The 55,108-nt window shown below is 63.6% G+C and carries 56 protein-coding genes (2 of these 56 only partly in view); 17 read left to right on the top strand and 39 right to left on the bottom strand.

Annotated features, from left to right (window positions below; genetic code table 11):
- Positions 1-605, top strand: the 3' portion of a protein-coding gene (locus AC0L30_RS11155) for an amidohydrolase family protein (RefSeq protein ID WP_007592410.1). Its footprint begins 637 nt before the window's first position; the window shows 605 of its 1,242 coding nt (coding positions 638-1,242); the start codon falls outside the window, past its left edge; it ends in the stop codon at positions 603-605.
- A gap of 213 nt (positions 606-818) precedes the next feature.
- Positions 819-1,130, top strand: a complete 312-nt coding sequence (locus AC0L30_RS11150; protein WP_007592412.1) for a hypothetical protein — start codon at positions 819-821, stop codon at positions 1,128-1,130.
- Between the two features lie 12 nt (positions 1,131-1,142).
- On the opposite strand, the gene AC0L30_RS11145 is transcribed toward AC0L30_RS11150, so the two are convergent.
- The 7 genes from AC0L30_RS11145 to AC0L30_RS11115 all read right to left on the bottom strand — a co-directional run bounded on the left by AC0L30_RS11145 (position 1,143) and on the right by AC0L30_RS11115 (position 7,374).
- Positions 1,143-2,066, bottom strand: coding sequence for a DUF1932 domain-containing protein (locus AC0L30_RS11145; RefSeq protein ID WP_007592414.1), 924 nt, complete (start codon positions 2,064-2,066; stop codon positions 1,143-1,145).
- Positions 2,066-2,935, bottom strand: a complete 870-nt coding sequence (locus AC0L30_RS11140; RefSeq protein ID WP_473404305.1) for a substrate-binding domain-containing protein — start codon at positions 2,933-2,935, stop codon at positions 2,066-2,068. Before AC0L30_RS11140 ends, AC0L30_RS11145 begins: the two co-directional genes overlap by 1 nt.
- Positions 2,936-3,018: 83 nt before the next feature.
- Positions 3,019-3,702, bottom strand: a complete 684-nt coding sequence (locus AC0L30_RS11135) for a 4-carboxy-4-hydroxy-2-oxoadipate aldolase/oxaloacetate decarboxylase (protein WP_007592418.1) — start codon at positions 3,700-3,702, stop codon at positions 3,019-3,021.
- Positions 3,699-4,412: a PIG-L deacetylase family protein gene (locus tag AC0L30_RS11130; protein WP_007592419.1), complete on the bottom strand. Its 714-nt coding sequence runs from the start codon at positions 4,410-4,412 to the stop codon at positions 3,699-3,701. The genes AC0L30_RS11135 and AC0L30_RS11130 overlap by 4 nt, the downstream gene beginning before the upstream one ends.
- Positions 4,413-4,451: 39 nt before the next feature.
- On the bottom strand, positions 4,452-5,753 hold the full coding sequence (dctA, locus tag AC0L30_RS11125; RefSeq protein WP_473404304.1) for a C4-dicarboxylate transporter DctA: 1,302 nt from the start codon (positions 5,751-5,753) through the stop codon (positions 4,452-4,454).
- Positions 5,750-6,634, bottom strand: a complete 885-nt coding sequence (locus tag AC0L30_RS11120; protein ID WP_007592423.1) for an amidohydrolase family protein — start codon at positions 6,632-6,634, stop codon at positions 5,750-5,752. The genes dctA and AC0L30_RS11120 overlap by 4 nt, the downstream gene beginning before the upstream one ends.
- 29 nt (positions 6,635-6,663) lie before the next feature.
- Positions 6,664-7,374, bottom strand: a complete 711-nt coding sequence (locus tag AC0L30_RS11115) for a TetR/AcrR family transcriptional regulator (protein WP_007592425.1) — start codon at positions 7,372-7,374, stop codon at positions 6,664-6,666.
- Positions 7,375-7,490: 116 nt separating this feature from the next.
- On the opposite strand from AC0L30_RS11115, the gene AC0L30_RS11110 reads away from it, so the two are divergent.
- Positions 7,491-8,471: a tripartite tricarboxylate transporter substrate binding protein gene (locus tag AC0L30_RS11110; protein ID WP_007592427.1), complete on the top strand. Its 981-nt coding sequence runs from the start codon at positions 7,491-7,493 to the stop codon at positions 8,469-8,471.
- Positions 8,472-8,557: 86 nt separating this feature from the next.
- Here the strand turns inward: AC0L30_RS11110 and AC0L30_RS11105 are convergent, their stop codons facing one another.
- A complete protein-coding gene (locus tag AC0L30_RS11105; protein WP_007592428.1) occupies positions 8,558-9,706 on the bottom strand; it encodes a mechanosensitive ion channel family protein in 1,149 nt (382 codons plus the stop codon).
- A gap of 127 nt (positions 9,707-9,833) precedes the next feature.
- Between AC0L30_RS11105 and AC0L30_RS11100 the strand changes: the two genes are divergently transcribed.
- Positions 9,834-11,084: a DUF763 domain-containing protein gene (locus AC0L30_RS11100; protein ID WP_007592429.1), complete on the top strand. Its 1,251-nt coding sequence runs from the start codon at positions 9,834-9,836 to the stop codon at positions 11,082-11,084.
- Positions 11,085-11,122: 38 nt separating this feature from the next.
- Here AC0L30_RS11100 and AC0L30_RS11095 read toward each other — a convergent pair whose 3' ends face one another.
- The 8 genes from AC0L30_RS11095 to AC0L30_RS11060 form a co-directional block, all read right to left on the bottom strand.
- The gene (locus AC0L30_RS11095) at positions 11,123-11,365 is read right to left on the bottom strand and encodes a hypothetical protein (RefSeq protein WP_007592431.1); all 243 of its coding nucleotides are present in this window, start codon (positions 11,363-11,365) and stop codon (positions 11,123-11,125) included.
- Positions 11,366-11,399: 34 nt separating this feature from the next.
- The gene (locus AC0L30_RS11090; RefSeq protein WP_035992883.1) at positions 11,400-11,663 is read right to left on the bottom strand and encodes a hypothetical protein; all 264 of its coding nucleotides are present in this window, start codon (positions 11,661-11,663) and stop codon (positions 11,400-11,402) included.
- A 15-nt stretch (positions 11,664-11,678) separates the two neighbouring features.
- Entirely contained in the window at positions 11,679-11,906 is a 228-nt protein-coding gene (locus AC0L30_RS11085; RefSeq protein ID WP_035992886.1) for a hypothetical protein, read from the bottom strand.
- A 3-nt stretch (positions 11,907-11,909) separates the two neighbouring features.
- Complete coding sequence (locus AC0L30_RS11080) at positions 11,910-12,110, bottom strand: hypothetical protein (RefSeq protein WP_007592432.1); 201 nt, start codon at positions 12,108-12,110, stop codon at positions 11,910-11,912.
- A gap of 9 nt (positions 12,111-12,119) precedes the next feature.
- Positions 12,120-12,302 (bottom strand): hypothetical protein, encoded by a 183-nt coding sequence (locus AC0L30_RS11075; protein WP_007592434.1) that lies wholly within the window; start codon positions 12,300-12,302, stop codon positions 12,120-12,122.
- 138 nt (positions 12,303-12,440) lie between these two features.
- Entirely contained in the window at positions 12,441-13,712 is a 1,272-nt protein-coding gene (locus AC0L30_RS11070; protein ID WP_007592436.1) for a cytochrome P450 family protein, read from the bottom strand.
- A gap of 107 nt (positions 13,713-13,819) precedes the next feature.
- On the bottom strand, positions 13,820-14,146 hold the full coding sequence (locus tag AC0L30_RS11065) for a hypothetical protein (RefSeq protein ID WP_007592438.1): 327 nt from the start codon (positions 14,144-14,146) through the stop codon (positions 13,820-13,822).
- Between the two features lie 106 nt (positions 14,147-14,252).
- Positions 14,253-15,026: a ferredoxin--NADP reductase gene (locus tag AC0L30_RS11060; RefSeq protein WP_007592440.1), complete on the bottom strand. Its 774-nt coding sequence runs from the start codon at positions 15,024-15,026 to the stop codon at positions 14,253-14,255.
- Positions 15,027-15,182: 156 nt separating this feature from the next.
- Between AC0L30_RS11060 and AC0L30_RS11055 the strand changes: the two genes are divergently transcribed.
- On the top strand, positions 15,183-16,379 hold the full coding sequence (locus AC0L30_RS11055) for an amidohydrolase family protein (protein WP_007592442.1): 1,197 nt from the start codon (positions 15,183-15,185) through the stop codon (positions 16,377-16,379).
- A gap of 57 nt (positions 16,380-16,436) precedes the next feature.
- On the opposite strand, the gene AC0L30_RS11050 is transcribed toward AC0L30_RS11055, so the two are convergent.
- The 9 genes from AC0L30_RS11050 to AC0L30_RS11010 all read right to left on the bottom strand — a co-directional run bounded on the left by AC0L30_RS11050 (position 16,437) and on the right by AC0L30_RS11010 (position 25,069).
- On the bottom strand, positions 16,437-16,826 hold the full coding sequence (locus AC0L30_RS11050) for a hypothetical protein (protein WP_007592444.1): 390 nt from the start codon (positions 16,824-16,826) through the stop codon (positions 16,437-16,439).
- Between the two features lie 43 nt (positions 16,827-16,869).
- Positions 16,870-17,325 (bottom strand): MarR family winged helix-turn-helix transcriptional regulator, encoded by a 456-nt coding sequence (locus AC0L30_RS11045; RefSeq protein ID WP_007592445.1) that lies wholly within the window; start codon positions 17,323-17,325, stop codon positions 16,870-16,872.
- A gap of 14 nt (positions 17,326-17,339) precedes the next feature.
- Complete coding sequence (locus AC0L30_RS11040; protein WP_007592446.1) at positions 17,340-18,044, bottom strand: ABC transporter ATP-binding protein; 705 nt, start codon at positions 18,042-18,044, stop codon at positions 17,340-17,342.
- On the bottom strand, positions 18,041-18,832 hold the full coding sequence (locus AC0L30_RS11035) for an ABC transporter ATP-binding protein (RefSeq protein WP_007592447.1): 792 nt from the start codon (positions 18,830-18,832) through the stop codon (positions 18,041-18,043). Before AC0L30_RS11035 ends, AC0L30_RS11040 begins: the two co-directional genes overlap by 4 nt.
- Positions 18,829-20,718, bottom strand: a complete 1,890-nt coding sequence (locus tag AC0L30_RS11030) for an ABC transporter permease (protein WP_354127865.1) — start codon at positions 20,716-20,718, stop codon at positions 18,829-18,831. The genes AC0L30_RS11035 and AC0L30_RS11030 overlap by 4 nt, the downstream gene beginning before the upstream one ends.
- A gap of 157 nt (positions 20,719-20,875) precedes the next feature.
- The gene (locus tag AC0L30_RS11025) at positions 20,876-22,078 is read right to left on the bottom strand and encodes an ABC transporter substrate-binding protein (RefSeq protein ID WP_007592452.1); all 1,203 of its coding nucleotides are present in this window, start codon (positions 22,076-22,078) and stop codon (positions 20,876-20,878) included.
- Positions 22,079-22,103: 25 nt separating this feature from the next.
- Positions 22,104-22,688, bottom strand: coding sequence for an amino acid synthesis family protein (locus AC0L30_RS11020; RefSeq protein WP_007592453.1), 585 nt, complete (start codon positions 22,686-22,688; stop codon positions 22,104-22,106).
- A gap of 27 nt (positions 22,689-22,715) precedes the next feature.
- Positions 22,716-23,615 (bottom strand): UPF0280 family protein, encoded by a 900-nt coding sequence (locus tag AC0L30_RS11015; protein WP_007592454.1) that lies wholly within the window; start codon positions 23,613-23,615, stop codon positions 22,716-22,718.
- Positions 23,612-25,069, bottom strand: a complete 1,458-nt coding sequence (locus AC0L30_RS11010) for a hypothetical protein (protein ID WP_035992890.1) — start codon at positions 25,067-25,069, stop codon at positions 23,612-23,614. Before AC0L30_RS11010 ends, AC0L30_RS11015 begins: the two co-directional genes overlap by 4 nt.
- Positions 25,070-25,350: 281 nt before the next feature.
- On the opposite strand from AC0L30_RS11010, the gene AC0L30_RS11005 reads away from it, so the two are divergent.
- Together AC0L30_RS11005 and AC0L30_RS11000 are read left to right on the top strand one after the other, a co-directional pair.
- Complete coding sequence (locus AC0L30_RS11005) at positions 25,351-25,833, top strand: (2Fe-2S)-binding protein (RefSeq protein ID WP_007592457.1); 483 nt, start codon at positions 25,351-25,353, stop codon at positions 25,831-25,833.
- A complete protein-coding gene (locus AC0L30_RS11000) occupies positions 25,833-29,363 on the top strand; it encodes a molybdopterin cofactor-binding domain-containing protein (RefSeq protein WP_007592459.1) in 3,531 nt (1,176 codons plus the stop codon). The genes AC0L30_RS11005 and AC0L30_RS11000 overlap by 1 nt, the downstream gene beginning before the upstream one ends.
- Here AC0L30_RS11000 and AC0L30_RS10995 read toward each other — a convergent pair.
- A complete protein-coding gene (locus AC0L30_RS10995; RefSeq protein ID WP_007592461.1) occupies positions 29,360-30,328 on the bottom strand; it encodes a catechol 2,3-dioxygenase in 969 nt (322 codons plus the stop codon). The two genes, AC0L30_RS11000 and AC0L30_RS10995, sit on opposite strands and share 4 nt — an antisense overlap.
- 438 nt (positions 30,329-30,766) lie before the next feature.
- Here AC0L30_RS10995 and AC0L30_RS10990 point away from each other — a divergent pair, with 438 nt between their 5' ends.
- The 3 genes from AC0L30_RS10990 (at position 30,767) to AC0L30_RS10980 (ending at position 34,330) form a co-directional block, all read left to right on the top strand.
- Positions 30,767-32,506: an ATP-binding protein gene (locus AC0L30_RS10990; protein ID WP_007592463.1), complete on the top strand. Its 1,740-nt coding sequence runs from the start codon at positions 30,767-30,769 to the stop codon at positions 32,504-32,506.
- 103 nt (positions 32,507-32,609) lie between these two features.
- On the top strand, positions 32,610-33,188 hold the full coding sequence (locus AC0L30_RS10985; RefSeq protein ID WP_007592464.1) for a peroxidase-related enzyme: 579 nt from the start codon (positions 32,610-32,612) through the stop codon (positions 33,186-33,188).
- Positions 33,189-33,388: 200 nt separating this feature from the next.
- Positions 33,389-34,330, top strand: coding sequence for a hypothetical protein (locus AC0L30_RS10980; protein WP_035992893.1), 942 nt, complete (start codon positions 33,389-33,391; stop codon positions 34,328-34,330).
- A gap of 17 nt (positions 34,331-34,347) precedes the next feature.
- Here the strand turns inward: AC0L30_RS10980 and AC0L30_RS10975 are convergent, their stop codons facing one another.
- Both AC0L30_RS10975 and AC0L30_RS10970 read right to left on the bottom strand, forming a co-directional pair.
- Positions 34,348-34,491 carry a hypothetical protein gene (locus tag AC0L30_RS10975; RefSeq protein WP_007592467.1) on the bottom strand — a complete coding sequence of 48 codons (144 nt, stop codon included), beginning with the start codon at positions 34,489-34,491 and terminating at the stop codon, positions 34,348-34,350.
- 150 nt (positions 34,492-34,641) lie between these two features.
- Positions 34,642-35,265 carry a ParB-like protein gene (locus tag AC0L30_RS10970; RefSeq protein WP_007592469.1) on the bottom strand — a complete coding sequence of 208 codons (624 nt, stop codon included), beginning with the start codon at positions 35,263-35,265 and terminating at the stop codon, positions 34,642-34,644.
- A gap of 269 nt (positions 35,266-35,534) precedes the next feature.
- On the opposite strand from AC0L30_RS10970, the gene AC0L30_RS10965 reads away from it, so the two are divergent.
- The 6 genes from AC0L30_RS10965 to AC0L30_RS10940 all read left to right on the top strand — a co-directional run bounded on the left by AC0L30_RS10965 (position 35,535) and on the right by AC0L30_RS10940 (position 40,412).
- The gene (locus AC0L30_RS10965) at positions 35,535-35,876 is read left to right on the top strand and encodes a hypothetical protein (protein WP_007592473.1); all 342 of its coding nucleotides are present in this window, start codon (positions 35,535-35,537) and stop codon (positions 35,874-35,876) included.
- A 247-nt stretch (positions 35,877-36,123) separates the two neighbouring features.
- On the top strand, positions 36,124-36,411 hold the full coding sequence (locus tag AC0L30_RS10960) for an acyl carrier protein (protein WP_007592476.1): 288 nt from the start codon (positions 36,124-36,126) through the stop codon (positions 36,409-36,411).
- Positions 36,412-36,421: 10 nt separating this feature from the next.
- A complete protein-coding gene (locus tag AC0L30_RS10955; RefSeq protein ID WP_007592477.1) occupies positions 36,422-36,892 on the top strand; it encodes a 3-hydroxyacyl-ACP dehydratase FabZ family protein in 471 nt (156 codons plus the stop codon).
- Complete coding sequence (locus AC0L30_RS10950; RefSeq protein WP_007592478.1) at positions 36,889-38,094, top strand: beta-ketoacyl-ACP synthase; 1,206 nt, start codon at positions 36,889-36,891, stop codon at positions 38,092-38,094. The genes AC0L30_RS10955 and AC0L30_RS10950 overlap by 4 nt, the downstream gene beginning before the upstream one ends.
- Before the next feature lie 99 nt (positions 38,095-38,193).
- Entirely contained in the window at positions 38,194-39,471 is a 1,278-nt protein-coding gene (locus AC0L30_RS10945; protein WP_007592479.1) for a beta-ketoacyl-ACP synthase, read from the top strand.
- An 8-nt stretch (positions 39,472-39,479) separates the two neighbouring features.
- Complete coding sequence (locus tag AC0L30_RS10940; protein ID WP_007592481.1) at positions 39,480-40,412, top strand: lipid A biosynthesis lauroyl acyltransferase; 933 nt, start codon at positions 39,480-39,482, stop codon at positions 40,410-40,412.
- A gap of 241 nt (positions 40,413-40,653) precedes the next feature.
- Here the strand turns inward: AC0L30_RS10940 and AC0L30_RS10935 are convergent, their stop codons facing one another.
- From AC0L30_RS10935 to AC0L30_RS10895, 9 genes are all read right to left on the bottom strand, one after another.
- Positions 40,654-42,786 (bottom strand): DNA/RNA non-specific endonuclease, encoded by a 2,133-nt coding sequence (locus AC0L30_RS10935; RefSeq protein ID WP_007592482.1) that lies wholly within the window; start codon positions 42,784-42,786, stop codon positions 40,654-40,656.
- 80 nt (positions 42,787-42,866) lie between these two features.
- Positions 42,867-43,847, bottom strand: coding sequence for a hypothetical protein (locus AC0L30_RS10930; protein ID WP_473365617.1), 981 nt, complete (start codon positions 43,845-43,847; stop codon positions 42,867-42,869).
- 717 nt (positions 43,848-44,564) lie between these two features.
- A complete protein-coding gene (locus AC0L30_RS10925; RefSeq protein WP_007592484.1) occupies positions 44,565-45,671 on the bottom strand; it encodes a polyamine ABC transporter substrate-binding protein in 1,107 nt (368 codons plus the stop codon).
- A 5-nt stretch (positions 45,672-45,676) separates the two neighbouring features.
- The gene (locus AC0L30_RS10920) at positions 45,677-46,855 is read right to left on the bottom strand and encodes an aminotransferase (protein WP_007592485.1); all 1,179 of its coding nucleotides are present in this window, start codon (positions 46,853-46,855) and stop codon (positions 45,677-45,679) included.
- Positions 46,856-46,863: 8 nt separating this feature from the next.
- On the bottom strand, positions 46,864-47,190 hold the full coding sequence (locus AC0L30_RS10915) for a rhodanese-like domain-containing protein (RefSeq protein WP_007592491.1): 327 nt from the start codon (positions 47,188-47,190) through the stop codon (positions 46,864-46,866).
- Between the two features lie 171 nt (positions 47,191-47,361).
- Positions 47,362-49,290, bottom strand: coding sequence for a potassium transporter Kup (locus AC0L30_RS10910; protein WP_007592493.1), 1,929 nt, complete (start codon positions 49,288-49,290; stop codon positions 47,362-47,364).
- Positions 49,291-49,431: 141 nt separating this feature from the next.
- On the bottom strand, positions 49,432-51,330 hold the full coding sequence (locus AC0L30_RS10905; protein WP_007592495.1) for a potassium transporter Kup: 1,899 nt from the start codon (positions 51,328-51,330) through the stop codon (positions 49,432-49,434).
- Positions 51,331-51,603: 273 nt separating this feature from the next.
- The gene (locus AC0L30_RS10900) at positions 51,604-52,434 is read right to left on the bottom strand and encodes an OmpA/MotB family protein (RefSeq protein ID WP_007592497.1); all 831 of its coding nucleotides are present in this window, start codon (positions 52,432-52,434) and stop codon (positions 51,604-51,606) included.
- A gap of 23 nt (positions 52,435-52,457) precedes the next feature.
- Entirely contained in the window at positions 52,458-53,231 is a 774-nt protein-coding gene (locus AC0L30_RS10895; protein WP_007592499.1) for a motility protein A, read from the bottom strand.
- Positions 53,232-53,391: 160 nt separating this feature from the next.
- Between AC0L30_RS10895 and AC0L30_RS10890 the strand changes: the two genes are divergently transcribed.
- Positions 53,392-53,568 (top strand): hypothetical protein, encoded by a 177-nt coding sequence (locus AC0L30_RS10890; RefSeq protein ID WP_473404303.1) that lies wholly within the window; start codon positions 53,392-53,394, stop codon positions 53,566-53,568.
- Between the two features lie 18 nt (positions 53,569-53,586).
- On the opposite strand, the gene AC0L30_RS10885 is transcribed toward AC0L30_RS10890, so the two are convergent.
- Positions 53,587-54,306, bottom strand: a complete 720-nt coding sequence (locus AC0L30_RS10885) for an RraA family protein (protein WP_473404302.1) — start codon at positions 54,304-54,306, stop codon at positions 53,587-53,589.
- Between the two features lie 152 nt (positions 54,307-54,458).
- Positions 54,459-55,108: the 3' portion of a CDP-alcohol phosphatidyltransferase family protein gene (locus AC0L30_RS10880; RefSeq protein ID WP_473404301.1), read on the bottom strand. It continues 232 nt past the right edge of the window; the window shows 650 of its 882 coding nt (coding positions 233-882); its start codon lies beyond the right edge, outside the window; the stop codon is at positions 54,459-54,461.

The raw sequence follows: 55,108 nt of genomic DNA, 5'->3' as shown, positions 1-55,108 counted from the left end.
ATTTTGATCTCAATCCCTCCTGGTGGCACCTCGACGAGGTCTGCCGGCAGACCGAGCGGCGCAACTACGGGGGCCGCGTGGCAATCGGCCATGCGACGAAGCTCTCCGCACTGCCACCGGAGCGGCTGAGGGCCGCCACTGCGCAACTGGAGAAGGCCGGCGTAGCCGTCACCGTGCTGCCGGCAACCGATCTCTATTTGATGGGGCGCGAGGCGACCCACAACGTGCCACGCGGGCTGACGCTCGTCCACAAGCTCGCCGGCGACGGCGTGCTGTGCTCGATCGCGACCAACAACGTGCTCAATCCCTTCACGCCGTTCGGTGATGCCTCACTGCTGCGAATGGCGAATTTCTACGCCAACGTCGCGCATGCCTCGGTCAACGACTTCGATACCTGCCTTGATCTCGTGACCGAGCTGCCGGCGCGGCTGATGAACCTCGGGGATTACGGCATCGAGGTTGGGAATCCGGCCGATCTCGTTGTGCTCGACACGCAAGACAGCCGCTTCGCCATCGCCGAGCTGCCGGATATCGTGATGGGCTTCAAGAGCGGCCGACAGACTTTTGCACGGCAACGGCCCACTCTATTTCGCCCTGGTTCCTGATCCGCTCTCAATGCATATCTGCATTGAAGGGCGTCTGATTCCCCCGCAGCTTCCGTTCGATGTTACCGCCCATCGTTCCGCAATTCCGAATCCGGTAGATTCCCGGATAGTAGATTCTTGCTGATTCTCGATAGCTGCGCGCATTGCAAGTCCCGCGGTGCCCGTCATAGTAGGATCGGCACTGATGTCTGCATTCAACGGGGAAGCATCGACATGTTCAGCGCATTCAGCGGCATCGAGCACCAATCCAATCGAGCGAGAACGCCCAGCGAGGCCGCGGTGAAGCGGCTCGACGGCATCGGGCACGTCCTGTCGGACCTCGATCTGGCGGGCGTCCGGACACAGGATGAGCTAACGCGCATGCTCCTGACGCTCGATACCGCCGACAAGTGTATTCGATCGATCCGCGCAGAATTCCGGACCGAAGCCGCGAATGATCGGCTGGCCCGCAAGACGGAAGACCTGATGGCGTTGATCGAACGCGCCCGCGACGAGCTCACCGGCAGTCGCACGGCAAAGTCCTGAGCAGGAGCCGCCCTAGCTCTCGCGATTGATCTTCGCCAGGATTCGGTCCGCCTCGGTGCGCCAATCAGCGCTGCAGGCGAACTCCTTGGTGCCTTTCGTTCCGAACAGGCCCTCATCGGCGAGGTCCGCCACCCAGGCCTGCCGCTCGGCGGTGCCCTGCGCGGACCACGGCGTCAGCCCCGCTTCACGCACGGTCTCGGCGACCTCGCGTACTTCCTCGGCGCGGCGGCGGCCATGCTCGATCACGCGCTGGAAGCAATAAGCGCCCTGCTTCTCCCAATCGATCGTGGGAAAGGTTTCCGCCAGCGAAGCCAGTACCGCATCCTCGACGCCATAGGCGCGCGCGGTGGTGAAGCTCTCGATCACCATGGCTTCCAGGCCCTTGATCATGATGCTGCGACACATCTTCACCGCCGAGGAAACCCCGAGCTTGTCGCTCGCAACCTTTGCCGCAAAACCGATCGCGTTCAAGAGCGGCTCGAGTTCCCTGGCGTCGGGACCACCGAGCAGCAACGGCACCTTGATGCGATAAGGCGGCACCGACGTCATCACCGCGCCCTCGACATAACGTCCGGCGGCCCCATCGATCAGCGCGGCAGCGCACTGCTTGGCGCCGGGAGACGCCGAATTGAAATCCAGGAACCAGGTGCCTTGATTGATCGCGGCCGCGCAGGCCTCTGCCACCGGCACGGCCTGGCTCGCCGTGACCGCGGAGATGATGAAATCGGACTTCGCGGCCAGCTCGGCGTGAGACACCGCCAGCGCCACACCGAATTTCGCCGCATGCTCCATCAGCGGTGCGCCCTGCTCGCCCCCGAGCTTGATGTCAAAGGCTGTGACCGTGATGTCCTGCTGGCGCAAATCCTCGGCCAGGATCCTGCCGACCTCGCCGTAACCGACCAGTCCGATCTGCCATCGCCTGGGATCGCCCGCCATCAGTTCAGTCCTCGTGTTGTTGCGTCGAACAGCTCCTCGACAGCATAGCGGCGCGGGATCAGCGCCTGCTGGAACGCGTAGTCGACGATCAGCTCCAGCGACCTTCTGTTCGCTTCGATTCCGAACGGAACAAGGTCCGGCGTTGCCGCAGGCCCCGCCTGCGCCTTGTTTTGCTTGAGCAGATCATAGACGCCCGAAACCACGTCAGGACGCGATTTCGCCAGCTGCTCGGTCACGACCACGAGATGGTTGACCGGGACCACGCTGCGGCGCGCGTACCATATGGCGGCTTCCGCGGCCGGATCGGGGAACAGCGGCCTCAGTTTCGGATCGCTCGAGGCCTCACCGAGGACGGCGTCGAGCTCGCCGTCGAGCAGCATCTGCAAGATCTTCTTGCCCTTCGGCGCGCGCTCGGTGGTGTCGACATATTCGGCGACGTGCGGATCCTCGAAGGTGACCCAGCGGATCTTGCCGAGGTTGACGCCGTAGTCGTTGGCGAGGATGCCCCTGATCCAGGCTCCGGTCGTGGTCGTGAAGGAGCGGATGCCGATGCGCTTGCCTTCCATATCGGACGGCCCAAGCGTTCCACGCGCAGGATTATAGAGCGCGTAGGAGTGCTGAAAGCGGCCGAGCATGGCTGCAGGCAGCAGCACCAGCGGCTTGCCATGCGCCTTCGCCATCAGATAGGTGACGATTGCCATCTCGCAGACGTCGAAGGCCTGCTCGCGCACCATCGGTTTGAACGCAGTGTTGGTCGGCGTGTATTCGATAAAGTCGAGGTCGAAGCGGTCGGAGCGGAGCTCGCCGCTCTTCACCGCCTCGACATGGCGGTGACTGCCGAGCACGGCCTTCAGCTTGAGACGATCCATCGGCCCACTCCGCTTCTCGAGAGCATGATCCGGAAAAGTGTGAAGCGGTTTTCCGAATAGATCATGCTCAAAAAATACTACGCTCAGACATCCTCGGGATCGTCGACGTAAACGAGCCCCGCTTTCGCCAAGGCCTCACGCATGCTGTACATGTCGAGGCCCAGCTCGCCCGAAGCCAGCCGCTTGCGCTTGCCGCCTTCGTCGGCGTTGCGCTTCTTCGCCTTCTCGGCGACCTCGGCTGCGTAGCGCTTCGGCACGACCACGACGCCGTCGTCATCGGCCACGACGATGTCGCCGGGATCGACGTTGACGCCGGCGCAGACCACGGGGACATTGACCGAGCCAAGCGTCGCCTTCACCGTGCCCTTCGCCGAGACCGCGCGCGACCACACTGGAAAGTTCATCTCGTGCAGCGCTTTGACGTCGCGGCAGCCGGCATCGATAATCAGCCCCTGCACGCCGCGCGCCTGCAGCGAGGTTGCGAGCAGCTCGCCGAACATGCCGTCGGTGTTGTCGGTGGTGCAGCCGACGACGAGAATGTCGCCCTTCCTGCACTGCTCGACCGCGACATGAATCATCCAGTTGTCGCCGGGTTGCGCCAGCACAGTGACGGCGGGACCGGCAATCGCGGCGCCAGCCCAGACCGGCCGCAAATACGGCTTCATCAGGCCGAGCCGGCCATAGGCCTCGTGCACGGTCGAAACGCCGTACTCCGCCATGGCGGCGGGATCGGCGCGCTTGATGTTACGAACGACGACGGGCTTCATGCCAGCTCCTCCGCTACCGTCGGGAACAGCCGCTGATAGGCCTCGCCATAGGTCATCGGCACGCCGGTGTTACGGCTGCCCTGGATGCCGCGGTTGAGCGCGACGCGCTCGTAATAGCCCCATAGATGCTTCTGCGCAGCGAGGACCTGGAACGCCTCGTACTTCCCCTTCCAGACCTCGTCGATCTTGAGGAGCAGGTCCGGCTTGTAATTGCATTGCTCCGGCTGGTGCGGCTCGAACAGAAACACCGGCGGTGCAGAGTATTTGTACTCCGCGCCGGGCTTGTGGCCCATCGCCTGCGCGACCACGCGGGTTTCCTGCGCGAAATGCGCCGCGTTCGGATGGTCGAAATTATAGGGGTCCTCCAGCGCATGCGTCAGCACGAAGCTCGGATTGAGCTCGCGGTAGATGTCGACCATGCGGTTGAAATGCGCCTCGGTCAGCTTCAGCGGATAGTCGCCGCAGTCGAAGAACTCGATCTCGGCGCCGAGCAGTTTTGCAGCACGCTCCGCCTCGTCCTTGCGGCCGGCCTTGACCGATTCCAGCGTCGCGCCCTTCTCCTTCCAGGCGAACTGGCTCTCGCCGCGCTCGCCGAAGGACAAGCAGACGATCTTCATGCGATAGCCCTTCTTCGCATGCAGCGCGATGGCACCTCCAGCGCGCCAGACGAAATCGCCCGGATGGGCCGTGATCACGAGACCTGTTTTCATGGGACAAACTCCCCTCTTCTGTTCGTCAACGTCATAAATTCATCGAGCCGCGGCCGCGGGCTCCTCGCCGTCGAGCACCCGTCGCAGGCGCTCGTGATCGAGCGCGCCTTCCCATTTGGCAATCGCGATCGTCGCGACCGCGTTCCCGATCAGATTGGTCGGCGTCAACCCCTGCGACATCAGGCGGTGGATGCCGAGCACGAGCGCCACGCTCGTCACCGGAATGCTGCCGGTGGCGGACAGCGTTGCCGCCAGCACGACAAAGGCGGCGCCCGCGATGCCCGCCGCGCCCTTGGAAGTCACGAGCAGGATCAAAAGCAGCTCGATCTGTTCGGTGAGCCCGAGCGGCGTGTTGGTCGCCTGCGCCAGGAACACCGAGGCGGCGGCGAGGTAGAGACAGGTGCCGTCGAGATTGAAGGAATAGCCGGTCGGGATTACGAGGCCGACGACACTGCGCTCGCAGCCGGCCTGCTCCAGCTTGGTCAGCATCCGCGGCAGCACTGTCTCGGACGACGTCGTGGCGATGCAAATCAGCAACTCTTCCCAGATGTAGCGGATCAACTTCAGCAGCGAGAAGCCGCACAGCCGCGCGACTGGACCGAGCGCCACGACGATGAAGATCACGCAGGTGAGATAAAAGCCGCCCAGCAGCTTGCCGAGCGAGGCCAGCGATCCCACGCCGAACTTGCCGACCGTGAAGGCGATGGCGCCAAAGGCGCCGATCGGCGCCGCCCACATCACGAAGCCGACGACGGTGAATACCATTTTGGCGGCGATGTCGATGAGATAGACCAGCGGCGCGGCGCGCTCGCCGAGCTGCACCAGCGCAAATCCGCACAGTACGGCGATGAAGAGCACCTGGAGGATGTTGCCCTCGGCAAAGGCGCCAATGAACGTCGCGGGCACGATGTTCATCAGGAACGGCACGAAGCCGATCACGCCGGTCTGCTTGACATAGGGTTCGATCGCGCTGGCATTGATGGTGGCTGGATCGATGTTCATGCCGACGCCGGGCTTGAGCAAGTTCACCGCAACAAGGCCAATGATCAGCGCAATCGTGGTCATGATCTCGAAATAGACGATCGCCTTGACCGCGACGCGGCCCACCCGCGCCATGTCGGCCATATGGGCAATGCCATGGACGACCGTGCAGAAGATGATCGGTGCGATCAGCATCCGGATCGCCTTGATGAAGGCGTCGCCCAAAGGCTGCATCCTGGCGCCCGCCTCGGGATTGACGATCCCAAGCGCGACGCCGGCGGCCATGGCGATGAGCACCTGGATCCAGAGCTCCTTCCACCAGGCCCGTCCACGCGGCTTGTCGATCGCCAGCGCCGTCATCGCTCGAACTCGAACAGCCGCGCTGGATTATCGACGAGGATCTTCTGCTGATACTCCGGCTCCGGCGCGAACAGCGGGATCAGGTCGACGAGGTCGCCGTCGTTCGGCATCGCCTTGACGTTGGGATGTGGCCAATCGCTGCCCCAGATGACGCGGTCGGGCGCGGTCTCGACGATCTTTCGCGCGAATGGCACGGCGTCGGTGAACGGCGGACCGGCCGATGACACCCGCTCCGATCCGCAGATCTTGACCCAACACTTCTCGTCGCGCTGCATCAGCTCGATCAGGATCTTGAACGGAAGCTGATCGAGCCCTTCGGACGCCTTCACCCGTCCCATATGGTCGATCGTGTAGCTCAGCGGCAGCCTTGTCAGCATGTCCGCATATTCAGGCAGATCGATCGCGTCGAAATGCAGGTCGATGTGCCAGCCGAGCGGCGCGACCATCGCGACGATGCGGTCGAACACACGCTTGTCGGGAACGCCGCCGAGATGGTGGACGAAATTGAAGCGGCAGCCGCGGAAGCCGCCCTCGTGCAGCACTCGGAGCCCGCGCTCCGTGATGGTGTCATCGATATTGGCAACCGCGCGATAGGCGCCGTTGCTCTGCGCGATGGCGTCGAGCGCCACCGTGTTATCGGTGCCATGCACACTGGCATTGACGATGACGGCACGTTCGACGCCGAGCTTGGCATGCAGCGTGCGGAAATCGGCGAGCGGCGCATCGGGCGGCGTGTAGGAACGGACCGGCGCGTAAGGGTATGTCGCGCCGGGCCCGAAGATGTGGCAATGCGCATCGCAAGCCAACTTCGGCAGCTTGAACTTCGGCGTGCGCGTGTTCGGATCGGGCGGCGGGATGGTCGGTGTGTACATCATTGCCATCGGATAAACCGCCGAACGAGACCGAGTGTTCAAGTCTTGCTGCTGACGACCGGTCGTCGCCGTGCCGGTGCAGCCTGATCGAGCGCCGGCGCCTGGAACGCGGCCACGGTGGCTTGCACCAATTGTTCGATGGCGCTTGCGGCATCGCTGCCGTCGGCCTCGCCGCGCGACAAGCGCGAGACGCGATCCGGCGTCACCAGCGAGTAGTAGAGCGCGCCGAGCAGGAAGTGGCTGCGCCAGACGATGTCGGTGCGCGAAACGTGCGGCAGGCTTTCGTGGATCGCGTCGATGAAGGCGTGGCTGGTGTCGTCAAACGTCTGCGCGATGATTTTCCGCGCGACCTCATTGCCCTCCGCAGACATCACCGCGCGCAGCCGCGTGAACCGCGCTCCGCCCCCGGCAAGATCGCTGCCCGAGGTGAAGGCCGGCACGACATAGGCCCGCACCACCGCTTCGAGCCGGTCCTGGAGATCGCGCACGCGTTTGGCGGCCGCGAGCAGCTCGGAACGGCGCAAATTCATTGGCCCGCAATGGCGCCGATAGATCTCCAGCAGCAGGCCGTCCTTGGTCTTGAAATGATAGGTGACGCTGCCGGGATTGGCGCCGGCGGCCTGTGCGATATCGCGGACCGACACGGCGTTGAAGCCGTTGGTGGCGAACAGCTCCTCGGCCGCGGCGAGAATTGCCTCGCGCATGTTCGGCTTGCGGGCCGTTTCCTTGCTGGCGGGGTTGCGCGTCATGTGATTTGTACTATCGTACAAAAGATCAGGTCTCGTCAACAAGCACCATAGGCGGCGTCCGGACGGCTCGAAAGACCGACGGGTCCGCGCGCAGACGCCCGCAAGGAGTGCTGGAAATGCTGGGTTTGAACAAGAAGATCGGCAGCTTGATGCTGGGTGCCGGTCTGCTGCTGGGAGGCGGCGGCGCCGAGGCCGCCGACAACTATCCGAGCAAGCCGGTTCACATCCTTGTCCCTTATGCCGCCGGTGGCGCGGTCGACGTGCTCGCGCGCACGCTCGCACAGGCATTGGCGAAAACCTGGGGCCAGCAGCCGGTGATCGACAACCGTCCCGGCGCCGGCGGCATCGTCGCCTCGCAGGCGCTGACGCAAGCCGCCCCCGACGGATACACGCTGATCCTGGTCGCGAGCGGTCATCTCCTCAATCAGTTCATCTATCCGAGCGTGCCCTACGACACGTTTAGGGATTTTACCGCGATCACCGAAGTCGCTTCCTCGCCGCTCGCGATCGTCGTCGCCAAAGACAGCCCCTGCAAGACGCTCGGCGATCTCCTCGCTGCGGCGAAGAAGGACCCTGACAAGCTCTCCTACGGCATGTCGGGCAACGGCACCTCGGCGCATCTCGCCGGTGAGCTATTGAAATATATGTCCGGCACCAAGATCGTCGCGATCCCTTACAAGGGCGGCGCCCCCGCGCTGACCGCCGTAATCGCCGGCGACATCCCGCTCAGCATCAATCCACTTGCAGAAGCCATCAGCCAGATCGAAGGCGGCCCGGTGCGCGCGCTCGCAGTAACCTCGGCCGAACGCTCCAAGGCGCTGCCCAATGTTCCGACCGTCGCCGAGTCGGGTGTGCCGGGTTACGACGTCTCCGTCTGGTGGGGCGTTCTCGGCCCGGCGAAAATGCCGCCGGAGATCGTGGCGAAGCTCGAAACCGATCTGAAGGCGGCGTTGCAGGACTCGAACGTACTGTCGACGCTCGGCAAGATCGGCGCAGCCCCGGTCGGCTCCTCCTCCAAGGATTTCGACGCCTACATGCATGCCGAGGCGACCAAATGGGAGCCGGTGCTGAAGGCCGCCGACATCCGCGCGCAATGAGGTGCTTCGCATGAGGACCGGCGCGCTCGACACGATCCAGCAGCGAGCGGGCTTGCGCGGCGCGACGAAGGCGGCGCGCGAGTAGGTCAATTGCGTGCGCTCGCCCGCCTCTTCTCCGGCGGCGCGGGACGCCGCACGAAATCGGCGTCATCGTCGCCTCCCCCCGACGGGATCAGGATCGCGCGCTCGCGCGGCAGCGCTTCCGGCATCTCGTCGCGGATGAAGGCGATGAGCTTCTCTCTCATCTCGCAGCGCAGGTCCCAGGACTGTGGCGCGTTCCTGGCGCTGACGAGGGCGCGAAGCTCGATGGTGCGAGCATCCGCGTCGATCACCTGGAGATTGACCACCTCGCCGTCCCAGAGCTTGGATTCCTTCACTGCTTCTTCCAGCCAGCGCCGGATCCGCGGAACGTCCGCGCGGTAGTCGACGTGGAGCGCGATCACGCCGATCAGGGACGCGGTGTCGCGGGTCCAGTTCTGGAATGGTTTTTCGATGAAATAGGACAGCGGCACCACCATGCGGCGCCAGTCCCACAGACGGATCACGACATAGGTCGAGGCGATGTCCTCGACCCAGCCCCACTCGTTCTCGATGATCACGGCATCCTCGATGCGGATCGGCTGTGTGATCGCGATCTGCATGCCCGCGATCAGATTGCTCAGCAGCGGCCGGGCGGCAAGACCGACGATGATACCTGCGGCACCGGCGGAGGCGAACAGGCTGACGCCATATTGCCTGACCGAGTCGAACGTCATCAGCGCGGTAGACACTGTGATGATGACGATGATGATATCGGTTACGCGCTTGAAGACGCGGACCTGGGTGACGTGCTTGCGCGCGACGAAATTCTCGGTGACGTCGCGAAAGTTCAGGAGATACCGTGCCGCGCTCATATCCACGATCCGGATCGAGATCCAGCCGATCAGCGCGATGAAAGCAACGACGAACAGGCGCGTCAGCGGCGTGCGGAAGGCGTCGTCCAGCGGCGCGAGCGGCAGCACCAACGCCACGGCGGCAAGACAGACGGCCAGCTGAGCAGGGCCCGCCGTGCGTTCGATGAACACGCTCAGGAGCGGGAGACGGGTTCCGAACGCGCGGTTGAACAGCCAAACCGCGAGACGGTAGATCGACAGGGCCATCAGGATCGCGCCAACGACCAGACACAGGCCGACGAACCACGACGGTATCCACCCGAACATCCTGTCGATGTCGGCCAAAAGGGTCTGCCGATTCATTAAAGTCCCCGTATTTGCATTCGCGCTTGCCGTTCAACGCGTCGCAGCGTGGTTCGCTCCCCCGCTCTGTGCAACGCAGCATCCCTCTGGTGCAATCATCGCCGAACTGCGCTATTTGTGGTCAATCATGACTCGACGGACCGGCAGCGCCGATCTTCCCCTTCACACCGGCCGGGTTCCACCCTGGCTGGCCACCCGCATGTCTTCGCTCGGCGCGATCGTCACGCAGGCGATCGTCCATCATTACGGGCGCGATGCATTCCTCCAGCGGCTCTCGCACCCGTTCTGGTTCCAGTCCTTCGGCGCCGTAATGGGAATGGACTGGCACTCCTCCGGCATCACGACGTCGGTGATTGGCGCGCTGAAGCGGGGTTTGGGCCCGCTGCAGGATGAGCTCGGAATCTACGTCTGCGGCGGGCGCGGCCAGCACTCGCGCAAGACCCCGGACGAACTGATGCAGCTCGGCGACCGCGTCGGCTTCGACGGCGCAATGCTCACGCGTGCGAGTCGCCTCGTTGCGAAGGTTGACAGCGCCGCGGTCCAGGACGGCTTTGACCTCTACCTGCACGGATTCTTCGTCACCGCCGACGCCAAATGGACGGTGGTGCAGCAGGGCATGAACGGCGACAAGCGGCAGGCCCGCCGCTATCATTGGCATTCCGAGGCACTGAAGAGTTTTGTCGACTCACCGCACAGCGCGATCGACGGGCCGCTGCAAGGCGAGATCGTCAACCTCACCGATCATCGCGCTGATATCTCGCGCTCCGCGCAGCTCGAACTGTTGAGTGATCTCGGCCCCGATCGCATTCTTTCCGAATTCGAGCGGCTCACCGGGACTGCGCCAGAGCCCGCGCAGGCGATGCTGCCGCACCTGATCATGCCCGCGCATCACGACGTCCGGCCAAAAGATGTGTTCGCGCGCCGCCTGCACGGCACACTCGCGGCCGCGGCCGAGCGCGGCCCGGTCGACTTTCCGGAGCTGCTGCTGACGCCCGGCGTTGGCGCGCGCACGGTGCGTTCGCTGGCGATGGTCGCCGAAGTCGTGCACGGCGCGCCCTACCGCTTCAACGATCCCGCCCGCTTCTCGCTTGCCCACGGCGGCAAGGACCGGCATCCCTACCCTGTTCCAATCAAGGTCTATGACGAAACCATTCGCGTGCTGAAGGGAGCGATTCAGAACGCAAAGCTCGGGCGCGAGGAAGAGATGCAGGCGATCAAGCGCCTCGACGACCAGGCGCGGCGGCTGGAGCGCACCGCGCACGGGCCATCGGTCGATACGTTCATCGCCGGAGAGCGTGCCGCCTCGCCCGATCTCGACGGCCGCTCCGTGTTCGGCTGGGAGCGCGATCTCGGGCCGGCAAAAAAGCGGACCGGCTGAAAACCGGTCCGCGAGTTCAGCGGAAAGGAGCGCCGCTCTCAGGTCTCGTCGCTGCCCGGCTCCTCATCGAGTCGGTTGGCCGAGTGATCCTGATATTGATCCGTCTGGATCGACTTGCCGTCCATGCCGCGAATGTCCGAATGCTGCTTCTTGTCGCGGTTCGAAAGGACCATGTTGTCGCCGATCTTGTCCTTGGACACGTCCGTCATGGCGCCGGTGCCGTCGCCCTTGCCGTGCATGCCCGATCTGAAATGCGTCTTGCTGCCATGACCACCTGGCATCTTTTTCTCCTCTTGCTTTGATCGCCCGTGAGGCTCAGTGCTTCTGCTGGGCCGGCGTCGGTTTCGGGGGCTTGTGGCCGCTCTGGCCGGTGTCGTTGTGCTTGTTGTGGTCGCTCTCCTGGTTGAGGCCGCCCCGGCTCACCGGAAATTCACTCTGCCGCGCCTCGGGTCGCGCGCGATGGACGGCCGTGTCCTCCGGATTGTGGCCGATGGCTTGGTCAAGCTCTCGCGCGTCTGGAACATCCGGCTTGCGCTCGAGGATGCGAACCTGTTGCTCGTGGGTCTTCTTGCCTTGCATGCTCGTCCTCCGGAGCTATCGGTCTCGTCGGTGCGTGCCACTGCGCGCGACGTCCTTGTCGATGCCGCCAGTGGCGTTCACGTCGTTCTCGACGTCGCCTTCGATCGTGTTCTCGCCCAGGGCGTCCTCGAGGTCCTCAGGCGAGATACCGGCCATCGTTGCGCCCTTCGATCCGCCGATCAGGGGATTTTCGTGCAGATCCTTTTCGGTCGGTGCGTAGAGTTTGGGTTGCCTATTGGTCATGCCTCACCTGCCTCCGCCCTTTCCGGCCTCGTCATGCCTGTGGTGTGAATCGTGCTCGCCACCTCCGCCGGAGACGCGGCTGTGGTTGCGCTGCGGGTCGTCCGCCGGTGGCTTCTTCACTTCGAGCGGTGCCTTCGCATTCTCATGCGAAGCGCCAGGTCCGCCCTGACGGATGCTGTTCGGTGTCTTGGTGGATGTCGACATGTCACCTCCTCAGCGATCCTGCTGATAGCCTTGGTTGGTGGTGTTCTGCTTGATGTTGCCCTGCTGCCCTTGCTGGTCTGGATTTTGCGCACGCTGCTGGCCGTGCGGGGCAGTCGAGGACACTTGCTTGCTGTCGCCGGTTCCCTTTGGGCTTTGGTTCTCGGCCGGAACAGGTGGCATCTTGCCGGTCATGATGCTGTCTCCTGTTGTTGATCTGCGACATCGACCGGAGGAACTCATCGCGGCTTTCGATGTCGCAAAAACAACTAGAGCAACGGCATGCCGTTCCTACCGACGAGTGCAGAGAAAATTTTCCGCAAGGCGTAAGTCTCAGCAGGCCACTGGCTGGGAACGAACCGTCATCGATCCAGCTGACGCTGTCGCCTGTGCTCCGTGGCCGTCGGGCACGACAGGGAGGTTCGCGATCGCACGCATGCCCGGTCGCTTGCGCCAGTGGATCTGAGACACGTCCACAGCAAAACCAAGTTTCGGCCATCGCACAAACAGCGCTTGCAAGGCACACGCTGCCTCGATCCGGGCAAGTTGATGACCGAGGCAGAAATGGATGCCCGTTCCGAAGGAAATGTGACGGTTCGGCTTGCGCGCGAGATCGAGGCTGTCGGGACGATCATGCGCCGCCGGGTCCATGTTCGCCGCGGCGAGCATCACCATGACGCGATCGCCCTTCTTGAGACGCACGCCCGCGAGCTCGATATCCCGCCTCACATAGCGCGGCTTGGAGAACTGCACCGGCGACACGAAGCGCAGGAATTCCTCCACCGCAAGCCCGACGCGGCTCCAGTCCTGTGCCAGCCAGTCGCGGACGCCAGGATTTCTGAGGAGCTCGTAGACGGAACCGCTGATGAGATGCGTGGTGGTCTCGGAGCCCGCCGCGAGCAGCAGGAACACCATCGACACCATTTCGTCCGGCGTGATCTGGCCGCCCTCGCGCTCGACCTGGACCAGCTCCGAGATCAGGCCCTCGCCGCCCCGCGCGCGCGCAATCTGAAGCTGCCGTTCGAGGTAGGCTCGCATCTTGCGGAACGCGAACAGCAGCCGGAAGAAGCTGGCGACGTTCGTGAGCGAGGACATCGTATTGGCCCAGGCGATGAAGCGAGGGCGATCGGCCAACGGCAACCCAAGCAGCTCGGAGATCACCGCGAGCGGCAGGATGCGGGCATAGCGCTGGACGAGATCGGCCGGGCTTCCTGCCAAGAACAGCTCGTCGGCGAGACCCTCCGCGATGGCGCGGATACGCGGCTCCATCGCGACGATCGCGCGGCGTCGGAACGCCTCGTCCACGATGCTGCGCAGCCTTGTGTGGTCAGGCTCGTCCATCGTCAGCATGTTGTTGGCGATGGTTCTAACGTAGTTCGGCATCCACCAGCGCAAACCTGCGACGTCGCCATCCTCCTTGCGCAGCGTGAAATTGCTGCCCTCCTTCAGGACTTGCGCCGCGGCCTCATAGGTCGTGGTGATCCAGACATCGCCGACGAGAGGAAATCGCACCGCGACAACAGCACCGGACATGCGCAACGTCGCGATCGCCCTGGGTGGATCGCGAAAGAAGGCCTCGCTGGTGAAATCGAGGCGTGGCGCCATGTGATCACCGAAGCGGTTGATGGCGTCTCACCGAGATGGTGCACGACGCCGCCCGCGCAAGGGGTGCGGAACCTGCGCTTCGGCGGTGCAGGCGTAGAGAGACGAATCTACCCCCGCCCCGGCGAACGCGGGCTGATCTTGCGCTGCTGCTGGTTGGTGTAGGCGTCCCAATTGCTCCAGCTGCCCTTGCTGAGGCTTTGCAGGTCGGTGGTGAGCGGACGGCGCGTGCGCTTGTCGTGATCGGCGATGGCGCGCTCGGATTGCGCGATCTTGCGCCTGAGTTCCCCGACCGCCTTCTGGGTTTGGCCGTTCCGTTTCGAAGACGCGATCTCGCCCATCGTGAAGCGCGCGGTCTCGAGCGCCTTCAGCTCGGCGCGGTTCTTCTTCAACTGAACCCGGTGCCAGGCGATGTTGCTGTCGCTGTCCGCAACCATGTGGGAACTCCGCTGATTCGTTCCCACAGTGTATCGCGCGCCGAATCGGCGCCGCAACGGGCGTCCGGCGGCGAAAATACGGTCTTATTGCGCGAAAATTCCGGGCCTAGCGTTCGGCGAAGGCCTTTTCGACCACGAATTGGGCCGGCTCGCCGTGATTGCCCTCGACAAGCCCTCGCTCGCCGAGGAGCACGCGGGTATCCGCCACCAGCGCCGGGCTGCCGCAGATCATGACGCGGTCGTGGGCGGCTTCCAAGGCCGGCAGGCCGATGTCGGAAAACAGCTTCCCCGAGGTGATGAGGTCGGTGATGCGGCCGCGATTGCGGAAGGGATCGCGCGTCACGGTCGGATAGTAGATCAACTGACTACGGATGTACTCGCCGATCAGCTCGTCCTTGGGCAGCGTCTCCGTGATCATCTCGCCATAGGCGAGCTCCTTCACGTGCCGGCAACCGTGCAGCAGCACGACCTTCTCGAACCGCTCGTAGGTTTCGGGGTCCTTGATCACGCTTAGGAACGGCGCAAGGCCCGTGCCCGTGCCGATGAGGTAGAGGTTGCGGCCGTCCTCCAGATTGTCGATCACCAGCGTGCCGGTGGCCTTGCGGCTGACGATGATCTCGTCGCCTTCCTTCAGATGCTGGAGCCGGGAGGTGAGCGGGCCGTCCGGCACTTTGATCGAGAAGAACTCCAGCGTGTCCTCGTAATTGGCGCTGGCGACGCTGTAGGCCCGCAGCAGCGGCTTCTCGCCGACCTTGAGGCCGATCATGGTGAATTCGCCGTTGCGGAAGCGGAAGGTCGGGCTGCGGGTGGTCTTGAAGGAGAATAGCGTGTCGGTCCAGTGGTGGACGCTCAAAACGGCTTCCTGATTGAAATTGCTCATCTCACCCTTCCGTGGTGTGTCGTGGCGGTTTTCAAGGCGGCAGCTATGCGTCGTTTGTACACGATCATTTGTATACTAATGAATAATCCGGCTTGATCCCGGGGTCAAGGCTGCCCAAGATCGGAAGCGTTGCAGTTAAGGATAAGGACCCATTCCATGGCGCATGACGCACCCCAGGCCGCCGGACCCTCGAAGCTCGTGATCCGCAATATCGGCCTGATCCTGTCCGGCGCGCTGGAAAAGCCGATCCTGGACGGCGACACCATCGTCGCCGAGAACGGCAAGATCACCGCGATCGGCCGCTTCAAGGACCTCAACGCCGAAGGCGCGACCACCATCGTCGAGGCCAACGGCACCACGGTGGCGCCCGGCCTGATCGACAGCCATGTCCACCCAGTTGCGGGCGACTGGACGCCGCGCCAGAACCAGATCGGCTGGATCGACAGCAATTTGCATGGCGGCGTCACCACGATGATTTCCGCCGGCGAGGTGCACATGCCCGGCCGCCCGCGCGACGTCGTCGGGTTGAAGGCGATGGCAATCTTCGCCCAGCGCGCATTCTGGAATCTGCGGCCTGGCGGCGTGAAGGTTCACGCCGGCGCGCCTGTGATCGAGTGCGAGATGGTGGAGGAGGACTTCAAGGAGTTGGCCGCAGCCGGCGTCAAGCTGCTCGGCGAAGTGGGCCTGGGCGGCGTCAAGGACGGCCCCACAGCGCGAAAAATGGTCGGCTGGGCCCGCAAATACGGCATCCAGAGCACGATCCACACCGGCGGTCCCTCGATCCCCGGCTCCGGATTGATCGACAAGGACGTGGTGCTGGAGGCCGACACGGACGTGGTTGGCCACATCAATGGCGGCCACACCGCGCTTCCCGACGACCAGATCCGCTGCATCTGCGAGGGTTGCAAGCGCGGCCTCGAGCTCGTCCACAATGGCAACGAGCGCTCGGCGCTGTTCACGTTGCGCATCGCGCGCGAGATGGGCGATCTGCACCGCGTCATCCTCGGCACCGACGCGCCGGCCGGCTCCGGCGTGCAGCCGCTCGGCATTCTCCGCATGGTGTCGATGCTGTCCTCGCTTGGCGACCTGCCGGCCGAGGTCGCGTTTTGCCTTGCCACCGGCAACACCGCGCGGATGCGCGAATTGGATTGCGGCCTGATCGAAGTCGGCCGTTCCGCCGATTTCGTCATCATGGACAAGGCGCAGCATTCGGCCGGCAAGAACATCCTGGAGAGCGTCCAGCTCGGCGACCTGCCCGGCATCGGCATGACCATCATCGACGGTATCGTGCGCACCCAGCGCAGCCGCAACACTCCGCCGGCCGGCAGGGTACCGGAGGTGGTGGCGAAGTGACGCAGCCGGAGCGGCTCGCCGCTCCGCGCGGTCCCTCGGGAAAAGCAGATCACCCAATCAACGGCGCTTAGCGATTTCACAACGCACGTAGGTCTGGCGCTTGCCTTGCCCGACCGGGCTGTTGTCCATCACCAGCTTGCCATCAGCGGCAATGGAAACCCGGGGACTAGAGCGATACTTCTCGCCCTCGCCTTCGCAGGCGAGCTTCATTTTCCAGCTGAGCTTTCCATCGGCGGTGATCTCGCTGGCGCGGCACCTGGTCTCGTACCAATAGAGGCGGTTGCCGCCCTCGATGCTCATGCGGTTGGCGCTGTCCTGGTCGCGGCAATCCTTTTTGGTTGACGCCCAGAACCCCTCATAGGCTTGCGCCGCGAGGGCTGGAGCACACTGGCCCGCAAGCACCGCGCTCATACTCAGAACCGTCGCAAACTGCGTCGCCGCTCTCATACCGAAAAACCTCGACAAGACCTTCATCGAGGTTAGTCGCGCCTCACCGCAGCTTGTTCAACAGCGCCATCAGCATCTCGCGCTCCTTTGCCTCGAGCGGCGCCAGCGTCTCCCGGGTGATCGCGAGCGCATTCGGCGCGACCTTTTCCGCCAGCTGCTGGCCCGCGCGCGTCAGGCTGACCAGAAGCCGCCGTCCGTCCTCGGGATCCTGGCTGGTTTCGGTCAGGCCGCGCGCCGTCAAACGATCGATCACGCCCTTGATGGTCGCCACATCCATCGCCGTCAGGCGCCCGAGCTGGTTCTGCGAGCATGGCCCGGCCTCGGCGAGCTTCGACAGCGCCGCCCATTGCGTCGGCGTAATATTGGTGCCGATCTCGCGAGAGAAGATCGCGCTGTGACGCTGCCAGACCTGTCGAAGGATGAAGCCAACCTGCTCATCGAGCACGTAAGGCGGCTTTGCCGGTTTGACGCTTTTCTTCGCCGCGACGCTTCTCGCCATCCGCTCCCCGCCCCCTACAACGACAAATGTGCGTCGCGGATATCCGGACGCGCATCGAGCTCGGCCATGGTGCCGCCGAAACAGATGCGGCCGCGCTCGATGATATAGGCGCGATCGGAGATCAGCCGCGCAAAGTGCAGATTCTGCTCGGAGACGACGATGCTGACGCCCTCCTTCTTCATGGTCAGGATGGCCTCAACCATCTGCTCCACGATCTTCGGCGACAGGCCTTCCGAGGGCTCGTCGAGCAGCACCAGCGACGGATTGCCCATCAGCGTGCGTGCGATGGTGAGCATTTGCTGCTCGCCGCCGCTCATGCGGCCACCCGGGCGATTTTTCATCTCGCCGAGGTTGGGGAACAGCGAAAACAGCTTGTCGCGGGTCCAGTGCGGCGCGTTCGGGCGCTTCGGCTGGCGGCCGACTTCCAGATTCTCTTCCACCGTCAGATCGGTGAAGATACGCCGCTCCTCCGGCACGTAACCAAGCCCATCGCGCACGATCTCATGCGTTGGACGCGCCGAGACATCCTTGCCTTCGAACATGATCCGTCCTGAGCGCTGCGCGACGAGCCCGACGATCGAGCGGAACGTCGTCGACTTGCCGGCGCCATTGCGGCCGAGCAATGCCACGACTTCCCCCTCGCCGACCTCGAAGCCGATGTCGAACAGGATATGGGCCGGGCCATAATGACTATTGAGGTCTTGCACCGTGAGCTTCATGCCGATGCTCCCTCGCGATGCCCGGCATCGTATAGCAGGCCCTCGCCAAGGTAGACCGCCTGCACCTGCGGATTGCCGCGGACCTCGGCCGGCGAGCCCTCGGCGATCAGCGTGCCGCGGTTGAGCACGATGATGCGATCGGCGTGCTCGAACACCACGTCCATGTCGTGCTCGGTGAAGAGAACGCCGATCGATTTTTCCCGGGCGATCTGCGCGGTCAGTCGCATCAAATCGACGCGCTCGCGCGGCGCCATGCCGGCGGTCGGCTCGTCCATTAGCAGCAACTTTGGCTGGTTGGCGAGCGCGACGGCGAGCTCGAGCCGCTTGAGATCGCCATAGGCAAGCTCGCCACAAGGGCGATCCGCATAGCCGCCCATGCCGACCAGTTCGAGCAGTCGCCCGGCTTCGCCGCGGTCGAAGTTCGGCGCCGAGCCCCAGAGATTGAACAGCTGCTTGCCATGCGAGATCAGCGCGACCTGCACATTCTCGCGCACCGTCATGGTCGCGAAGGTCGCGGTGATCTGGAAGGTGCGGCCCACGCCCATCCGCCAGATCTCGCGCGGCTTCCTGCCGGTTGTGTCCTCGCCGAGCAGGCGGACGTGGCCGGTGTCAGGCTTGTTCTGTCCGTTGAGCATATCGAAACAAGTGCTCTTGCCCGCGCCGTTCGGTCCGATCAGCGCCAGGATCTCGCCTGATCGCAGCGAGAACGAGACGCCGCGCACGGCGTGGACGCCGCCGTAGGATTTGGTCAGTCCTTCGACCGCGAGAAGTGGGGGGGCGACGCTCATTCGGCGGACTCGATCGGCTTGGCAAGCAAGGGGGAGCCCGGCGGCGATGCCTTCCTGCGGCGCTGCGCCAGCATCTCCAGCATGCCGACGATGCCCTTGGGGAAGACGACGACGATCAGAACGATGAAGCCGCCGAGCACGAGTTTTGACAGATCGGTCTGGCTGACCAGCCAGATGTTCAAGGCCTTGTAGACGATGGCGCCGATCACCGCGCCCGACACCGTCTCGACGCCGCCGAGCAGCACCATGACCAGCGCATCGACCGAGAGCGAGATGCCGAGATTGTCCGGGAAGACGCTACCCTTGAGGTAGGCGAACAGCGCGCCGCCGATGCCCGCGGTCGTGCCCGCGATCACGAAGGCCGTCCACTGGATGCGCTTGGCGTTGATGCCGACCGCTTCGCTGCGCAGCAGCGAGTCGCGCGTTGCTCTCAGCGCATAGCCGAATGGCGAGAACACCATTGCCCGCAAAGCGATCGTCACGAGCGCAGCAACACCGAGCGACAGCCAATAGAAATGCGATGGGCTCGCGGCCCAGCTCGCGGGCCAGACGCCCAGGATGCCGTTGTCGCCGCCGGTGACGCTCACCCACTGGAACGCGATCGACCAGACGATCTGCGCGAAGGCGAGCGTCAGCATCGCAAAATAGACGCCCGAGAGCTGTACCGCGAAGAAGCCGAACACGGCAGCGCCCATGCAGCCGAGCAGCGGACCGAGCAACAGGCAGACGATCATCGGCAGCCCCGCCATCTTGGCGAGGAAAGCGACGCCGTAAGCGCCGAGGCCGAAATAGGCGGCGTGGCCAAAGGACGCGAGCCCGCCGACCGACATCAGGAAGTGCAGGCTGACGGCGAAGATCACGGAGATCGCGATCTCCGAGCCGACGGTCAGTGCATAGTTGCCGGCGAACAGCGGCAGCGTCGCTGCGATGACGAGCGCTGCAAGCGCAGCCAGCCGCTCATTCGACGTCAGCGGCCGCCAGGGATTGACGGTGAGACCCGGCGTCTTGCGCGCGGGGGCCTCTGGTTTGCCGAACAGGCCCCAGGGCCGCACGATCAGCACCGCCGCCATCACCAGGAACACCAGGATGATGGAGATTTTGGGAAAGATCAGGATGCCGAAGGCGTTGAGCTCGGAGACCAGCACCGCCGCGACGAAAGCACCGATGATGCTGCCGAGGCCTCCGATCACCACGACAACGAAGACCTCGACGATGATGCGCAAATCCATCGCATGATGCACGGCATCGCGTGGGATCTGGAGCGCACCGCCGAGAGCGGCGAGGAAAACGCCGACCGCAAACACGCTCGTGAACAGCCATTTCTGATTGACGCCGAGCGCTGCGACCATGTCGCGGTCCTGCGTCGCTGCGCGCACCAGCACGCCCCAGCGCGTGCGCTGAAACAAAAGCCAGAGAATGCCGAGCACGACCGGGCTGAGCACGATCAGGAATAAATCATAGCTCGGGATGTTTTGGCCGAAGAAGTCGATCGCCCCCTTGAAGCCGGGTGCACGGCGCCCGACGAGATCGTCCGGGCCCCAGATCAGGACGACGAGGTCTTCGACCATCAAGGTCAGGCCGAAGGTCGCAAGCAGCTGGAACAGCTCGGGCGCGTGATAGATCCGCCGGAGCAGCACCATCTCGACAATGACGCCGATCACCGCCACGGCAAGCGCAGCGATGACGATCCCGCCCCAGAAGCCGAACGTCCCCGATAGGCGCTCGGTGAGCGTGAAGGCGATATAGGCACCAATCATGTAGAAGGCGCCGTGCGCGAAATTCACGATCCGCGTCACGCCAAAGATGATCGACAGGCCCGACGCCACCAGGAACAGCGACGCTGCGCTGGCGAGACCGGTCAGAAACTGTACGACATAAAAGGCCATCGGCGGTCCGGGTTAGTGTTGCATCACCTCTCCCCGCTTGCGGGGAGAGAGAGCTTCGTAGGGTGGGTTAGCGCAGCGTAACCCACCTCTTCTGGTTCTGCGGGTACAGACCGTGGTGGGTTACGCCTCCGGCTAACCCACCCTACGGCAGCGGAGATCAATCCTTCGGACGCAGCTTCTCGACTTCGGCATCACTTGGCAGATAATCCGCGCCCTTCTTGTAAGACGAGTCCACCATCACGCCCTTGCCGTCCTTCAGCGCGGTCTTGCCGACATAGGCACCGAGCGTCGACTGGTGATCGATCTTGCGGAAGGTGATCTCGCCCAGCGGCGACGGCATCGACAGCCCTTCCGCCGCAGTGATCAGCTTCTCCGGATCGGTCGAATTGGCCTTCGCCAGGATCGCCGCCGCCGACTTGATGGTCTGGTAGCCGACGATCGAGCCGAGGCGCGGATAGTCGTTGTACCTGGCCTGATAGGCCTTCAGGAACGCGTCGTGCTCGGGCGTCTTGATCGAGTACCAGGGATAGCCGGTGACGATCCAGCCCTCTGGCGTCTCCTCCTTGAGCGGGTCGAGATATTCGGGCTCGCCGGTGAGGAACGAGACGACCTCGCGTCCCTTGAACAGGCCGCGGGTGTTGCCTTCACGCACGAGCTTCACGAGGTCCGCGCCGAAGGTGACGTTGAGGATCGCTTCGGGATTTGCCGCGGCAACCGCCTGCACCACCGGGCCGGCGTCGATCTTGCCCTGCGGCGGCCACTGCTCGTCGACCCACTGGATGTCGGGCCGCTTCTCCGACATCAGCTTCTTGAACACCGCGACCGCGGACTGGCCGTATTCATAGTTCGGCGCAATCGTCGCCCAGCGCTTTGCCGGCAGCTTGCTGGCTGCTTCCACCAGCATCGCCGCCTGCATGTAATTGGAGGGGCGCAGTCGGAACGTGTACTTGTTGCCCTTCGACCAGGTGATGGCGTCCGTCAGCGGCTCGGCCGCCAGGAAGAACACCTTCTTCTGGTTGGCGAAGTCGCTGACCGCAAGACCGATGTTCGACAGGAACGTACCCGTCAGCATCGCCACGCCCTCGCTCGACACCAGCTCGTTGGCCGCGGTCTGCGCATCCGCCGGCTTGCCGCCGTCGTCCTTGGACACGACGATGAGCTTCTTGCCGTTGATGCCGCCGGCTGCGTTGATCTCTTCGACCGCGAGCTGCCAGCCCTTGCGATAGGGCTCGGTGAACGCCGGAAGCAACGAATAACTGTTGATCTCGCCGATCTTGATGTCTTCCGCCAGGGCCGAATGAGCCATGCCGCTTGCCAACAGCGCGAACGCCGCGCCGACAAAATAGTTCTTTGCTCGCATCCCAACCTCCACTTTTCTGAAAAGATTAACGCAGTCCGTCTTCGCCCTTGATCTCCGCAACGGTCAGCCCGCCGACGCGCGGCAAAGGACGGCCGCTGTCGGTGACGGCGACCGCGACCATGATCTCGTTGGCGCGCGGCGCGTCGTTGATCTGCACTTCCATGCCGTCGAAATGACTGCGCACGAAGGCTGCATCCTTGTGGCCCAACGGAATGTCCAGCGTCGTGCCGGGTCCACTGCGCTTCTTCGACGACGGGATCAGCGCAGCGCCCTTGCCTAGCACTTTGCGCACCGGCGCACCCATTTTCGGGTGAAGGATGGCGGCTGCATGCTCCAGCTCGCCGTTTTCGCCGACGGCCGCGGCCTTGCCATAGCTCTGCGCCTTGGACCCGTCGATGCCAAGCGCCGCCACCGCGCGCTTCGACAGCAGCTCGCCGAGCTCCTCGCCGATCGCGATCAGCGGCGAGAGATCCTCGACATATTTTCCGGCAAACGGGTTCTCGATCACGGCGATTGCCGCCGCACGCCGCGTCGCCGGCGAGACCTGGCGGCCCATCTCCATCTGCGTCTCTTCGACAACGGTGACGATCTTGCGGATGATCGCGCTCATGATTTTTTCCTCGAGCCGCTTCCCTGTTCAGGCATGAACCGCGTTCTCTTGTACAAGCGGGCGCGATCGTTGCCGTTCAATATCCTTGGTCCCGATGACAAGCATATCACCACAAAGCTGCAACACGGCACCCTCGATCAATCCGCGATCGAATAATTGCCGTGCACATTCCGCGCCAGATTCGAGCGCGGTGGCGATCTCGTTCTGCGACAATCCACCAACGTTGCGGGTCACGAGCCGCGCGCCGAGATCGCTGTCGGGCTGAAGCTCGCACGCTGGCTTTCGGATGATCGCCGAATGCCCCGGCAGATCGACGGCATTCGCAATGATCGTCGCGGCGGCATCGGCTTGCGAGGCCGTTCCGGCCAACACGGTCACCGCATCGGCAATCCCGAGCGAAAAGCTGCGGCCGTGCCTTCCGCTGGTCGCAATGCCCCGCACGGTATCATCGGCATCCACCCTGATTGTCCGCATCACGCCGCCGCGATCGGGCCGGTCCATCAGGCCGACCGAAAAATGCTGGCCGTCGCCGAGATGCAGGGCGATGTCGCCGCCATTATTGACATAGGCTCGATCGAGCGCCGCAGCGTTCAGCATTGCGCCGAGAATCTCCTCCGCCACGCCGCCGGCAACCGCCGCCATCGGCGTAATGAAGTCATCAGCGGCATAGGGCGCCACCGCGGCGTGCATGCGGCGCGCCACGACGCCTACCAGCAATGTCCGCTCCGGCTCAGCTGCCGCCCGCAGTTCTGGCAGTTCCGCGCAGAGCTCGTCGAGCAAACCCGTGAAGCGCCGGGCCGCAGCCTCATAGGCCGCGCGCACTGCGTCGGCAGCCCCCCTCGCCTCGACGATCAAATCAATCGGTCCATCCTGCAAATGCAGCCGCCGGCCATCAGACAGCAACGCGATTTGCGGGAGCCTTGTCATGCCCGAGGCCCCGGAATCGGGTTCTGCCAGGGCAATTGGCGGACATCCTCGCCGCCCTGAACTTCGGAGAGCGGTTTCACATAATCCATGTGCCCGCCGAGTGCCGCATAGTCCGACAGCTTCATCGTGAATTCGATGGGCGCGACCAGCGCCGGCGTCGGCACGTAACCAAACGCCCCCGCCGGCATCTGCGTCACGTCGACCATGTAGGTGATGCCGCCGCCCGGCCAGACATAGACCGGCGCGCCGCCACTGGTGACGCGCGTCAGGGCGTCCTTCACCGAGCGCGTCAGCCGCACTGGATTGTCGGTCACGCCCGCCCGCAAGGAACCACCGGCGCCGGCCATGAACAGCACCGTACACAGCGCTGGCTCGCAATTCTCCTGAATGCGCTCGACCGAGAACTTGAGGTCGTCAGGCATTTCGGTCTCGACCGGCTTCAAGGCTTCGTCGAGCACGTAATAGGACGAATGCTCGCCCGTCGTGGAGACCATCAGCATGGTGAGGCCAGGCTTGGCCTCCTTCGCGTCGAACGGTCCCAGGATTGCGAGCGGATCGGAGATATTGGTGCCGCCCCAACCCGTGCCGGGATCGGCGACCTGGAAATAGCGGCCGGGCGTCGAGCGGCGCCCCTTCATCTTGATGCCGGTATCGGCGATGTCGAGCAGCTTGCCGGCCTGGTGCTCCGAGAGCACGCCGGTGATATGGTCGTCGACCACGACGACCTCGTCGACCTTGCCGTGCCATTGCTTGGCGAACATGCCGATCGTCGCCGAGCCGCAGCCGACGCGCATGCGCTCTTCTTTCATGCCGTTGACGATCGGCGGCTGGCCGGCTTGCACCACCACGCTCGCGCCACCGTCGATGGTGAGTTCGACCGCCTTGCAATTTGCGAGATCCATCAGCGTGTCGCAGGTGACGCGGCCCTCCTTCTTGGAGCCGCCGGTCAGATGATGCACGCCGCCGAGCGACAGCATCTGCGAACCGTATTCGCTGGTGGTGACATGGCCGACCGCCTCGCCTTGTGCACGGACGGTCGCGGTCTCCGGCCCGAGATAGCGGTCGGTGTCGATCTTCACCTTGATGCCGCAATAGGAGAAGATGCCCTCGGTGACGACAGTCACCATGTCGACGCCGTCGACCTCGGCCGAGACGATGAACGGCGCCGGCTTGTAGTCGGGATAGGTCGTCCCCGCGCCGATCGCCGTTACAAAGGTGGAAGGCTCGTGGACGATCTTGCCGTCCCAATCTTCGGTGCGGCTGAACGGAACGAGCTTGCCGCCATGCGACACGGTGCGCTCCAGGATCACATGCGGATCGACGCGGACGAGCTTGCCTTCGTGATTGGCATAGCGGTCGCAGGCGCCCGCCGCGCCCGGCTTGATGTAGCACATCACCGGACACGCATCGCAGCGGATCTTGTCGATGGCGGCGCTCGTAGGTTCAGTCACCATGTCAAAGCCAGCCGACAGTGCAGTTATCATTTGTACACGAACGATGTTGCGCGCCCTCCCGATGGCTGTCAAGCGGCGGTGCGGCGCAAAACATACGCCTGCCGCATAAAACCTCATTTGCCTACCCGCCCTGTCCACAAAGAAGGCATTCGCGCTGCACTGCGGCATGCACGGCTTGCACGTTTGTGTACAAACGGTATCGTCGCAACGTAGATTTTGAGCGGACTTGGAATTCGCGAAGCTTTGGCCGCGGCGCTCAACGAGTCGACTTGGGAACGAGGATGACGCAGACACCGATCCGCCTCACCGTGAACGGCAGAATCCACGAGCTCACTGCGGCGCGAGACACGCCGCTGCTCTATGTGCTGCGCAACGATCTCGCGCTCAACGGTCCGAAATACGGTTGCGGCCTCGGTGAATGCGGCACCTGCACTGTCCTGATCGATGGCGCGGCGGCGCGCTCGTGCGTCATTCCGATCAGTGGCTGCGCCGGCCGCGACATCGTGACGCTCGAAGGGCTCGGTATCCGCGACAACCCGGATGTGGTGCAGCAGGCCTTCATCGACGAGCAGGCCGCGCAATGCGGCTATTGCCTCAATGGCATGATCATGACCACCAAGGCGCTGCTTGCGATCAACCCGCGGCCCACCGAGCAGGAGGCGCTGGCGGCGCTGCGCTACAATCTCTGTCGCTGCGGCACGCATATCGAAATTCTTCGCGCCGTGATGCGTGCGTCTGGCCAGCTCGCCGAGGCCGGTGATTGATGGCCTCCCCGCATCCGAACGGAGCTGAGCTGCAATCCGGCTCGCTCGTCGTCGTCCGCACGGTGGACGAGTGCACCTCCGAGACCTTCGTCCGCATTACCGCGGAGGGTTTGGTCAGCGCCTACAATGGTCATGTCGATCTCGGCACCGGCATCCGCACGGCGCTTGGCCAGATCGTGGCCGAGGAGTTGGATGTGTCCTTTGCCCGCGTCGTCGTCGTGCTCGGCGACACCGCAACGGTGCCGAACCAGGGCGCGACGATCGCGAGCGAGACCATCCAGATTACCGCCGTTCCCCTGCGCAAAGCCGCCGCGCAGGCGCGACACTTCCTGATCGCACGTGCGGCCGAGCACCTGGAGCTGCCGGCAGCCGATCTCAGGATCGAAGACGGCCTCGTGCGCGGGCACGACAATCGCAGCATCAGCTATGGCGAGTTGATCGGTGGAGAGACCATTCGTCTCGAGCTTGCCGACGACGTCGCCCTCAAGCCGGTGGGCGATTACGCCATTGTCGGCCAATCGATGCCCCGTGTCGACCTCCCGGCCAAGGCCACGGGCGAGCTGACCTTCGTGCACGACATCCGCGTATCCGGCATGCTGCACGGCCGCGTGGTGCGCCCGCCCTATGCCGGGGTCGACGCCGGCCCGTTCGTCGGCACCAGCCTGATTTCGGTCGACGAATCCTCGGTGCGCGACATTCCCGGCATCATGGCCGTCGTACGGATTGGCGATTTCGTCGGCGTCGTCGCGGAGCGCGAGGAGAACGCGATCCGCGCGGCGGAGCAGCTTGCGGTGAGCTGGCGACCGACGCCTGAACTGACCGATCTCGCCGACGTCGAGAACGCGCTGCGCGCCAATCCATCGACGCCGCGGACGCTGATCGACAAGGGCGACGTCGACGCTGCCATTGCCGGTGCGGCCAAACCGATGCAGCGCACTTACGTCTGGCCATATCAGATGCATGCCTCGATCGGCCCGTCTTGCGCGGTCGCCGACTTCCAGGACGGTAACATCCGTGTCTGGTCGGGCACGCAGAACCCGCACGTGCTGCGCGCAGACCTGTCGCTGCTGATCGAGCGTCCCGAGAGCGAGATCGAGGTCATCAGGTTGGAGGCCGCCGGCTGCTACGGCCGCAACTGCGCCGACGATGTCACCGCGGACGCGTTGTTGCTTTCGCGCGCGGTCGGCCGGCCCGTGCGCGTGCAGCTGACGCGCGAACAGGAGCACGCCTGGGAGCCCAAAGGCGCCGCGCAGCTCATCGACGTCAATGGCGGCCTAGACGCGGCGGGCGACGTCGCCGCCTACGATCTCGCCACGCGCTATCCGTCGAATGCCGCCCCGACGTTGGCGCTGTTGCTGACGGGGCGGATATCGCCGAGGCCGGACGTCCTCCAGATGGGCGACCGCACCGCGATCCCGCCTTACGATTACGACCACATGCGCGTCGTCGCACACGACATGGCGCCGATCGTGCGTGCGTCCTGGTTTCGCGGCGTCTCGGCCCTGCCGAACACCTTTGCGCATGAATCCTATATCGACGAGGCCGCAACCGAGGCGGGCGTCGACCCGATCGAATATCGCCTGCGTTACCTGAAGGACCAGCGCGCCGTCGATCTCGTCCATGCGGTCGCCGAGCGGGCGGGCTGGACGCCGCGGCCGGTGCGCGAAGAGAAAGACGGCGAGATCGTGCATGGGCGCGGCTTTGCCTATGCGCTCTACGTCCACAGCAAATTCCCCGGCTACGGCGCGGCGTGGTCGGCCTGGGTCACCGACGTTGCCGTGAACAAGGCCACCGGCGACGTCAGCGTGACGCGCGTGGTCGCCGGGCAGGACTCCGGATTGATGATCAACCCGGACGGCGTGCGCCACCAGATCCACGGCAACGTCATCCAGTCCACCAGCCGCGCGCTGATGGAGGAGGTCTCGTTCGAGCGCGGCGCAGTCTCGGCGCGTGAATGGGGTGCCTATCCGATCATCCCCTTCCCTGACGTGCCCAAAATCGACGTGTTGTTGCTGCCGCGGCAGGACCAACCGCCGCTCGGCGTCGGCGAATCCGCCTCGGTCCCGAGTGCGGCCGCGATTGCGAACGCGATCTTCGATGCCACCGGCGTCCGATTTCGCGAGCCGCCGTTCACGCCTGAGCGTATCCTCAAGGGGCTGCACGGCGGCGCCCCGGCCACGCCGCAGGCGCTGCCAGCTCCCGCTACGCCACAGCCATCCCGCATCTGGGAAAATCCCTTCGCGAAACGCGCCGGCGTCTTCGCGACGATCGCGGCAGTCTGCACCGCGGCAATCGGCATCGGTGCGGCTCTTTTGCCGGGCCGGGCCATCGCGCCGATCACCCGACCCGATGCATCCGTCTATTCCGCCGCAACGATCGCGCGCGGGCAACAACTGGCCGCACTCGGCAATTGCGCGGAGTGCCACACCATGATCGGCGGTGCGCTCAACGCCGGTGGCCGCGCCCTGGGGACGCCGTTCGGCACGATCTACGCGACCAACATCACGCCAGATATCGAGACCGGAATCGGCGCCTGGTCCTATCCCGCGTTCGAGCGCGCGATGCGCGACGGGCTGCATCGCGACGGACGGCAGCTCTATCCCGCCTTCCCCTACACGCACTTTTCGAAGACTGGCGATGCCGACATGCAGGCGCTCTATGCCTATCTGATGGCGCAACCAGCAGTGCGCTCGACGCAGCCTACGAATACGCTCGCCTTCCCGTTCAATCTCCGCCCGCTGCTCGCGGGCTGGAATGCGCTGTTCCACCAGACGCGGGAGTTCAAGCCTGATCCCGCCAAATCCGAGGTCTGGAATCGCGGCGCTTATCTCGTCGAGGGCCTCGGCCATTGCAGCGGCTGCCATTCGCCGCGCAACGCACTCGGCGCCGAGCAGCGTGGCGCTTATCTCGCCGGCGGCTTTGCCGAAGGCTGGGAGGCGCCGCCGCTGACCTCGCTCTCGCATGCGCCGATCCCATGGAGCGAGGACGAGCTCTTCGCCTATTTGCGCACCGGCCACTCGCGATATCATGGCGTCGCCGCCGGACCGATGGCGCCGATCGTCAGGGATCTCGCGGCCCTGCCCGACCAGGACATCCGCGCCATGGCCGTCTATCTCAACTCGTTCAGTGACGCCGCGACCGACGGGAAAGCCCAGGATGCGATTGCTCTAAAGCTCGAAGCTTCAACGCAAGTCACGATGGCGTCCTCAGCCGGCGCGCGACTCTATCAGGGCGCCTGCGCCGTCTGCCACGAGGTCGGCGGCCTGCCGCTGTTCGGCAGCCGCCCCTCGCTCGCGCTCAACAGCAATCTGCACAGCGCGACATCGGACAATCTCGTTCAAATCATCCTGCACGGCATCGCCGAGCCGGTGTCGAGCGATCTCGGCTACATGCCGGCATTCAAGAACAGCATGAGCGACGCACAGGTCGAGGAACTCGTCACGTTCCTGCGCAAGCAGTTCGCACCGGACAGGCCAGCATGGACCGGCGTGCGCGAGACAGTCACGCGCCTCCGGACCTCAGCACATTAAGCGTGCTTCTTCACGTCCACCGGCGGCGTGCCGTGAGTATGGAACGACTCGATCGTCTTCAGGCCCCACGCCTGTCCCTTCTTGCGCTCCTCCTCGGTCCACACGATCGGCTTCCAGTCGGGCGCGAGGATGAGACGGGCGCCGGCATTGGCGACTTCGACGCGGTTTCCGCCGGGCTCGTAGACATAGAGGAAGAAGGTCTGCTGTATCGCGTGCTTATGCGGCCCGGTCTCGATGTGAATACCGTTCTCCAGGAAGATATCTGCGGCGCGCAAGATCTCCTCGCGGCTGTCGAGCGCGTAGGTGACGTGGTGGAAGCGGCCGGGCGTGCCGGAATGGTCGAGCGAATAGGCGAAATCGTAGCTCTTGTTCGACATCGTCAGCCACATCGCCGCTTCGCGGCCGTCGTTGAGCACGATCTGCTCGGTGAGCCGACAGCCGAGATAATTCTCGAAGAACTCGCGGTTCGCCTTGATGTCCACGGCGAGGCAATTGAGGTGGTCGAGGCGCCGGACGTTGACGCCACGCGCGGGAAAGCGCTGCGCCTGGTTTTTCAGTGCGGGCTTCAGCTCGGGTGGCGCCTGATACCATTCGGTCTCGTAATAGAGCTCGACGATGTGTCCATCGGGATCGCGGCAGCGGAAGGTCGGCCCCTGCCCCATATCGCCGTCGATCCAGCCGATGTCGAAGCCGGACCCTTTCAGCGCCGCAACGCGGCGCTCCAGCGCCTGCTGGCTGCGCGCACGCAACGCCATGTGCTCCATGCCTGACGTCTTCGACGCCGTCAGTTTGAGCGAATAGCGCTCGTAATCGTCCCAGCCGCGCAAATAGACCGACTCGCCCTTTTGTCCGCTGACGGTCATGCCCATGACGTCGACGAAGAATTTCAGGCTCTCGTCCGGCTTCGGCGTCAACAGCTCCATGTGGCCGAGATGAGCGAGATCGAGGATCGGTTCGGGCTGCATGGTGTCCTCCGAGGCGTGGCTTGCGATCCGCTGGACCGGATCCCGCGATCTGGCGCCGGCTGTAATCCGCTCACGCGCCGGCGGGCGGCACCGGGGTCGCCGGTTCATTTGTACTAATGTACAAATGATTAGGTCCCGTCAACAAATCAAACATCGCCCCCGAGCGAATGACGGGCCATCCAGGATGACAACTCGTCCCCCGAACGGCGGACCGACTGCCTGAATGGTAAAATCTTCCTTAAGCACTCCCAGGCCCGCCGGCCGGAAAAAAGCAGCATTTTACGGCCGTTTCTGCCCGCAAGTATGTATTGGGAACAAACCTCGCACCCGAATTGTCGCGGATTTAACGAAGCGCCGGCGCCTGCCGTTTAACCGTTTGTCCAGCGGCGGCCGTGCATAGTCCGGGGCAACCCGTTGCTCTTGCCAGGTTCATTCATTGTGACATCCTTTGGACGCGTGATTTCAGTTCGCGGGTCGCTCGCCCGGGTCGGGCTGCTGGCTGAAAGCCGGATGCCGGTCTCGGAAGTTCGGGCCACTGTCGGCCGCTTCGTCAGCATCCGCTGCGCCAGCTCGGTCATCGTCGCCATGATCACCGAGGTGTCCTGCGAGAACCTCTCGAGCAACGACAATTTGATCGCCATCGCCTCGGTCGACCTGCTGGGCGAAATCCTCAACGCGACCGGCAAGGCCAAATTCCAGCGCGGCGTCACCAACTATCCGACCATCGGCGATTCGGTCGATCTGATCACGAGCCAGGAGCTGCGCACGATCTACGCGCCCACCGGTTCCGACCAGATCAATGTCGGCTTCCTCCAGCAGGACAGCTCCGTCGTCGCCTATGTCGACATCGAGGAAATGCTCTCCAAGCACTTTGCGGTGCTGGGATCGACCGGTGTCGGCAAATCGACCGGCGTGTCGCTGTTGCTCAACGAGATCCTCAAGGCACGCCCGAACCTGCGCATCTTCCTGCTCGATGTGCACAACGAATATGGCCGCTGCTTCGGCGACCGCGCGCTGGTGCTCAACCCGCGCAATCTGAAACTGCCGTTCTGGCTGTTCAATTTCGAGGAAATCGTCGACGTGCTGTTCGGCGGCCGCGCCGGCGTGCCTGAAGAGCTCGACGTCCTCGCAGAAGTCATTCCGCTCGCCAAGGGCGTCTACACCCAATACCAGAACGCCGACCGCATCGGCTTGAAGCGCATCGATCCCAAGCAGATCGGCTACACCGTCGATACGCCGGTGCCCTATCGCCTGGTCGATCTGATGTCGCTGATCGACGAGCGCATGGGCAAGCTCGAGAACCGCTCCTCGCGCATCATCTATCACAAGCTGATCTCCCGCATCGAGGCGGTCCGCAACGACCCGCGCTACGCCTTCATGTTCGACAACGCCAATGTCGGCGGTGACACCATGGCCGAGGTGATCAGTCATCTGTTCCGCCTGCCGGCCAACGGCAAGCCGATGACGGTGATGCAGCTCGCCGGCTTCCCGGCCGAGGTCATCGATTCCGTCGTCTCGGTGCTCTGCCGCATGGCCTTTGACTTCGGCCTGTGGAGCGACGGCGTTTCGCCGATGCTGTTCGTCTGCGAAGAGGCTCACCGCTACGCCTCCGCCGATCGCAATGTCGGCTTCGGGCCGACCCGCAAGGCGGTGTCGCGCATCGCCAAGGAAGGCCGCAAATACGGCGTCTATCTCGGCCTCATCACCCAGCGTCCGGCCGAGCTCGACGCCACCATCATCTCCCAGTGCAACACGCTGTTCACGATGCGTCTTGCCAACGAGCGCGACCAGGCGCTGCTGCGCGCCGCGGTGTCGGATGCAGCCGCGAACCTGCTTTCGTTCGTGCCCTCGCTCGGTACCCGCGAAGTGCTGGCGTTCGGCGAAGGTGTCGCACTGCCGACGCGGCTGCGCTTCAAGGAGGTACCGCCGCATCAATTGCCGCGCGGCGAAGCCACCATCAGCAGCGTGCCGTCCGTCACCTCCGGTCACGACATGCATTTCGTCGGCGCCGTGCTCGAGCGCTGGCGCGGTGCCACCTCGCAGCGCGACGTGCCGAACGATCCGGTGTTCTCGGCGCCGCCCGCGAAGACGCTCTCCAACGTCGAAGCCCCGATGCTGCAACCGTCGATGGGGTTGGATCCGGACCGCTTCTCGCTGCTGAAGAAGCCGCTGCGGTAAAGCAACACTCGTTTTCCAGCTCCGGCATTGCCAGCCCGGCGTCACGTTGAGCATGGCACCGGCATCGACTATGGTTGCCGGCCCCAAGCCGGAATCCATGCCCATGACAAAGCCCGCGCAACGCTTCCCCGCTCCCGCCCTCGATGCGCTCCCTGACGACATCCGCACACGTCTCCTCGCCGTGCAGGAGAAGAGCGGCTTCGTGCCGAACGTGTTCTTGACGCTGGCCTACCGCCCGGACGAGTTCCGCGCCTTCTTCGCCTACCATGACGCGCTGATGGAGAAGGACGGCGGCCTTACCAAAGCCGAACGCGAGATGATCGTGGTCGCGACCTCGGCGGCCAATCAGTGCCAGTATTGCGTGATCGCGCATGGCGCGATCCTGCGTATCCGCGCCAAGAACCCGCTGATCGCGGACCAGATCGCCACGAACTACCGCAAGGCCGACATCACGCCGCGGCAAAAGGCGATGCTCGACTTCGCGATGAAGGTCTCGGCCGATGCGCAGCGGATTTCCGAGGACGATTTCACCGCGCTCGCGCCGCATGGCTTCAGCGACGACGACATCTGGGACATCGCCGCAATCTCAGCCTTCTTCGCACTGTCGAACCGGCTGGCGAATTTCACCGGTATGCGGCCGAATGACGAATTCTATCTGATGGGACGGCTGCCGAAGAAATGACCGACTGCCGCGAACGCGGTAAGGACCGGGTCGCCGACAAACGCAGTGGATGAGCTCCCGTTTGACGGGAACTCTGTGTTTTCGCAATCGCATACGTTTTATTAAGAATCTCACCCTCAACTAGCACAAACGCTTTGGCACAACTTGCGTAGTTTCCGTCACCGGAGACGTGGATGAGTCGTGCCTGTTGGGGGCTTCTCATGAACGTGCGGGCATTTGTTGTCGCGACCTGTATCGGCACGGCATTCTTCGCGGTCGGATACGCCTGGAACTATCAGCCGGAGATCATCAACGCGAACGAGATATGGAGCATGTTCGAATCGGAGCATGGCAAGGCACGGGCTGCCGTCTTACGCGTCCTCATTGCGCCGAATTCAGCTCACTTCAACGGCCTGCGAACGGTCGATGCAGACAAGGCAAGATACGTATGCGGCTCCGTAAAGGCGATGGATAAGGAGAGGCAGTATGTCGAGGCCGCGTTCGTTTACACCGTCGCGATCGATTTTGCCCGTATCGACGACGACGGCCGGATGACGTCGCAGCGCTCTGCTTACAGGCCCTGCCCAGACGCGGCCGACGACAAAATTGCCGACCAGAACACGCTGATATCCCCCGGCGCGCTGTCGATGATCAAGACCGTCGAAAAAATCATCCCCAAGTCCAGCGGCGGAACGATGGAACAACAGCTTGGCCAGCTGGCCGGACAGACAGCGGCGGTCGCGCCAGGTTCGGCGGTCCCGCGGAGATCGGCCGGCTCATCGGGTTCGGCAGGCTCAGCAGGGGCAGGATGGGCGCCAGCAGCCCAGCATTCGAGTTCGGGCGTGGAGGCACGACAAGCAGATGAACTGACGTGGCGTGTCGACCAGCCGCCGAACGCATGGCCGAATTTCCCGTCGGACCATCCGCTGGCGAAATCGACCCAGAAGCGGACGAGCGCCGAGGCCCTGGCTTTCGCGAAAGATATCGAGGGTCGATGGGAGGACGCCAAATCATCCGGCGTTCCGGCCAAGCGTCCTTCGCCTGAGGAGATCAAGGAAGCATGCCGCGCGCTTCTTACGATCGATCCCACGGACAAGGATTATCCGCGGGCCTGGGCCGCCTTTGTGCGGCTGCGCAAAATCGATCGCGACGCTGCTGGTTGAACCGGCGTGAATCTGTCCTAGCGGTTCGCCATCAACTCGAGCGCCGGGGCAAAGCGCTCTGAAAACGTCAATGTCTTGGCATGGTGAACTGCCGCGAACGATGCCGATATCCCGGCTGAAGCGACCACGAGCAGGGCAACGGCGAAAACCAGACGGCGCATTTCGGCCTCCTATGAGAGCTCGACAATCCCAACAGATGGCACGGTTTTGTTTCAGCACGGCTTCGCGCGGACGGAAGATGGTTTCGCTCAAGAGGCTGTGATCAGATCAGGTTTGCGCAGCTGCATGCCGTACTGCTGCGAGCGTTGCGTCTAATCATCCTCCGCTGGCCCACACCAGCCGGGCAGATAGATCGCATCCTTGCTCTTGGCTGAGGACATCGCCTTCTCAAGTGCCTTGTCGAAATTGGCATCCACAGCCTTGCGCGACAGCTTTCGCCGCAGAAAGTCGGCCCACAGGAATTCGGAGAACGGCGTGGTGTCCTTGGCGAAGCCGCCCATGCGGCGCAGCTCGCCGGCAAGGCTCCGGAAGGGATCATCCTTGAGATCGACGACGGATTTGGGCAAATCGCGGAACGGTCGCCGTTCACCCTTGGCGTCGTAGGGATAGACCCAGCGCTTGTTGTCCATGACGCCCCAGAAAGCTTCGCGCTCGACCATCCTGAGGTCGCCGACGATGGTGACCAGCACCTCCTTGACGCCCTCGTCGTGCAGCGCGCGACCGAGATGATGATGGTCGATCACGTAATAGCGCTCGTCGGGGCCGTGCACGACGGGGATCATATGCTTGCCGAGCAGATCGGCCTGCTTCTTCTTGTCGTGCTCGCGCCAGCGCTTGCGCTTCTCCTTGACCTCGCGCATTCCGACCGTCATCTGCGTCGGCCGCAGCGACAGGATCGACACCGGATGCACTCTCGGTTCGCGCGTATTGGTCATGGTCGAAAGGCCTTTAACATGGTTGCAACTGCGTGGTCAGGTTCCCTGGACTATGCCATGGGCATCGCGCCGGCAAATGCATTCGGTTCGGTGGGATTATTGCATCGCACCCTCTGCATGCCGGAACGACCACGGTTCCACGATCCTTCGTTCGCAGCCCTGCAGGATAGTGCGGACGCGCAATGCACGTGCGCGTTGAGAAGATTTTCTGCAACGCGTTCACCACGTATGCTATCTAAAAATCGCTGCTTCGGAGTGATCCCTGCACCATGACAACCCAGCGGCCCATAAGCTCGGATGACGAGCACCGGGTGCTCCAGTTCAGGCCGCGCACCTCGCCTTCCCCGACGGGCTACCGCGGCAACGGTAGCGTGCAGCAATTGCGCGTCGCGCCCGAGCCGCTCGACCTGTCGCGCTACGAGCAGCCCCGCACTGAACCGGACGATTTCCGCCATCGCATGCTCGCCAACATCGCGGCGCTGGCCTTCACCATCGCACTGACCGCGATCGGGATATGGCTCGCGGTGAGCATCGCCGACCTGCGTCGGACCCAGGATTGCGTGCTGATGGGCCGCCGCGACTGCGTGAAGATCACGACGCCGCACATCTAGGCAAGGCGTCTGGCGAGCAAGACGTCTGGCGAGGCCCGCCGGCGGTACTTCGGCGGAAACGGCTCAGCCGGGCATCCCTGCCCTGTCCCCACACCCGCCGGCTCCATTGAACTCAGGGCGGCGCTCCGATATACGGGCTTTCGACCCGGCCAGAGGGGGGTTGAGGGCGTCATCGGGGCGCGATGCCCACCCACCGTTCCACTCTGGACAATCTGACAAATATCTGCAAAATATCAAAGGCTTAGTGATGTCCTCCACATTCGATCAGGTCGCTACGATCATCGCTGAAACCTGCGACATCCCGCGCGACACGATCACGCCGGATAGCCATGCCATCGATGACCTCGGCATCGACAGCCTCGATTTCCTGGACATCGCGTTCGCGATCGACAAGCAGTTCGGTATCAAGCTGCCGCTGGAAAAGTGGACCCAGGAGGTCAACGACGGCAAAGCGACCACCGAGCAGTACTTCGTGCTGAAAAACCTGTGTGCCCGCATCGACGAACTGGTTGCGGCCAAGGGCGCGAGCGCCTAAGCGCGCGGTCATGCAACTCGAATACTTTCACATGATAGATCGCGTCGTCGACCTCAACGTCGACGCGAAGACGATTGTCGTCGAGGCTCAGGTCCCGATGGAAAGCACCATCTTCGAGGGGCACTTCCCGGGCTATCCCCTGATGCCCGGCGTGCTCCTGATCGAATCGATGGCGCAGGCCTCGGGCTGGCTTCAGCTTGGCGTGCTCAAATTCGAGCGCATGCCGATCCTGGCTGCCGTCAAGGAGGCCAAGGTCCGCGGCTCGGTCTTCCCCGGCGATCTCATGAGCATCGAGGCGAGCCTGACCCATCAGGGCTCGGGCTACGCCGTGACCGAAGCCAAGATCAAGGTCGGCGGCAAGCTGCGCGCGAATTCGACGCTGACCTTCACGCAGATTCCCTTCCCCCATGCGGATATGCGCGCCCACATGGACGCGGTCGCCAAACGCGTCGGCTTTCCGCAACAGGCCGTATCGCCATGACCGAGACTGCTTCGAAGCCCGCCCAGACGGAAGTCTGGATCACCGGCATTGGCCTCGCCACCTCGCTCGGCGAGGGCCTGGACGCCAACTGGGCCGCGCTTCAGGAGAAGCGCATCAATGTCGACGAGAAGGGCTTTGCGCCCTACATCGTGCACCCCCTGATGCCTGTTACCTTCGACAGCCAGATTCCGAAGAAGGGCGACCAGCGCCAGATGGAAGCCTGGCAGCGCATCGGCACCTATGCGGCCGGGCTTGCGCTCGACTCCGCCGGGATCAAGGGCAACAAGGACATTCTGTCGAAGATCGACATGGTGGTCGCCGCCGGCGGCGGCGAGCGCGATCTCAACGTCGACACCGGCGTGCTTACGGCCGAGGCCAAGGGCGCCAACGCGCCCGGCTTCCTCAACGAGCGGCTGATGAGCGATCTCCGGCCGACGCTTTTCCTGGCCCAGCTCTCCAACCTGCTCGCCGGCAACATCGCCATCGTGCACGGCATTGGCGGCACCTCACGCACCTTCATGGGTGAAGAGGTTGCCGGCGCCGATGCCGCCCGCATTGCATTGTCGCGGATCGCCTCCGGCGAGAGCGACATCGCGCTGATCGGCGGCTCGCACAATGGCGAGCGCAAGGACCTCATGGTCCTCTACGAATTCGGCGACTTCAATCTGAAGGACAAGTTCGCCCCCGTGTGGGCGCGCAAGGATCACGCCGGCTTCGCGCTCGGCTCCGCTGGCGCGTTCCTGGTGCTGGAGTCGAAGGCGCATGCGGAAGCGCGCGGCGCAAAGCCATTCGCAAAGCTGTCGAGCGTCGTTGCCGACCTTGCCCGGCGCAAGACCCCCGGCGACATGGCCGCGACGCTGGAGAAGCTTTGGGCAAAGTTGCCGAAGCGCGACGGCAAGGGCGCGATCATATCGGGTGCGACCGGCGCTGAGCCGGCGACATCGGAAGAGCGCGGCTTCCTGAAGGGCCACGCCGAGTTCCCGGTGCGCTCGACCGGCACGATGTTCGGCCACACCATGGAGACGCAATTCCCGCTCGGCATCGCGCTCGCCGCGCTGTCGATCTCGCGCGGCGCCCTGTTTCCGCCGAACGATTCCACGGGCACCGAGATTGAAATGCAGGGAGCGCCCACCCAGATTGTGGTGGTGGGGGCCGGACACTGGCGCGGCGAAGGCATGGCGCTGGTCGAGGCAGTAAGCTAAAGCGCGTTGCGCTTTGGCAGGTTATTGTTTGGGCATGATCTTCTCGAAAAACCGCGTCACGCTTTTTCGGATCTTGCTCCAGCTCAAGCGGGGATCGACATGACTGCACCACGCGACAAACTCGGGCGTCCCGTCGTCGTCGTCACCGGCATGGGCATCATGACCTCGCTCGGCAACGGCAAGACCGACAATTGGGCGAAGCTCGTCGCCGGCGAATCCGGCATCCGCACCATCACGCGCTTTCCGGTCGACGGCCTGAAAACCACGATGGCCGGCACGGTGGATTTCGTCAGCGTCGATCCGTTCTCCTCCACCGCCCTGTCCGAGCGGATGGCCGAACTGGTGACGCAGGAGGCGCTGGACCAGGCCGGCATCGGCGCCAAGGCGGATTTCCCGGGTCCTCTCTTCCTTGCGGTCGCACCTGTCGAAGTCGAATGGCCGCAGCGCCGCGAGCTCGGCCGCGCCGTCGGTAAGCTCGACTTCAACTACGACGATCTGCTGCGCATCTCCGGCGGCGGCAAGTACAGCGCCTATCACCACCGCTTCATGTTCGGTTCGGTCGCGGCCTACCTCGCCGAGACCTTCGGCACTAAGGGCTCGCCGATCTCGTTGTCGACGGCCTGCGCTTCGGGCGCGACCTCGATCCAACTCGGCGTCGAGGCGATCCGCCGCGGCGAAACCGATGCCGCGCTGTGCGTGGCGACCGACGGCACCGTGAATCCGGAGGCGCTCGTGCGCTTCTCGCTGCTCTCGGCGCTGTCGACCCAGAACGACCCGCCGCAGGCGGCCTCCCGTCCCTTCTCCAAGAACCGCGACGGTTTTGTCATGGCCGAAGGCGCCGGTGCGCTGGTGCTCGAAAGCTATGAAGCCGCCACCGCGCGCGGCGCAAAAATCCTCGGCGTGATCGCCGGCTGCGGCGAGCTCACCGATTCCTTCCATCGCACCCGCTCCTCGCCCGACGGCAAGCCGATCATCGGCTGCATGAACAAGACGCTGGCCGATGCCGGCATGACGCCGGACCAGATCGACCACATCAACGCGCACGGCACCGCGACGCCCGAGAACGACAAGATGGAGTACAATACGACATCGGCCGTGTTCGGCGAGCTCGTCTCGAAGATTCCGGTCACCTCCAACAAGTCGATGGTCGGCCACACCATCTCGGCCGCCGGCGCGGTCGAGGCGATCTTCTCGCTGCTCACGCTGGAGCATCAGCGCATCCCGCCGACGATCAACTACGACAATCCGGATCCCACGATCCTGTTCGACGTCGTCGGCAATAAGGCACGCGATGCCCGCGTCACCGCGGTGATGTCGAACTCGTTCGGCTTCGGCGGCCAGAACGCCTCGCTGATCCTGACCCGCGAACCGGCCTGACCGGACGCATGGCGCTGCTTCCTGCGAGGACGAAGGCGCGCGCGCGGCAGACGGCCAAATCGATCGGTGGAGGCCTGATCGGGGCTGCCACCGTCGGCATGTTGCGCACCACGCGTTACTTCGATCCGGCCAAGACCTCGGACTTTTTCGCACGCGTCACCAGGCTGATCGGGCCGCGCCTTCGCGAGCACCGCATCGGCCGCGCCAATCTCACCGCCGCCTTTCCGGACAAGTCGCCCGAGGAAATCGAATCCATCCTGATGGGCGTCTGGGACAATCTCGGCCGCGTCGGCGCCGAATTCGCCCACATGGACCACGTCTGGGATTATGACCGCGATCATCCCGACAACAGCCGGATCGAACTGCCCGACCGCAGCATCGAGCTGTTCGACCGCATCCGCGACGACGGCAAGCCGGCGCTGATCTTCGCCGCGCATCTGGCCAATTGGGAATTGCCGGCGCTCGCCGCCGTCGCACACGGGCTCGATGCGGCGATCCTCTACCGCCGCCCGAACATCGCCTCCGCCGACCGCATCATCCAGGAGATGCGCCAGGTCAACATGGGCACACTGATCCCCGCGGGGCGCGACGCGCCGCTGCGGCTCGCGCAGGCGCTCAAAGACGGCAAGCACGTCGCGATGCTGATCGACCAATATCTGACCGGCGGCGTCGAGGTCACCTTCTTCGGCCGCAAGACCCGCGCCAATCCAATGCTGGCGCGCCTGTTGCGCCAGGTCGAATGCCCGATCCACGGCGTCCGCGTCATCCGCCTGCCCGGCGGCCGCTTCACCGCCGAGATCACCGAAGAGGTCCAGCCGGTGCGCGACGCCGACGGCAAGATCGACATCCAGGGCACGACCCAGGCGATCACGAGCGTGGTGGAAGGCTGGGTGCGCGAGCATCCCGAGCAGTGGCTGTGGCTGCACCGAAGGTGGCGGTAGGCGCTCGATCGTCTTTCCGGGACGATGCGAAAGCATCGAACCCGGAATCGCGAGATTCCGGGTCTGGTGCTGACGCACCATCCCGGATGACGGAGAACTCACCGCTCCGGCAGTTCCGCGCCGACTTCGGCCTGAACGACGCGATCCCAGGCTGCGATACAGATCGGACTTGCGCGTTCTTCATCGGCGGCGAGACGTTGAGCCAGGTCGTGCCGGGCCGCAGCCGCGCAGTCGGTCGCAATCAGGCTCCGGCTTGTGCCTTGGCATCGGCGGCCAGAAGTCTTTCATCAAAAGTGACACCTGCAAGCTCGGCAATTTCGGCAAGTGGCCGCTGATACCGAGCATACTGACCGGGGGCAAACTCGATGCCGAAATCGTCGACCACGTTCTTCTGACTAAGAAGGAAGCCGTAGGTTAAGAGCCGCGATCGGCTTCCAGCGTCCTTGGCGGCCACCGCCACAACCTTCCAGAACAGAACAGGGTAAGCGATCGGTCCTGAGCCGAAGTCCGCCGTTGGATCATCGGCGGCGAGGATCGGCCCAGCGATGATGCAAGCCCTCGTATCATCGTGCTGCAGGCTCTTTTGAATATAGGCCTCGAAGCCGCCCCACAGGCCCTTGATGCCGCCGTACGCCGACCCGGGGGACTCACGATTGAAAGCCTGGTGCTGTGGCGTGCAATTCGTCCAATGAAAGGTGTCCGAGTTCGAGAACTCGAGTTCTTTTGCGGTTTCGCCCCAGGCGCTATCCTCGCGGCGAACGATATGTCCACGATCGATCTGCCCGGCAGGCTTATAGAAATCTGGATCGGCAATTTGGAATTTGTTGGGTATCCGCGGATCGGCGACCCAGCGGTCGGTTCCGAAAAATGCCCGACCATTTTGTTTTCGAAGATCGGGATTGTAGTCCACATTTGCGGCCGACCACATCTGGAGCCTACGAGCTTTATTCATCGCAAGGCTATAGTGGTGATATTTGAGAATTAGGATTTCACCATTTTCCTTGTACATCTCGCCAGACCGCGCGGCCACGATTCCTGGAACGGGTACGACCACGTCAGTACCCAAGAATGCTTCTTGATAACCCTCGCGATCCTCATAGTTCGGATCGAACCGCAACGTCTTTTCGAGGGCGGCGACAGCGGACTCCGCACCCGGCTGTGGCGGAGCCGTTTGCTCCGCATAAACATGGATGGTGACAGGGCCACTAAAATTCATGTTTGTACCGGACATGCTTCTCTCCTCAAATGCCACTCTTTGGGTTAGTAATTGGTTGTTTTCCGAGCCGCCAGAGCTTGCCGCAAAGAGACTGGTAGGAGCGGCTCCCCTCAGCATTTGACTGACATCATCGGCGGGGTCCGTCGTGCCCGCGAGCAGATCGCTTAGGATTTTCGCCTGTTTGGCATTGGTCAATTTGACCTTGCCCAACGCCTGGACGATTGAGCTGATGCGGATACCCTCGTTGGCGACCCAATGAACCTTGTCTTCACCCATATCTTCGGTCCAGACGGAGCCATCGGTTGCGACGATGTCATCGCCCCGCATTTCAGGTATCCCGGCGTGGTGAAGGGCAACCAGTTCCCACGCCTCACTGAAGGCCGGCGATCCTGATGATCCCTCCAAAGTATCGGTCTCGTAATGTAGGAAGCCTTCATCGAGAACGTCGAGCAGCCGGTTGTTCATGATGGCATATTGCTTGCCACCGCCGTCAGGATACTGGATCACCTCAATGGGGTAGCCCTTGAGGACTTTGGACGTTGCCTCCGAGAGCGGGATTGCTCCGAGGCTCTCGATCGGCTCACCCGTATTCGCGATGGGGCTAACCCCGACCAAGGCAAAATCAAGATGATTGTCACAGACAAAGAAGCTGCTGGCATCGATCGCAAACGTCACACCCACCTTGAGACCATGCTCGTCGAACTCGTGCAAGAAATTGGCGCCAGTACCGTGAGACGAGGCTGCATCTGGAAACACGTGACAGTTCGTCAAAAGCAGCCTCGGCGAGACCAGAAACCCCGACGCAAACCCCTCCGGTTGGACCCTTGGATCGACAGAGCTGACGATGCGAGCGACGGGTCGCCCAACCTTGCGGGCCGCCTCGCTCGGTGCCATTGAAATCAAGTCGAGTGTCGGACCAATTTTTCGCTCGATGAAGATTGGAAGTCGGCCTCGTTCGCGGAGATTGGCGGCATGCGCCAGAAGGTCTTGCCGTACGGCAAACCTCGCCTGCCGCATCGGACTGTCCGCCGTGCCCGGCCCCGAACGCGCGATCGTAGCGGCATCGGACGTTCGGCTCTGTGTGCGGGCTTGCCAGCGTTTGGCGGCAGTGCGCACGACTTCTAATCTGCGGTCGCGGGCTCTATCGATTTCAGACATGTCGCCTCCGAAGACAGGTTAGATGTCGCAAGTTTCATTTATGCGACAATCAGAGCGAATGAACCGTAGTGCGCGCTGGATTACCGTGCCGAGACCAAGTTGATATTGCTCGATTTCGGCAAGTCTTCCTTGAGGGTGGCCAAGACGATCGCCGTCGCGGCGGGATCAAGCACCTGAAGCGATCGGTCTTCATCAAGAGCGCCGAGCTGCGGTCGCGGTATGAAAAAGTCTTCACCGTTGAAATTGACTTGTACGGCCGCGACCGGTGGTCCGGGGTTGCCGCGCCTGACGACAAACAAGTTCACCAGATGATGGTGTCCGTCCGGGCCTCCGAGAAGGACCTTCGGCTCATAACCTTGTGCCGAGTAGTTCTGCGCAGCGATGAGTTCGCCCAAGAAATATAGAATGCCTTCTGCCGACCGCATGTAGGTGGATTTGAATTCATAACCCAACAGTCGGTATGTTCTCAGCAAAATCTGAAACTGGTTCATCGAGCAGAATTCACGTGCCGAGTTGACAAATTCGTAGCGTCCCTTCGAGAGGCGGGGCGGCGGACAATTGAATTCGGAATGGTCCTGTAGATATTCATCTTCCGCAATTTGACGGCATATTTCCATGGTGCGCGGATCGGACTCGCGGCATTTGAGGTCCTTCATGCTGCGAGCCTTGGTATATTCTGCAGGTGTCAATTCAACCCGCTGAAAAAGGATGCGCTGAACGACTTCTTCGGGCCACTTCTCTGAATTGAAGTAATCAACGATCTTGCGGCTCAATGGCTGATGCATCGTGCTCGCAAACTGCACATGGTTCAGATTGTTCATCTGGAACGACGTGAACCCTCCTCCATAGGACACGGTAGGATTCAAAGAGTAGCCTGTGAGGGCACTCGGGCTTAAATTGAAAGTACCGTTGGTGCTGCCTGAGAACACCGGACTGGCGGAGACATCGCCGAGCCCCACGAACGACATAGGCGCGCGCTGGCTCGCACGAACGGCATTCAACAGGATTTGCCTATTGTTGGAGTCCCAGATGGCCGCGTCGTAAGCATCGGCCTTGTTCACGAGCTCGGCTCGGGTACAAGCCCCACACAACACGGACAAGAAAACGGATGACAGCACAAATGCACACTTAAACAAAGCAGCCCCCAAACTCCCGACGTTAAATTCATCCCGCGATTGAAAGCTCGTACTGTTTCACCTCGGCCAGGCGCCGTCTAGCCTAGGTTGAGCTTTTTCAACGAGCCGGTGGGGGCCATGAGACGGTAATTCGGTATTGACGTCGGAGCACGCAAGCTCCTTTGCACAAACTTCTCCTTCGTTGGACGGGGGTTTGCGTATGCGCAAACAGCGGCGCATGACCCCTGGGCTTCGCCGAGACAGCAGTGCGGTCGAGCTTGCCGCGAACACGAAGGTTTATGATCCGTGCTTGTGTTCCAGTGGCAAGGAATTCAAGAAGTTGCTGCGAACGATTGATCGACCTGACGGCTACGCGTCCAACGCGTCACTTATCTAAGCCCGATGGCCACGATGCAATTTGCCGCTGTTTTGCCAACGAGGCAAATGAGCGGAGCCTGTGACGTCACGCGCGTTCGGCCTCCATCGCGCTTCATTTCGCGCCCGCACGCGCGCTGCTTCGGGTCATTGCGCCGGCGCGTCGATTAAGCCAAGCCGCACTACGGCTTGGGCACTGCCAGCGGCGCGCCAGTCGCGATTCTACTGTGATGGGGTTGTTTTGCAGAAAATGACTTGCCGGGTTAATCCCAGCACGACCGCGGCGTCTCACCTTCCCGTCTTCACCCTGGTCCAGAGCCGATTGATAACCCGCTGGGTCGCCGGATCACGCGCCGTGATCACGAACAGCTTTGCGAGCGTCGCCTCGTCCGGATAGATGTTCCTGTCGTTCAGGATCTTCGGGTCGACCAGCTTCTGGCTGGCGAGGTTGCCGTTGGCGTAGGACAGAAAGTCCGTATTCTTGGCGGCCACGTCCGGACGGTAGAGATAGTTGATCAGCTCGTAGGCCTCCCTAACGTTCCTGGCGTCCGCGGGGATTGCGAGATTGTCGAAGAACATCTGCGCGCCCTCCTTCGGGATGGCGTAGCCGATCTCGATGCCGCTTTTGGCTTCGGCAGCGCGGGCGCGGGCCTGCATGATGTCGCCGGACCAGCCGACCACCAAGCAGATCTCGCCGGTGGCGAGCGCGCTGAGATATTCGGACGAGTGGAATTTGCGCACGGAGGGCCGCACCTTGGCGACGACATCGGCGGCCTTCTCGAGGTCGGCCTGCTTGGTCGAGTTCGGATCGAGCCCGAGCCAGCTCAGCGCCGCCGGAAAAATGTCGTCGGCGGAATCGAGCATGTGGACGCCGCAGTCTTTGAATTTTGCGAGGTTCTCCGGCTTGAACACGATGTCCCAGCTGTCGATCTTCGCATCCGCTCCGAGAATCTGCTTCAGTTTTGCGACGTTGTAGCCGATGCCCGTCGTGCCCCACATGTAATTGGCGGCGTAGACATTGCCGGGGTCGTAGATCGCGAGACGTTCGGTCACCACCGGCCAGGCATTGGCCAAGTTCGGCAGCTTCGACTTGTCGAGCTTCTGGAAGATGTTGGCCTTGATCTGGCGCTGGAGGAAATAGGCGGTGGGCACCACGACGTCATAGCCGGATTTGCCGGCCATCAGGCGCGTCTCCAGGGTCTCGTTGGCATCAAAAGTGTCGTAGACCACCTTGATGCCGGTCTCCTTGGTGAAGGCCTCGAGAATGTCGGGCGCCACGTAGTTCGACCAATTGTAGAAGTTGACGACCCGCTCCTCGGCCCTTGCGGGGGCGGAGAGCAACGTCAGCGCGGCGGCGATCGCGAGGCCAAAACCAAAGCGGCTGACGTTCGTCATCTCTCCTACCTCTTGCGCCCGCGCACCGCGTCCGACAGCCGCTCCAGCGCGGTGTCGAGCGTCTCGTCCTTCTTGGCAAAGCAGAAGCGCACCACCGAGGTCACAGGGTCCTGCTCGTAGAAGGCCGACACCGGAATTGCCGCGACCTTGTAGTCCTTCACGATCCGCCAGCAGAACTCGGTGTCGCTCTCGTTCAGCCCGAGCGGGGACAGGTCGACGGTGAGGAAGTAGGTGCCCTGCGACTTCAGCACCGGGAAGCCGAGGCTCTCCAGTCCCTTGGCGAGGCGGTCCCTGCTCCGCGCCAGGTCCTTGCGCATCGACAGGAAATACTCGTCCGGCTTGCCGAGCCCGTAAGCGACGGCGGCCTGGAGGTTCGGCGCGGTGGTGAAGGTCAGGAACTGGTGCACCTTGGCGGCAACGCGCAGCAGCGGCGGCGCGGCGCAGACGAAGCCGATCTTCCAGCCCGTCAGCGAGAAGATCTTGCCGGCAGAGCCGACCTTGATGGTGCGGTCGCGCATGCCGGGGATGGTGATCAGCGGGATGTGCTTGTGCTCGTCGAAAGTGACGTGCTCCCAGACCTCATCGCAGATCGCGATGACGTCGAACTCCTGGCAGTAGCGCGCCAGCAGTTCGAGGTCCTCGCGCGGAAACACCACTGCGGACGGATTCAGGGGGTTGTTGAAGAGCACCGCCTTGGTCTTTGAATTGAAGACGCTTTTCAGCATGTCCTCATTCAGCCGCCAATGCGGCGGCTCGAGCCGGACCAGGCGCGGAATGCCGCCGGCCTGGCGGATGATCGGCAGGTAGGAATCGTACACCGGCTGGAAGCACACCACCTCGTCACCGGGCTGGACGACGGCGAGGATGGCCGAAGTCAGGGCCTCGGTGCCGCCGGAGGTCACCATCACCTCGCTCATCGGATCGAGCTCGAGGCCGTGCCAGTGGCCGTAATGGGTCGCGATCGCCTGGCGCAGCTCCGGCAGGCCCATCATCGACGGGTACTGGTTGTAGCCGTTCAGCGAAGCCTCGGCCGCGGCGCGGCGGATGTCCTCGGGGCCGGGATCATCAGGGAAGCCCTGGCCGAGATTGATCGCGGCGTTGTCGCGCGCGGCCTGCGACATCGCCTCGAAGATGGTGACCGGAAGGTCCGCGAAGACCTTGTTGAGGGACGAGCTCTTGGACATCGGCGGGGTCAGCCGCCGACCTTGCTGGGAAGACCCGCCGCCTTCCAGCCGAGCATGCCGCCGGCCAGATGCTTGTCGTACGGCAGCCCTGCCGCCTGCGCCGCCAGCGAGGCCGTCACCGAACGCTTGCCCGAACGGCAGGCGAACACGACCTCCTTACCCTCGGGATCGGGGATCGCCTTGGGATCGAAGGTCGAGAGCGGCACGACCACGCCGAAAGGATAGGCTTCGGCCTCGACCTCGTTCGGCTCGCGCACGTCGACGAGGAGATAGCGGCCCTCCGCGACACCCTTGGAGACCTCGTCCGGGGTCAGATCCTGTACTTGATTTGCCACATCATCCTCCAACGTCGCGGGCCGCTGCCGGGGCGATCCCGGCGGCCGGCAACCTCGCCTCTCGGCCGGTGAAAATCAAGCGCTACAAAGGCTTGAGCTGCCTTGCGCAAGTTAAAGCTAAATCGCAGCGACTTGAAGTGCGACCTTCAAATGGAGGATCAGATCGTCGCTTCAGATGGTGACCTGGGTGCCGACCTCGACAACGCGGCCGGAGGGGATCTGGAAATAGTCGGTGGCGTCGTTGGCGGAACGGCTGAGCGAGATGAACAGCCGGTCCTGCCAGCGCGGCATGCCGGAATGGGCGGCCGGCTTGAGCGCCCGCCGCGACAGGAAGAAAGAGGTCGACATGATGTCGAACTGCCAGCCGAGCTTGCGGGCGATCGCCAGCGCCTTCGGCACATTGGGCGATTCCATGAAGCCGAACTTCAGCGTCACCTTGGAGAAGGTCGGCGAGATCTGCTCCAGCTTCACCCGCTCGGCCGGATCGATGCGCGGGGTCTGCGCGGTCTCGATGGTGAGAATGACGTTCTTCTCGTGCAGCACCTTGTAGTGCTTCAGACTATGCATCAGCGCCGTGGGCGCGCTGAGGGGATCGCTGGTCAGGAACACGGCGGTGCCGGGCACGCGCTGCGGCGGCCGCTTCTCCAGCATCGCCACGAGGTCGGCGAGCGGGAATTCGAGCTTGCGCGACTTCTCGAACAGCAGCCGGCTGCCGCGCCGCCACGTGTACATCAGGATGATCATGAGCGCGCCGAGCGCCAGCGGCACCCAGCCGCCCTCGAACACCTTGAGCAGATTGGCGGCCAGGAAGGTGAGGTCGAGAAACAGGAACGGCGCGATCAGGGCGGCAGCCGTGAACGGCGACCACCGCCATACCTTCCAGATCACCACGAAGCCCATCATCGCCGTGACGACCATGGTCCCGGTGACGGAGATGCCGTAGGCCGAGGCCAGTGCGCTGGAGGAGCGGAACAAGAGCACCAGCAGGACCACCGCGACCAGCAGGAGCTGGTTGATGCGCGGGATGAATATCTGGCCGGAATGGGCTTCAGACGTATGGCGAATTTCAAAGCGCGGCAACAGACCGAGCTGGATCGCCTGACGCGTCAGCGAATAGGCACCGGTGATGACCGCCTGGCTCGCGATGACAGTTGCGGCGGTCGCCAGCACGACCATGCAGCCGCGGAAAAAACCTTGCGGAAAGAGCTGGAAGAACGGGCTGACGATCGCCCCGGGATCGCCGAGCACGAGCGCACCCTGCCCCAGATAGTTCAGCGCCAGCGACGGCAGCACGATGAACAGCCAGGCGGTCTGGATCGGCCGCTTGCCGAAATGGCCGAGGTCGGCATAGAGCGCCTCCGCGCCCGTGACTGCCAGGAACACCGCGCCCAGCGTCACGAAGCCGATGATGCCGTGGTGGAGCATGAACGACACCGCGTAGAGCGGGTTCAGCGCCAACAGCACCTGCGGCTGCTGGATGATCGGGTGGATCGCCGCGATCGCGATCACAGCGAACCAGACGCACATGATCGGGCCGAAGAAGGCGGCGACGCGAGCGGTGCCGCGGGATTGCACAGCAAACAGACCGACCAGGATGATCACGGTCAGCGGCACGATGTAGGGCTCGAAGTGCAGGGTGATGTCCTTCATGCCCTCGATCGCCGACAGCACCGAGAGCGCCGGCGTGATCACGGCGTCGCCATAGAACAGGGCGCCGGAAATGATGCCGAGCAGGACGATGGTTGTTCCGCGGGTGCCAACTGCGCGCTGGGCCAGCGCCATCAGCGCCAACGTGCCGCCCTCGCCGTTGTTGTCGGCACGGAGCAGGATCACGACGTATTTGAGCGTCACCACGATGATGAGCGCCCACAGGATCAGGGAGAGCACGCCGAGCACGGCCGCCGGCGTCGGCACCCCCTCCGCGCCGGACGCCGCCATCACCGCCTCGCGGAACGCGTAGAGCGGGCTGGTGCCGATATCGCCATAGACGACGCCGATGCTGCCGAGTGTCAGCGCACCGAAACCGGCGGTGGTGTGGGCGTCGCCATGCCCATTGGCCGCCGCCGTTTCCGGGGCGGAAATCGCTACATCACTTGTCATGGGAGAGCCTGATGGCCTCTAAAAAATGCTTCACTGCACAACGGCGGGGAGCGCGGGGCTTATAGGCCTGCGCTACCGGCATAGCCTAGCCCGATTTTGGGGCTTAGGTATGCAATTTGGCATGTCTCTGCCAATCGCCGCTTAGATGGTGACCTGGGTTCCGACTTCAACCACCCGGCCCGTGGGAATCTGGAAATAGTCGGTGGCGTCGTTGGCGGACCGGCTCAGCGCGATGAACAAATGGTCCTGCCAAAGCGGCATGCCGGACTGCGCCGACGCCTTCAGCGAGCGCCGCGACACGAAGAACGAGGTCGACATGATGTCGAACTGCCAGCCCTGCTTGCGCGCGATCGCGAGCGCCTTGGGCACGTTCGGCTGCTCCATGTAGCCGAAGCGCAGGCGGACCTTGAAGAACTTGTCGCTGATCTTCTCCATCCGGAAACGCTCCGACAGATCGACCCGCGGCGTATGCGCGGTCTCGATGGTCAGGACCACGTTATGCTCGTGCAGCACCTTGTTGTGCTTGAGATTGTGCAACAGCGCGGTCGGCACGAAGGAGGGATCGCTGGTCAGGAACACCGCGGTGCCCTTGACGATGTGCGGCGGCCGCTTCTCCAGGCTCCGGATCAAATCGTCCAGCGGCACCTCGATGCGGCGCGTTTTCTGGATCAGGATCGCGGACCCTCGCCGCCAGGTCCAGATTGTCCCGGCCATGATTGCGCCGAACAGCAGCGGCACCCAGGCGCCTTCAAGCAGCTTCAGAAGATTCGCGCTGAAGAAACTTATGTCGACCACGACGAAGGGCAGGATCACCGCTGCGGCCGTCGCGGCGCGCCAGTTCCACAATTTCCAGATCACGATGAAGCCCATGATGCCGTCGGCAACCATGGTGGTGGAGACCGCAATACCGTAGGCCGAAGCCAGATTGCTGGGGGTGTGGAACAACAGCACCAGCAGCATCACACCGATCAGGAGCAGCCGGTTGACACGCGGCAGATAGATCTGGCCGGCATGAGTTTCCGAGGTGAAGCGCACCTCGAAGCGCGGCAGGAGGCCGAGCTGCACAGCCTGATAGACCAGCGAATAGGCCCCTGTGATCACCGCTTGGCTCGCGATCACCGTCGCCGCGGTCGCAAGCCCGACCAGCGGCAGCACGAAGTGCTCGGGGACCATGCGATAGAAAGAGTGCTCGATCGCGCTGGGATCGGACAGCACCAGCGCGCCCTGCCCGAAATAGTTGATCAGGAGCGAGGGCAGCACGAAGAACATCCAGGCTGACTGGATCGGCTTGCGGCCGAAATGGCCCAGATCTGCGTAGAGCGCCTCGCCGCCGGTCACCGCGAGGAACACCGCGCCCAATGTCACCAGGCCGATCGTGCCGTGCGACAGCAGGAATTGCAGCGCGTAATAGGGATTGATCGCTGCCAGCACCGACGGATCGTCGGCGATGTGAACGACGCCCAACACGGCAAGAACGGTGAACCAGACGACCATCACCGGCCCGAAGGCCGAGGCCACCAGCGCCGTCCCCTTGCTTTGGACCGCGAACAGCAGCGCCAGGATGAGCACGGTCAGAGGAACCACATAGTGCTCGAAGGCGGGCGTGGCGAGCTTCAGACCCTCGACCGCCGACAACACCGAGATCGCCGGCGTGATCATGGAATCGCCGATGAACATGGAGGCGCCGACCACGCCGAGCGCCATCAGGAACCAGCTCCGCCGCCCGAGCGCGCGCTGGCCGAGCGCCATGAGGGAAAGCGTGCCGCCCTCCCCGTTGTTGTCGGCGCGCAGCAGCAGCAGAACGTATTTGGCGGTGACGACGATCAGCAGCGCCCAGAGGATCAGCGAGAGCACGCCGAGCACCATGACCCGCGAGACCGGCTGGCCATGGGCGGCACCCCTGACGGCCTCGTGGAATGCATAGAGCGGCGACGTGCCGATGTCGCCGAAGACAACGCCGATACTCCCGAGCGTCAGGCCCCAGAAACCAGAGGTGACCGGCCCGTCCGGAGCTTCGGTCGATGTGATGCTCGCCGTCATATGAAACTGGAACGCTTCTGCCCGAGAATTGATCCGGCGCCTTTTGACGGTTCCGGCGCCCCTGTCAATCGGCACATCACCATAGCAGGCGCCGGGACGGATGCTGTGACGGCGCAGCAACGGTCGTCGCCCACGCGACGACATGCCTCAGGTAAGATGGTGGCACAAGAGCCCAAAGCCTTTCCGTTCCCGATTGAACGGGAATTGGCTCTACATCCTTGTTTTGTCGCGCTTTCTTCGCGTGAAACAGGGCCCACTTCGCTCCAATGCGCCCTACGGCTTCAGATTCGGCGGTAGCGGCGGGTCTTCGCGCATCAGGGTGATGGTCACCCGCCGGTTGGCAGCGAGCGAGGGATCGTCCGGAAACAGCGGCTGGGTGTCCGCCTTGCCGGCGACGGCGAAGACATGGGCGGCCGGCAAGCCCTCGCGTTCGAGAATCTGACGCACGGCATTGGCGCGGTCGGCCGACAGGTCGAAGGCGCCGTAGTCGCTGCGGGTCGGCACGAATCCAGCCGCGGTGTGGCCGGCGATGGAGACCCGCAGCGGCGTCGCCTTTAGCGGGACAGCGAGCTTCTCGATCAGGCGACGGGTGCGGTCATAGGGCACCTTCGAGCCGTCGGCGAACATCGAGCGGCCGTCCTGGTCCACGATCTCGAGGTTGAGGCCCTGCTTGGTCTCCTCGAACATGATGTGCTTGGACATCTCGGTCAGTTCCGGCATGTCCTGCAACGCCTGGCGCAGCGAGGCCGCCGCCAGTGCAAAATTCCGGTCGACCTTGATCTTCGCGCCCGAGGTGCGGTCACGATCCTCCTGGTCCGGCGTCGGCGTGTTGGAGGAGTCCTCGGGCTGAATGTGATCGACGTTCTTCAGCCGAGGGCGGGTCGGCAGCCCGTCGGACTCGACGATGCCGGAATAGCGCGCTTCGGTCTGGACACCGAAGGCGTCGCGCATGGAGCCTGCGACGACCTTCAGCTTGTTGGCATCCTGGGTCGAGAACGCGACGAGCATCACGAAGAAGCTCATCATCAGGCCCATCAGATCGGCGAAGGTCACGAACCAGCCGTGACCGCCTCCGTGTGAATCGCCGCGCTTCTTCTTGGCCATGTCTCAAATCCCGACGCGCGGCCTCAGGCCGGCACCGGCTCGCCTTCGGCGTGGCGGTGCTTCTCGGGCAGATAGGCCAGCAGCATTTCGCGGACCAGCGTCGGGCTCTTGGAGTCGCGGATCATCAGGATGCCGTCGATGATCAGCGTGCGGTTGGTCTCTTCGTCCAGGAGCTTGCCATGCAGCTTGTCCGCGATCGGGATACAGAACAGGTTGGCGACCAGCGCGCCGTAGAGAGTCGCGAGGAGCGCGGTCGCCATGAACGGCCCGAGCTTTGACGGGTCGGTCATGTTGGCGAACATCTGCACCATGCCGATCAGCGTGCCGACCATGCCGAAGGCAGGCGCGCAGTCGCCGATAGCGCGGTAGATCTTGCTGCCTTCGTCCAGATGCATCAGGAAATTGTCGCGGTCGCGCTCGAGATTGTCGCGAATGAAATCGAGGTCGTAGCCGTCGGCGACGTAGCGGATGCCCTTGGCGAGGAACGGCTCGTCGGTCTCGACCTTTTCCAAACCCACCGGCCCCTGCTTGCGGGCGATCTCGGCGATGCGGGCGAGTTCGTCGACCAGATCATGCGCTGACAGACGGCTCATCGTGAAGGCAAACTTGGCGCCGAGCGGCAGGCCGTGGATCAGCGTCGAGAGCGGAAAGCGGATCATGGTCGCAGCCGTCGAGCCGCCGAAGATGATGATCATCGCATGCTCGGAAATGAACATGTGGAGATCGCCGCCCAGCAGCATCATCGTCGCGATGACGACAATGCCCGCCACGAGCCCGATGCTCGTCATGATATCCATGGGAGACTCCAACGCGAACGCAACAACGGCCGTCCTGGCCGATGGCGCGGCCCAACCCCGAACCGCATCGGAAACCCTAGTGAGCCGCGATTAAAGACGCGTAAAGGTTAAGTTGAGCCGGCGCGCCTGGCGGCCGCAGCGCGCTGAAAGGCGCCGGCTTTTGCCGACCGCCGACACGGATTTCAACATTTTGCTAACCATACGGCGGCCCCGCACCGTCACCCAAGGCGGGACGCGCGAAGTCCTCGGCTGCGCTCCCGCGATGCTCGGCGAGCCGGATCAGGCCGCCTTGTTCCTGACGGAACAGGGCAGCCTGCGAGCGGCGTCGCAACCGTAGATCGTTCCGGTTCCGCCGTTAGTGAATCTCCGCCGAACGCTTCAGCGCAGCTTTCAACTTCTCCAACGAGAAGTCGGGGCTGCGGGCGATCTCGAGGATCGGCGTCTCGCGGCGGCCACAGAGCTCGGCTGCCTCGGGCAGCTTTGCTGCGATGTCGCGCGGGATCACGATGGCGCCGTGCAGATCGGCGTGGATCAGATCGTCCGACTTCACGGTCATGCCGGCAACGCGCACCTCGCCGCCAAAGCTCTCGGCATGCACCCATGCATGCGACGGGCCGATCGAGCCGGCCAGTGCCTGGAAGCCCGGCGCCCATTGCGGGATGTCGCGGATCGAACCGTCGGTGATGACGCCGAGGCAGCCGAGCGCCTTGTGCACGTTGCTCTGCACCTCGCCCCAGAACGCGCCGTAGCCGACGTCGGGACCGTCGATATCCTGGATCACCGAGATGCGCGGACCGTGGCCGGTACCGACATATTCGTAATAGTCGATGCGGCGCTTGGACTGCTCTTCCGCCGGTAGCGAGTTTTTCAGCACCGAGCGGATCGCGACCGTGCGGGCATAGCCGACGATCGGCGGCAGATCGGGAAATGGGCAGACCAGCGGCTTGGTGGTGTAGCCGATCAGCCGGCGCTCGGGCGCCACGATCTCCATGGCATTGCAGATCGTCGGCGTGTCATAGCGGCCCAGCGCTTCGAGGACGGAAGCGGGCAGCGGCCCGGTCGCGATATTCGTCACGGCGTTCTCTCCCAGATTGGCGGCCGCTGTTGGCGCGGTGCCGCCGTCATCGGGCGATATAGCCGAGATCGGGCCTCAACCCAACTCAGGGCGCCTCATGGCAGATATCCAAGTCTTGCTGCTCAGGGTTTTGCCGCTCAGGGCCTTGCCGTTTAGTGCAGCCGGTCGGGCCGGTCATTCTCCCGCGGCGGCTCCGACAGGTTCGTCAGGGTCGGTGCCGAGGGCGGCGACGAGACCTCGCCTCCCACCGGCGCCGTGGCTTCCATCGCGCGTGCCTGGTCGCGATAGGATTTGTAGCCGAGCGGCAAAGCGAGCAGATACAGCACGGTGCCGATCGACAACACATGCCAGGGATAGGCGATCAGGATCGCGATGAAGACGATCACCGCGACGAACGCAGGCAGCACCAGTTCGGGCGGCACGCGCATGCGCTTGGTCTTGCCGGAGAACACCGGCAGGCGCGACACCATCAGGAAGGCGATCAGCAGCGTATAGGCAGCCGTCACCGCCGCAGGCAGCCGGCCGAGATCGAGGAACGCGACATAGATCGGCAGCAGCACCGTGATCGCGCCCGCCGGCGCCGGCACGCCGGTGAAGAAATTGGCGGCAAAGGCCGGCTTGTTGGGATCGTCCATGGTGGCATTGAAGCGCGCCAGGCGGAGGCCACCGGAGATCGCGAACACCATGGCGGCGATCCAGCCGGCATTGCCGAGTTCGTGCAGCTGCCAGAAATACAGCATCAGGCCGGGCGCCACGCCGAAATTGACGAAGTCGGCGAGGCTGTCGAGCTCGGCGCCGAACT

Source organism: Bradyrhizobium sp. MI1.11 (assembly GCF_055811255.1).
Note: the sequence above shows the minus strand (reverse complement) of the source record. Positions and strands in the feature narration are given on the sequence as shown.

What these genes read in the sequence shown, in the direction of transcription:
- AC0L30_RS11150 (WP_007592412.1), top strand. Translation starts at nt 819, where the DNA reads ATGTTCAGCGCATTCAGCGGCATCGAGCACCAATCCAATCGAGCGAGA.
- AC0L30_RS11145 (WP_007592414.1), bottom strand. Translation starts at nt 2,066, where the DNA reads ATGGCGGGCGATCCCAGGCGATGGCAGATCGGACTGGTCGGTTACGGC.
- AC0L30_RS11140 (WP_473404305.1), bottom strand. Translation starts at nt 2,935, where the DNA reads ATGGATCGTCTCAAGCTGAAGGCCGTGCTCGGCAGTCACCGCCATGTC.
- AC0L30_RS11135 (WP_007592418.1), bottom strand. Translation starts at nt 3,702, where the DNA reads ATGAAGCCCGTCGTCGTTCGTAACATCAAGCGCGCCGATCCCGCCGCC.
- AC0L30_RS11130 (WP_007592419.1), bottom strand. Translation starts at nt 4,412, where the DNA reads ATGAAAACAGGTCTCGTGATCACGGCCCATCCGGGCGATTTCGTCTGG.
- dctA (WP_473404304.1), bottom strand. Translation starts at nt 5,753, where the DNA reads ATGACGGCGCTGGCGATCGACAAGCCGCGTGGACGGGCCTGGTGGAAG.
- AC0L30_RS11120 (WP_007592423.1), bottom strand. Translation starts at nt 6,634, where the DNA reads ATGGCAATGATGTACACACCGACCATCCCGCCGCCCGATCCGAACACG.
- AC0L30_RS11115 (WP_007592425.1), bottom strand. Translation starts at nt 7,374, where the DNA reads ATGACGCGCAACCCCGCCAGCAAGGAAACGGCCCGCAAGCCGAACATG.
- AC0L30_RS11110 (WP_007592427.1), top strand. Translation starts at nt 7,491, where the DNA reads ATGCTGGGTTTGAACAAGAAGATCGGCAGCTTGATGCTGGGTGCCGGT.
- AC0L30_RS11105 (WP_007592428.1), bottom strand. Translation starts at nt 9,706, where the DNA reads ATGAATCGGCAGACCCTTTTGGCCGACATCGACAGGATGTTCGGGTGG.
- AC0L30_RS11100 (WP_007592429.1), top strand. Translation starts at nt 9,834, where the DNA reads ATGACTCGACGGACCGGCAGCGCCGATCTTCCCCTTCACACCGGCCGG.
- AC0L30_RS11095 (WP_007592431.1), bottom strand. Translation starts at nt 11,365, where the DNA reads ATGCCAGGTGGTCATGGCAGCAAGACGCATTTCAGATCGGGCATGCAC.
- AC0L30_RS11090 (WP_035992883.1), bottom strand. Translation starts at nt 11,663, where the DNA reads ATGCAAGGCAAGAAGACCCACGAGCAACAGGTTCGCATCCTCGAGCGC.
- AC0L30_RS11085 (WP_035992886.1), bottom strand. Translation starts at nt 11,906, where the DNA reads ATGACCAATAGGCAACCCAAACTCTACGCACCGACCGAAAAGGATCTG.
- AC0L30_RS11080 (WP_007592432.1), bottom strand. Translation starts at nt 12,110, where the DNA reads ATGTCGACATCCACCAAGACACCGAACAGCATCCGTCAGGGCGGACCT.
- AC0L30_RS11075 (WP_007592434.1), bottom strand. Translation starts at nt 12,302, where the DNA reads ATGACCGGCAAGATGCCACCTGTTCCGGCCGAGAACCAAAGCCCAAAG.
- AC0L30_RS11070 (WP_007592436.1), bottom strand. Translation starts at nt 13,712, where the DNA reads ATGGCGCCACGCCTCGATTTCACCAGCGAGGCCTTCTTTCGCGATCCA.
- AC0L30_RS11065 (WP_007592438.1), bottom strand. Translation starts at nt 14,146, where the DNA reads ATGGTTGCGGACAGCGACAGCAACATCGCCTGGCACCGGGTTCAGTTG.
- AC0L30_RS11060 (WP_007592440.1), bottom strand. Translation starts at nt 15,026, where the DNA reads ATGAGCAATTTCAATCAGGAAGCCGTTTTGAGCGTCCACCACTGGACC.
- AC0L30_RS11055 (WP_007592442.1), top strand. Translation starts at nt 15,183, where the DNA reads ATGGCGCATGACGCACCCCAGGCCGCCGGACCCTCGAAGCTCGTGATC.
- AC0L30_RS11050 (WP_007592444.1), bottom strand. Translation starts at nt 16,826, where the DNA reads ATGAGAGCGGCGACGCAGTTTGCGACGGTTCTGAGTATGAGCGCGGTG.
- AC0L30_RS11045 (WP_007592445.1), bottom strand. Translation starts at nt 17,325, where the DNA reads ATGGCGAGAAGCGTCGCGGCGAAGAAAAGCGTCAAACCGGCAAAGCCG.
- AC0L30_RS11040 (WP_007592446.1), bottom strand. Translation starts at nt 18,044, where the DNA reads ATGAAGCTCACGGTGCAAGACCTCAATAGTCATTATGGCCCGGCCCAT.
- AC0L30_RS11035 (WP_007592447.1), bottom strand. Translation starts at nt 18,832, where the DNA reads ATGAGCGTCGCCCCCCCACTTCTCGCGGTCGAAGGACTGACCAAATCC.
- AC0L30_RS11030 (WP_354127865.1), bottom strand. Translation starts at nt 20,718, where the DNA reads ATGGCCTTTTATGTCGTACAGTTTCTGACCGGTCTCGCCAGCGCAGCG.
- AC0L30_RS11025 (WP_007592452.1), bottom strand. Translation starts at nt 22,078, where the DNA reads ATGCGAGCAAAGAACTATTTTGTCGGCGCGGCGTTCGCGCTGTTGGCA.
- AC0L30_RS11020 (WP_007592453.1), bottom strand. Translation starts at nt 22,688, where the DNA reads ATGAGCGCGATCATCCGCAAGATCGTCACCGTTGTCGAAGAGACGCAG.
- AC0L30_RS11015 (WP_007592454.1), bottom strand. Translation starts at nt 23,615, where the DNA reads ATGACAAGGCTCCCGCAAATCGCGTTGCTGTCTGATGGCCGGCGGCTG.
- AC0L30_RS11010 (WP_035992890.1), bottom strand. Translation starts at nt 25,069, where the DNA reads ATGGTGACTGAACCTACGAGCGCCGCCATCGACAAGATCCGCTGCGAT.
- AC0L30_RS11005 (WP_007592457.1), top strand. Translation starts at nt 25,351, where the DNA reads ATGACGCAGACACCGATCCGCCTCACCGTGAACGGCAGAATCCACGAG.
- AC0L30_RS11000 (WP_007592459.1), top strand. Translation starts at nt 25,833, where the DNA reads ATGGCCTCCCCGCATCCGAACGGAGCTGAGCTGCAATCCGGCTCGCTC.
- AC0L30_RS10995 (WP_007592461.1), bottom strand. Translation starts at nt 30,328, where the DNA reads ATGCAGCCCGAACCGATCCTCGATCTCGCTCATCTCGGCCACATGGAG.
- AC0L30_RS10985 (WP_007592464.1), top strand. Translation starts at nt 32,610, where the DNA reads ATGACAAAGCCCGCGCAACGCTTCCCCGCTCCCGCCCTCGATGCGCTC.
- AC0L30_RS10980 (WP_035992893.1), top strand. Translation starts at nt 33,389, where the DNA reads ATGAACGTGCGGGCATTTGTTGTCGCGACCTGTATCGGCACGGCATTC.
- AC0L30_RS10975 (WP_007592467.1), bottom strand. Translation starts at nt 34,491, where the DNA reads ATGCGCCGTCTGGTTTTCGCCGTTGCCCTGCTCGTGGTCGCTTCAGCC.
- AC0L30_RS10970 (WP_007592469.1), bottom strand. Translation starts at nt 35,265, where the DNA reads ATGACCAATACGCGCGAACCGAGAGTGCATCCGGTGTCGATCCTGTCG.
- AC0L30_RS10965 (WP_007592473.1), top strand. Translation starts at nt 35,535, where the DNA reads ATGACAACCCAGCGGCCCATAAGCTCGGATGACGAGCACCGGGTGCTC.
- AC0L30_RS10960 (WP_007592476.1), top strand. Translation starts at nt 36,124, where the DNA reads ATGTCCTCCACATTCGATCAGGTCGCTACGATCATCGCTGAAACCTGC.
- AC0L30_RS10955 (WP_007592477.1), top strand. Translation starts at nt 36,422, where the DNA reads ATGCAACTCGAATACTTTCACATGATAGATCGCGTCGTCGACCTCAAC.
- AC0L30_RS10950 (WP_007592478.1), top strand. Translation starts at nt 36,889, where the DNA reads ATGACCGAGACTGCTTCGAAGCCCGCCCAGACGGAAGTCTGGATCACC.
- AC0L30_RS10945 (WP_007592479.1), top strand. Translation starts at nt 38,194, where the DNA reads ATGACTGCACCACGCGACAAACTCGGGCGTCCCGTCGTCGTCGTCACC.
- AC0L30_RS10940 (WP_007592481.1), top strand. Translation starts at nt 39,480, where the DNA reads ATGGCGCTGCTTCCTGCGAGGACGAAGGCGCGCGCGCGGCAGACGGCC.
- AC0L30_RS10935 (WP_007592482.1), bottom strand. Translation starts at nt 42,786, where the DNA reads ATGTCTGAAATCGATAGAGCCCGCGACCGCAGATTAGAAGTCGTGCGC.
- AC0L30_RS10925 (WP_007592484.1), bottom strand. Translation starts at nt 45,671, where the DNA reads ATGACGAACGTCAGCCGCTTTGGTTTTGGCCTCGCGATCGCCGCCGCG.
- AC0L30_RS10920 (WP_007592485.1), bottom strand. Translation starts at nt 46,855, where the DNA reads ATGTCCAAGAGCTCGTCCCTCAACAAGGTCTTCGCGGACCTTCCGGTC.
- AC0L30_RS10910 (WP_007592493.1), bottom strand. Translation starts at nt 49,290, where the DNA reads ATGACAAGTGATGTAGCGATTTCCGCCCCGGAAACGGCGGCGGCCAAT.
- AC0L30_RS10905 (WP_007592495.1), bottom strand. Translation starts at nt 51,330, where the DNA reads ATGACGGCGAGCATCACATCGACCGAAGCTCCGGACGGGCCGGTCACC.
- AC0L30_RS10900 (WP_007592497.1), bottom strand. Translation starts at nt 52,434, where the DNA reads ATGGCCAAGAAGAAGCGCGGCGATTCACACGGAGGCGGTCACGGCTGG.
- AC0L30_RS10895 (WP_007592499.1), bottom strand. Translation starts at nt 53,231, where the DNA reads ATGGATATCATGACGAGCATCGGGCTCGTGGCGGGCATTGTCGTCATC.